The sequence below is a fragment of the Terrabacter sp. Soil811 genome, assembly GCF_001429655.1.
In the GTDB taxonomy this organism is placed as follows: Bacteria; Actinomycetota; Actinomycetes; order Actinomycetales; family Dermatophilaceae; genus Terrabacter.
In genome coordinates this window covers 114,363-159,636 of the sequence record NZ_LMSX01000013.1, presented here as the reverse complement: position 1 = coordinate 159,636, position 45,274 = coordinate 114,363, and the positions used below count along the sequence as shown (strand labels likewise).

Here is a 45,274-nt window from a genome sequence, read left to right as displayed (position 1 = left end):
GATCAGAGCCCAATCCTCCACTGAGATCACCCATCCAATCTGTCTGGGTGGCCTCGTTTTCGACCGTCGTTATGGCCTCGTTTTCAAGCGTCGTCGACAGGGCTTGCTGGGCGTCGGCGCCCAGCTGAGCCCAGCTGAGCCTTGATGAGCCTTGATGAGCCTTGATGAGCCTTGATGAGCCTCGAGTCGGCCACCACCACCGGAGGTCTCGGGCACCGTGGCGGGATCGGAGGCGCGTCCACGACACGCGGAGAGGCCTCCGCGACTGCCACGTCGGGCACCACGAAGGCCTCTCCACACACGTCGGACGTGTGAGGTCACTCAGATGTCGAAGTACATCTCGAACTCGTGCGGGTGCGGACGGAAGCGGATCGGGTCCACCTCGTTCTTGCGCTTGTACTCGACCCAGGCCTCGATGAGGTCCTGCGTGAACACGTCGCCCTCGAGAAGGTAGTCGTGGTCGGCCTCGAGCGCGTCGAGCACCTCGGGGAGCGAGCCGGGCACCTGCTGGATCGCGGCGTGCTCCTCGGGCGGCAGCTCGTAGAGGTCCTTGTCGACCGGCTCCGGCGGCTCGATGCGGTTCTTGATGCCGTCGAGACCGGCCATGAGCTGGGCGGCGAAGCAGAGGTACGGGTTCGCCGACGGGTCGGGAACGCGGAACTCGATGCGCTTGGCCTTCGGCGACGTGCCTGTGATCGGGATGCGGACACACGCCGAGCGGTTGCGGGCGGAGTAGACGAGGTTGACCGGGGCCTCGTAGCCGGGGACCAGGCGGTGGTAGGAGTTCACCGTCGGGTTCGTGAAGGCGAGCAGCGACGGGGCGTGCTTGAGCAGACCGCCGATGTACCAGCGCGCGAGGTCGGACAGACCGCCGTAGCCACGCTCGTCGTAGAAGAGGGGCTCGCCGTCCTTCCAGAGCGACTGGTGCGTGTGCATGCCAGAGCCGTTGTCACCGAAGAGCGGCTTCGGCATGAAGGTCGCGGTGTGGCCCTGCTTCCACGCGGAGTTCTTGACGACGTACTTGAACTTCATGAGGTCGTCGCCGGAGTGGAGCAGCGTGTTGAAGCGGTAGTTGATCTCCATCTGGCCCGCGGTGCCGACCTCGTGGTGGCTGCGCTCGACGTTGAGACCGACCTCCTTGAGGTCGAGGCAGATCTTGTCGCGGAAGTCGGCGAAGTGGTCGACGGGGGAGACGGGGAAGTAGCCACCCTTGTAGCGGGTCTTGTAGCCCTTGTTGCCGCCCTCCTCGACACGACCGGTGTTCCACGCGGCCTCGATGGAGTCGAGGTAGTAGTACGACGCGTTCTGCTTGGTCTCGAAGCGGACGTCGTCGAAGATGTAGAACTCGGCCTCGGCACCGAAGTAGGCGGTGTCGGCGATGCCGGTGGACTTGAGGTACTCCTCGGCCTTGCTCGCGATGTTGCGCGGGTCGCGGCTGTAGCGCTCGTCCGTGAAGGGGTCGAGGATCGAGAAGTTCATGACCAGCGTCTTCTCGGCGCGGTACGGGTCGATGAAGGCCGTCGCGGGGTCGGGCACGAGCTTCATGTCTGACTCGTGGATCGCCTGGAAGCCGCGGATCGAGGACCCGTCGAACATCTGACCAACGGTGAAGAAGTCCTCGTCGACCGACTCAGCCGGCACGTTGAAGTGCTGCATGACACCGGGCAGATCGCAGAACCGAATGTCGACGAACTTGACGTCCTCGTCCTTGATGAACGTGAGGACCTCGTCAGCTGAGCTGAACATCCAACCTCCTGATGTGGGGCGAGGTCGTCGCCCGGTCCTGGGCTCCGCGGAGCGGCAGGGATCGAGGGACGGCCTCGTGCTGTCGGTGTCGACACTATCGACTGCCGATTTCTCGGCAATGACCCTCATGTTTCACGGGTGTTACGGATGGACAGGCCCGGGCAAAGAGCCCGAGCCGCGTCTCGTTACGCTGGACCCGTGGTGGACCGCAAGGATTTCGGCTCGTGGCTCGAGGGCCCGCGCGCGCGTACGAACGCCGAGGGGCAGTACCGAGGTCGCGACCTCGGCCTGCCGCCGAGCGGACCCAGCTCGGTGGCCGGCTTCGGCATCCGGTTCGCGGGCGTGCTCGTCGACTGGACCATCGCCTCCTTGATCGCCCGGGGCCTCTTCGGCGTGCCGCTGCCGTTCTCGCAGCCGCCAGCGTCCGGCGCCCAGGGGTTCGTCGTCCTCGCCGTGTTCGGCGTCATGCACCTCGTGCTGGTCGGCACGGTCGGCTTCACGATCGGTCACCGGATCATGGGCCTGCAGGTGCGCTCGCTGGTCGGCGACCGCGTCCTGCCGCTCCAGGCGATCGCCCGCACCGTCCTGCTGTGCCTCTTCCTGCCCGCCGTGGTCTGGGACCGCGACGGCCGGGGACTGCACGACAAGGTGCCCAACACCGTCATCGTCCGAACCCGCTGACGCGAGCACGCGACCCGAGACGACCGAGTATGCGGAAGGGCCGGTTCCCCGGGAACCGGCCCTTCCGCATACTGCTGGGTCATGCCGCCGTGGCGGCCGGGATCACTTGCCGCGCAGGGCCTTCCGGTCCATGCGGGCGCGCATGGGGTCGACGCCGGGCGGGAGCGGAGCGCGCAGGCCACCGAGGGCCTTGAGGCGCTTGTTGACGAGCGCCATCTCGTCCTTGGTGATCTGCGGCTTGAGGCGCTGGACCTTGCTCGCGAGCTTGGGCAGCGGCACCTCGTTCTCGCCCGAGCCGACGCGCATCGTCGTGACGGGGACACCGGGGGCGACCCGCTCGACACGCTTCTTCTCGGTGGCGAGCAGCTTCTGGACGCGGCTCGTGGGGCCCTCGCCGACGAGGACGACGCCGGGGCGGCCCAGCGCGCGGTAGACCATGGCGGCGGAGTTGATGTCGCCGGGACGCGCAACGTCGGCGGCGACGGGCTCACGGTCGGTGTACCAGCCGCGACGGATCGAGGTGAGCGCCGCGCCGGCGGCACCGGCCTGGCCCTCGATCTGGCTGTAGGCGGCCCGCTCGGCCCGGCGGCTCATGATGATCGTCGCGGCGAGGACGCCGAAGAGCACCCCGAAGATGCCGAAGATCCACGGCAGCTTGACGAGGAAGCCGATGACGAGCAGCACCCCGAAGACGACGAGGAACGACAGCAGCATGAACCAGCCGATGAGCGGGTCAGCCTGCTTGGAGACCCGGTAGACGTCACGGATCTGGGACAGTCGTCCCTGCTTCTTCTCCTGGGGCGCGCTGCTCGCGTCGCCGTCCTTGTTGCGTGCCATGGTGCTCAGGATACGGCGCTCTGGGCGCGGGCCACCAACGACGCCGCCTCCTGGCGGGCGGGGGAGCCGGCGGCCTCGGCCAGGTGCGACAGGTGAGCGGGGATCTCACGTCCCCACTTGCGCATCGCGGTGGCCCAGAGACGCCCGGCGCGGTACGACGAACGCACGAGCGGACCCGCCATGACGCCCTTGAAGCCCATCTCCTCGGCGACCTCCGACCAGTGGACGAACTCCTCGGGCTTGACCCACCGGTCGATCGGGTGGTGCAGCTTCGAGGGCCGGAGGTACTGGGTGATCGTGAGGATGTCGCAGCCGGCGTCGTGGAGGTCGCGGATGGCCTCCTCGATCTCGGTGTCGGTCTCGCCCATGCCGAGGATGAGGTTGCTCTTCGTGACGAGCTCGGCCTCACGCGCCATGCTCAGGACGGCCAGCGACTTCTCGTAGGTGAAGGCGGGACGGATCCGCCTGAAGATGCGCGGCACCGTCTCGAGGTTGTGCGCGAAGACCTCGGGCCGGGCGTCGAAGACGTGACCGACGAGCTCGGGCTTGGCGCCGAAGTCGGGCGGGAGGATCTCGACGCCGGTGTTGGGGTTGAGCAGGTGGATCTGGCGGATCGTCTCGGCGTAGAGGCCGGCGGCGCCGTCGGGCTGGTCGTCGCGGGCGACACCGGTGACCGTCGAGTAGCGCAGGCCCATCTGAGCGACCGACTCGGCCACGCGTCGCGGCTCGTCGAGGTCGAGGGTGGTCGGGCGACCCGTCGCGATGTCGCAGAAGTCGCAGCGCCGGGTGCAGACGTCACCCCCGATGAGGAAGGTGGCCTCCTTGTCCTCCCAGCACTCGAAGATGTTGGGACAGGCGGCTTCCTGGCACACCGTGTGCAGGCCCTCGGACTTCACCATCGAGTGCAGGGCGGTGTACTCGGGCCCCATCTTCGCGGTGGTCCTGATCCAGGACGGCTTGCGCTCGATGGGGGTCTCGGCGTTGCGCGCCTCGACGCGCAGCAGACGACGGCCGTCGGGAACGACAGACACACGGGCTCCTTGGTCGGGATTTGCTGCTCCGCACAGGTTACGCCTCCCCACGGACCGTCCAGGACCACCCTCGACGAGGGCGTATGCCGGGTGGCTGGTTCCGGGGGCAGGCGCGCCCGTGCGTCAGGTGACGTCGCGGCGCCGGAAGGCGGCGACCCCCGCGAGCACGACCGCAAGGGCGACGACGAGCAGGAAGACCCAGCCGTGCGTGTAGCTGAGCGTCCGCTCGGTGTAGTCGCACGACGAGGGCCCGCAGGACTCAGCGAAGTACGTGGTGCCCCGGTCGATGAACGCCTCGATGTTCTTCAGGACCGACCACGGCTGGAGCCGACCCTGCAGGAACGCCTGCATGACGATGCCCTCGACGACCACGGCGAAGCCGAGCACGGCCCCGATGATCGCGGCCGTGTGCCGCAGGAGCAGACCGAGCGCCGCCCCGACGACTCCGGCGCCCAGTGCCAGCGCGACGATGCGCAGGCCGAGCACTGCGAGTGGCTCCTCGAGAGCCGGCGCTGGAGGCAGCTTGAGGTCCGATCCGGGTCGGTTGACGACGGCGACCATGCGGGCACCGAGGTTGGCCAGGACCAGGCCCAGGACGGCGATGGCGACGCCGCCGGCAGCTGCCGCCGTGAGCTTGCTGGCGGCGACGCGCAGTCGACGGGGCTGGAAGGTGAGCCACAGGCCCATCGAGCCGGTGGAGAACTCGGCCCCGACGAAGCTCGCTCCGAGGAGCAGGGCCACGAAGGCGAGCAGCAGGGCGATGGTCTTGGCGATGCCCTCCGTGATCGTGTCGGCCAGGGGGAGCGCGAGGCCCATCTGCTCGAGCGTCGGGGCCTGGCCCTGCTGGTCGCACCCGAAGTCGAGCGTCGGGTCACCGCTGCGGTCGCGCTCGATGGCCTCCTGCTTGTGGCACTCCTCGACCATGCGCGGTGCCTCCTGCTGCATGATCCGGTAGCTGTCGAGCTGCTGGGCGATGCGCTCGGGCGAGCTCTCGTTGTAGGCGTTGTAGACGGTCGCGCCGATGAAGACGACGACGGCGGCCACGACCACCTTGGTCAGGCGGCGCCACCACAGACGGCGCAGCTCGACGCCGACGAGTCCGGCGAACGACGTGCCCTTCGGCCGCCGGTCGGCGCGGGGGCGGGAGTCGGGGGAGACGAGCGTGCTGCTCATGCGGCACCACCGCTCCGTCGTCCACCGGCAGCCCGGTCGGCATCGGTGCCGAGGCCCTCGTCGGCGGTGAGGGCGAGGAAGGCGGACTCGAGGTCCGGGCGCACCGGCACGAGCTCGGCGACGTAGAGGCCGTGCCCGGCGAGCGCCCGGGTGACGGCAGAAGGGTCGTCGGTCCCGACGACGAGGTAGGCGTCGTCGCGGGTCAGGGTGAAGCCGTCGGCGGTCAGCACCTCGGCGGCTCGGTCCGGGGAGGCGACTCCGACCCGCACCTGCGCGGTGCCGGCGCCCGCGCCGCCGAGGATGTCGCTGACGCGCCCCTCGGCGAGCAGCGACCCGTGCCCGATGATCGAGACCGTGTCGGCGACCTGCTCGACCTCGGCGAGGATGTGCGAGCTGACGAGCACCGTCTTGCCCTGTTCGCCGAGCGTCCGCATCGTGTCGCGCACCTCGCGGATCCCGGCGGGGTCGAGTCCGTTGGTGGGCTCGTCGAAGATGAGCAGGTCGGGGTCCTTGAGCAGCGTCGCCGCGATGGCGAGGCGCTGCTTCATGCCGAGCGAGAAGCCGGCGTACCGGTCGCGACCGCGGTCGCCGAGGTGCGTCGCCTCGAGGACCTCGTCGACGCGGTGGCGTGGGCTGCCGATCGCGCTCGCGAGCAGGGTGAGGTTCTGACGGGCGGTGAACGCCGGGAAGAACTTCGGTGACTCGACGATCGCCCCGACCCGGTCGACGACGTGCGGCAGCCGCTTGGGCACCGCCTCGCCGAAGACCTCGGCGGTGCCGGAGTCGGCGCGCACGAGGCCGAGCAGCATCCGGATCGTCGTCGTCTTGCCGGAGCCGTTCGGCCCGAGGAAGCCGTGCACGCCTCCGAGGGGCACGGCCATCGACAGGCCGGTGACGGCGACGCGTCTCGACCCTCGGCTCAGGTACGTCTTGCGTAGGTTGACGGTGCGGACGGCGACGTCCATCGATCCCCCTGGTTCGACCGGTTGGTGGTCGACACCCTAGGGGTGGGCCCGACGGACCGCGCGCGGACCCGCCGGGCACGACACGGCATACGGTCTCGGGACGGGCCGGGAAACGCCGGGACGGGCCGGTCCGGCCCGGACGGGTCAGGCGAGCGCGCGGCGGTTCGGCCGGAGAGCCGGGAGGATGTCGGCGAGGTGCTTCTCGACGTGGGGGAGCACCTCGGTGACCGGCACGTCGCGCCCGAGCTCGAACGACAGGGACGTGACCCCGGCACCGACGATGCCGCACGGGATGATGACCTCGCCCCAGGACAGGTCGGGGTTGCAGTTGAGGGCGAAGCCGTGCATGGCGACCTGGCGGCTGACCCGGATGCCGATGGCACCGATCTTGCGGCGCGGGCCGCGGTCGTCGGCGGCGATCCACGTGCCGCTCTCGCCCTCGACGCGGCCGGCCTCGACGCCGAAGTCGGCGCAGACGCGGATCATCATCTCCTCGATGTGCCGGACGTAGCCGACGACGTCGATGGGCGCGGGGAGCCGGACGATCGGGTAGCCGGTGATCTGGCCCGGACCGTGCCAGGTGATCTTGCCGCCGCGGTCGACGTCGATGACGGGCGTGCCGTCGTTGGGGCGCTCCTGCGGCTCGGTGCGCTTGCCCGCGGTGTAGACGGCGCGGTGCTCGAGAAGGTAGACGGTGTCGGGCTCCTCGCCCGCGACGACCTTCGCGTGGGTGTCGCGCTGGACCTGCCACGCCTGCTCGTAGTCGACGAAGTCGGGGTCGAGACCGAGGTGGACGAAGCGCATGCGGCCACCCTACGCCGGGCGGCATACGATGCCGGAATGCCTGCCACCGAGCCGTCCCCGTCCACCCCGCTGCGTGTCGGACTCGTCGGCTACGGCTCGGCCGGTCGGGGCATCCACGCACCCCTCATCGGGCGGGCCGGGCTCACGGTGGCAGCAGTGTCGACGTCGAACGCGACCCGTGCCGACGAGGTGCGGGCCGACCTCCCGGGCGCCGAGGTCGTCCCCGACCTCGAGACGCTCCTCGGGATCGACGGCCTCGACCTCGTCGTCCTCGCGTCACCGAGCGGCGTGCACGCCGAGCAGGCCGAGCGCGTCATCGAGGCGGGCATCCCGCTCGTCGTCGACAAGCCGCTCGCCGTGGACGCGAGCCGTGCCCTCGACGTCGTCGACCTCGCCGCCCACCACGGCGTGCCCCTCACCGTCTTCAACAACCGGCGCTTCGACCCCGAGCTGGCCGCGCTGCGCATCGTACGCGACGACGATCTCGTCGGTGACATCTGGAGGGCCGAATACCGTTGGGACCGTTGGCGTCCCGTGCCCAAGCAGCGGTGGCGCGAGCAGGTCCCCGCCGAGGAGGGCGGCGGTCTGCTGCTCGACCTGCAGACCCACCTCGTCGACCAGGCGGTGCTTCTGCACGGTGAGGTCGAGTCGGTCTATGCCGAGGTCGACTCCCGCACGACGGTCGCCGACGACGACACGTTCCTCGCGTGCCGGCACACCTCGGGTGTCGTCAGCCACGTCATGTCGAGCTCGGTCAACGGGGCTCCCGGCCCGCGCGCCCGCGTCAACGGCTCGACGGGCTCCTTCGTCATCGGCCGCCAGGTCGACGACGTCAGCGCGTTCACCGAGTTCGAGAACGACGGGGACGCCATCGGCTGGATCGTGCGCGGTGAGGAGCGTGAGCGGGGACCCGTCGTGACCGACGCCGACCAGGCGAACTTCTACCGGGCCGTCGCGGCCGCCCTCGTCTCGTCGGACCCGCAGGCGACGATGCCGGTCGACCCGCGCGATGCGGTGCACGTCCTCGCCGTCGTTGACGCCGCACGGATCAGCGCCCGGGACCGCAGGGTCGTCGACGTCGTGACGCCCGGCCAGACCCCCTGAGGGTGGGCCCGACACCGACCGCGGGTGTATGCCGGGTCACCCGGTCCGTCGTCGGGGGCGGTCCTCGTCGGGACCCTGTGGACGACGCGCCCGCGGCCCGGCGCGGCGCTGCTTGCATGGTCGGGTGACCGAGCACGAGCGAGAGAAGCGACCGGAGCAGCCGCCGGAGCGTCCCCACGTGCCGGGGCACCGTGTCGACGCCGTCATCGGGACGGGCGCGTCGGCGGTCGTGTGGTCGGGGGTCGACGCGACGGGGCGTCGGGTGGCGCTCAAGGTGCCGCACCTCGTCCGCGACGAGCTCGACCGGCAGCAGTCCCTCGCCGAGCAGCAGGTGCTGCTGGCCGTGCAGCACGACCACCTCGTGCCGCTCCGGTCGGTCGTGCCGCTCGCCGACGGTCGCGAGGCCCTCGTCTTCGACCTCGTCACCGGGGCACCGCTGTCCGCGATGGTGCGCAGTCGCGGACACCTGCGCGCGGGCGAGGTCGTCACCGTCCTCACTCCGGTCTGCGAGGCCGTCGCCCACCTCCACGCGGCGGGCGGGGTGCACGCCGACATCTCCCCGTCCAACGTCACCCTGACCTCCGACGGACGCCCCGTCCTGCTCGACCTCGGCGCCGTGCGCGTGCCCGGTCGCGAGCCCGGTGCAGTGCACGGCACGACCGGATACATCGCTCCCGAGGTGCTCCTCGGCGCGGCGCCGGACGAGTCCTCCGACGTGTACGCCCTCGGCGCCGTCGCGTGGTTCTGCCTCACCGGCAACGGGGCGCCGGACACGATGGTGCGGCTCGACGAGGAGATCATCGTCAGCCACGTCGGTCCCGAGCTCGCCGCCGTCGTCGCGGCGGCCATCGACCCCGACCCGACCCGACGTCCGCGTGCGGCCGAGCTGGCCGGCCTCTTCTACGACGCGGTCCCGGCCGAGCCGGTCGAGGTCGTGGTCGGGGCCGACCAGGCGTCAGCACTGACCCACCGGCTCCGGGCCGAGGCCGGGCGCGAGCCGGCACCCGCAGAGCAGGACTCCCGAAGGTGGCCTCGCCGGGCCGTCACGGCGGCGCTCGTCGCGGTGCCGCTGGTGGCCGCCGCGGGGTGGGCGTGGGCGGCCCGGGACCCCGCGTCGCTGACGCCACCCTCGACCTCGTCGACGCCGACCACACCGGCGGTTCCGACGGCATCGCCGGCTCCGGGCGACAGCGCGGCGGACCGGGTGCTGCGGGACGCCGCGAGCCCCTCGGCGCGGCCGGAGGACCTGATGCAGGCCCTGAGCGACCGGCGGTCGGCCGCCCTCGTCGGGCGGGACGCGACGGCACTGGCCCGGGTCCACGCGCCCGGCTCACCGAGCCTGTCGAGCGACCGGGCCCTGGTCTCGGGGCTCGTCGGCGCCCGGGCGCGCTGGGAGGGGCTGCGGCTCGAGGTCGCCGACGCGGCCTTCGTGACGGGGTCACCGACGGAGGCGGTCGTGCGCGCCCGGGTCGACTGGACGGCATACGTCGTCGTCACCGGGGGTGGTGCACGGCTCGTGCGACCGGCGGACGCCGGTCGTCAGCTCGACTTCCGGCTGATGCGCGGGTCCGAGGGATGGCGGATCAGCGCGATCAGCGCTTCACCAGCCACCTGACGGCCCCGTCGAGGTCGGGGTGCTCGAAGGTGAAGCCGGAGGCGAGCAGGGCCTCGGGCTCGACCCGCTGGCTCGCGACGACGTAGTCGGCGAACTCGCCGATGACGGCGCGCAGGGCGAAGCGGGGTGCGGGGACGAAGGCCGGGCGTGACAGCGCCGAACCGATGGCCGACGCGATCTCACCCTGTCGGGCGACCCCGGGCGCGACGAGGTTGAACGGCCCGGCGAGCTCCGGATGGTCGACGAGGTGCAGGATCGCGCGGACCTCGTCGACGAGGGTGATCCACGGCCACCACTCGCGCCCCGATCCCATCGGGCCGCCGAGGCCGAGACGTCCGAGCAGGACGACCTGCTCGAAGGCGCCGCCCTCAAGAGCCATGACGAGCCCGGTGCGGACGAAGGCGACGGGGAGACCCGCGTCGACCGCCGGCTGCGCTGCGCCCTCCCACCGCACGACGACGCCGGAGAGGAAGTCCTGTCCCGGCTCGCTCGTCTCGGGCAGGTGCTCCTCGCCCCGGTCACCGTAGTAGCCGACGGCCGACGCGTTGACGAGACGGATGGCCTCGCCGGTGCGGTCGCGGTGGGCGACCAGGGCCTGGGCCACCGTGCCGGTCGCGTCCGTGCGCGAGCGCTCGACCTCGCGCTTGTGCTCGGGGTTCCACCGTCGGTCGCCGATGCCGACGCCGGCGAGGTTGACGACCGCGTCGACCCCGTCGAGCGCCCGCTCGTCGATACGGCCGCGGCTGGGGTCCCACTGGACCTCGTCCGCGGCGGAGGTGGCGTGGCGCACGAGGCGCACGACCTCGTCGCCGCGTTCGGCGAGCGCACGACGAAGCGCGCCGCCGATCAGGCCGGACGAGCCGGTGACGGCGACGCGCTTCGTCATGGGGTTGCTCCTCATGCAGGCGACCTCAGGCCTCGAACTGGCCCTCTTCGAGCCTGGCCTTCATCGTGCCGAGGAACCGAGCGGCGTCGGCCCCGTCGACGATGCGGTGGTCGTAGGACAGCGCGAGGTACATCATCGAGCGGATCGCGATGGTCTCGCCGCCGTCGGCGTCCGTGACGACGACGGGCCGCTTGACGATCGCGCCGGTGCCGAGGATGGCGACCTGCGGCTGGTTGATGATCGGCGTGTCGAAGAGCGCGCCGCGGCTGCCGGTGTTGGTGATGGTGAAGGTGCCACCGGCCAGGTCGTCGGGCGTGATCTTGTTGCTGCGCGTGCGCGCGGCGACGTCGGCGATCGCCCGGGCGAGGCCGGCGATGTTGAGGTCACCGGCGTTCTTGACGACCGGGACGATGAGGCCCTTCTCGGTGTCGACGGCGATCGAGAGGTTCTCGCTGCCGTGGTAGACGACCTCGTCGCCGTCGATGCTCGCGTTGACCATCGGGTGCGCCTTGAGCGCCTCGGTGGCGGCCAGGGCGAGGAACGGCAGGAAGCTGAGCTTCGTACCCTCGCGGGCCTCGAAGTCGCTCTTGACCTTGGCGCGCAGGCGGGCCACCTTCGTGAGGTCGACCTCGACGACGGTCGTCAGCTGGGCCGAGACCTGGAGCGACTCGACCATGCGGGTCGCGATGACCTTGCGCAGCCGCGTCATCTTCTCGCGCGTGCCGCGCTTCGGCGAGACCGCCGCCGCAGCGGACGAGGCACCCGACGGAGCGGATGCCGCGGGGGCGGCGGGCGCAGCAGCCGGGGCTGCCGGGGCGGGAGCCGGGGCCTTCGCGGCCTCGGCGGCGTCGAGCACGTCCTGCTTGCGGATGCGACCGCCGACGCCCGTGCCGGTGATCGACCCGAGGTCGACACCGTGCTGGTTCGCGAGCTTGCGCACGAGCGGCGTGACGTAGGCGGCGGCGTCGTCGCGCGACGGCGTGGCAGCGGACGGTGCCGGTGCGGCGGCCTCGGGGGACTGCTGGGCGGGGGCGCGCTCGGCGTCGGCCGGCTTGCCGGCAGCCTCCTGCGTCGCCTCCTCCGGCTGCTCCTGGGCCGGAGCCTTCGGTGCCTCGGCGGCGGGCTCCGGTGCCTTATCCGGCGCGGGCTCCGGCTCCGGTGCCTTCGCGGGCTCGGGCTCGGGTGCCTTGGCGGGCTCGGCGGCCGCGGCGGGCGCGGCGGGCGCGGCGGGCGCGCCACCGCCGATGACGGCGAGGTCGGCACCGACCGGCACGGTGTCGTCCTCCTGGACGAGGATCTTGGTCAGGGTGCCGGCGACCGGCGACGGAATCTCGGTGTCGACCTTGTCGGTCGAGACCTCGAGGAGCGGCTCGTCGACGGCGACCTCGTCGCCCTCGGACTTGAGCCAGCGGGTGACGGTGCCCTCGGTCACGGACTCGCCGAGCGCCGGCATGGTCACGGTCTGGCCCTCGCCACCACCGGACGACGACGCAGCAGCCTGGGGCGCCTCGGCCTGCTCGGCCTCGGGCTCGCTGGTCGCGGCCTGCGGCTCCTGCTCGGTGCTCGGGGCCTCGGGTGCCGGGGCGGCCTGCTCGGGCTCGGGGGCCTCCTCGGCGGCCGGGGCGTCGCCACCGGACGCGGGAGCCTCGCCGTCGCCGATGACGGCGAGATCGGCGCCGACGGGGACGGTGTCGTCCTCCTGGGCGAGGATCTCCTGGAGGGTGCCCGCCACGGGGGAGGGGATCTCGGTGTCGACCTTGTCGGTCGAGACCTCGAGCAGCGGCTCGTCGACCTCGACGCGGTCACCGACGTTCTTCAGCCAGCGGGTGATGGTCCCCTCGGTGACTGACTCACCCAGGGCCGGCATGGTCACGCGTTCTGACATGACGTGTTTTCTCCTCTTCCCAGTTTCTGGCTCAAGCGTGTGCGTGCAGGGGCTTACCCGCCAAGGCCAAGTGTGCCTCGCCGAGCGCCTCGTTCTGTGTGGGGTGCGCGTGGATGAGACCGGCGACGTCCTCCGGGTGCGCCTCCCAGTTGACGATGAGCTGTGCCTCGCCGATCTGCTCGCCCATCCGGGCGCCGATCATGTGGACGCCGACGACGGGTCCGTCGACCTGCCGCACGAGCTTGACGAAGCCCTGGGTGCCGAGGATCTGGGACTTGCCGTTGCCGCCGAGGTTGTACTCGTACGTCGCGACGTCACCGTGCTTCTCGCGGGCCTGGGCCTCGGTGAGGCCGACGCTCGCGATCTCGGGGTCGCAGTACGTGACGCGGGGGATGCCCATCTCGTCGATGGCGGCGGGTGCGAGTCCCGCGATCTCCTCGGCGACGAAGATGCCCTGGGCGAAGCCGCGGTGTGCGAGCTGCAGGCCGGGCACGATGTCACCGACGGCGTAGACGCCCGCGGCGCTGGTGCGCAGCCGCTCGTCGGTGGGCACGAAGCCGCGGTCGACGGTGACGCCGGCGGCTTCGTAGCCCAGGCCCTCGGTGACCGGACCGCGCCCGACCGCGACGAGGAGCAGGTCGGCCTCGATGGTCCCGCCCGACTCGAGCGACACCGTCACGACGTCGCCCTGCTGGGTCGCGCCGGCGAAGCGCACACCGGTCTTGAAGGCGATCTTGCGCTTGCGGAAGGAGCGTTCGAGCTGCTTGCTGATGGCTTCGTCCTCGGCCGCGACGAGACGTGGGAGCGCCTCGACGATCGTCACCTCGGAGCCGAAGCTCTTGAAGACGGAGGCGAACTCGACGCCGATGACACCGCCACCGAGCACGACGACCCGGGCCGGCACGTGGTCGATGGCGAGGGCCTGCTCGCTCGTCATGATGCGGCCGCCGATCTCGAGCCCCGGGAGCGACTTCGCATAGCTTCCGGTGGCGAGCACGACGTTGCGACCGGTGATGCGGCGGTCGCCGACGACGACGGTGTGGGGCCCGTCGAGGACGCCCGACCCTTCGACGTAGTCGATCTTCGCGGCCTTCACGAGACCCTGGAGTCCCTTGTAGAGGCGGCTGATGACGCCGTCCTTGTAGGCGTTGACGCCCGACATGTCGACGGACTCGAAGGTCGTCTTCACCCCGAAGCTCGCACCCTCGCGGGCGACGTCGGCGACCTCGGCGGCGTGGAGCAGCGCCTTGGTCGGGATGCAGCCCTGGTGCAGGCACGTGCCGCCCAGACGCCCCTTCTCCACGAGTGCCACGGAGAGCCCCAGCTCTGCCGACCGCAGGGCACAGGCGTAGCCGCCGGACCCTCCACCGAGAATGACGACGTCGTAGTCGCCTGCGGCACCAGCCGGCATGTGCATGTGCTCCTTCGGGTGAATCGCCTGCTCCCGCCGTCGTGCAGCAGGAGTCCGCGGACGTTCTGGCGTACGCGTGGGTGGGCGTACGGGTGGGCGTGCAAGAGCATCTTGTCATTGATCGGATGAGACGTCACAGGCAGGTCACGCCTCCCGGCGCGCTGTGGTGGTGAGCACGGGTCGACCCCGTACAGTGCCGCCATGGGCTGGTTCTCACGACGCGGCAGCCGCAAGGGCAATCCCTTCCCCGGCCGGTCCGACGGGCCGCAGATGGAGATCGACCGGAAGGCGGTCGAGCAGCACCTGCGCGCGTTCGTCGAGTCCCGGCTCGGTGTCGAGGCCTACGTCGAGCCCGCCACGAGCGTCACCCCCACGACCATCGTGCTCATCGCGTGGGACGGCGAGTGGACGCGTCGCGCCGTGCCATCTCCCAAGGACGGCTTCGAGATCAGCCAGAAGCTCGGCGTCCCGGTCTACGACGTCAACAAGACGGGCTATCCCAACCGGATGCGCGAGTGGAGCAAGCGCCGACGTCAGGGTGACGCCTGACCCGGCGACACGGCATACGACCTCGTGGTCGGTTGCCGGGCAAAAGGGGTGGACCGGGTCCCGGTTCGCTGACAGGGTGAAAAGCGTTCAGTCCGTGCCGGATTCGGCGCCACAGCACACAGGAGGTTCTCGAATGTCGAAGCAGGATGGCGAATCCAGCGGTCCGAGCGAGGAGATGAAGGCCAAGTTCCGTGCGGCGCTCGACAAGAAGCACGCCCACGGTGGCAAGGACGTCTCCGACGACCACGACCGCACCAAGGTGCACGGTGCACACGGCCCCGCCAAGGCCCAGCAGATGTTCCGTCGCAAGTCCGGCGGCTGACCCAGCCGCACACGCCGAGAGGCCCCGTTCCGTCACGGAACGGGGCCTCTCGCACGTCGGCGTCAGAGGTAGGACTCGGCGAGGCCCACGAGGGTGCGCACCCCGAAGCCGGTGCCGCCCTTGGGCCAGTAGCCCGTCGGTGCCTTGTCGTTGTAGGCCGGTCCGGCGATGTCGAGGTGGCTCCACGGGATGCCCTCGCCGACGAACTCGCCGAGGAAGATGCCGGCGGTCAGCATGCCGCCCTCGGCGCCGCCCTTGTGCGCGAGATCGGCGTTGATCGAGTCGAGGCCCGGACGCAGCTCGGTCGGCAGCGGCATCGGCCACATGGCCTCGCCGACCGTCGACGCAGCGTCGAGGACCCGGGTGCGGAAGTCGTCGTCGTTGCCCATGACGGCGGCCGTGTTGGCGAGCGCGACGACCTGCGCACCGGTGAGGGTCGCGATGTCGACGATGGCGTCGGGCTTGGTCTCCGAGGCCAGGGCGATGCAGTCACCGAGGACCATGCGGCCCTCGGCGTCGGTGTTGAGCACCTCGACGGTCGTCCCGCCGCGCATCGTCACGACGTCGCTCGGGCGCTGGGCCGTGGAGCTCGGCATGTTCTCGGCCAGGCCGAGGTAGCCGGTGACGGCGATCGGCAGACCGAGCTCGGCGATGGCGAGGACGGCACCGGCCACGGCGGCCGCTCCGGCCATGTCGCACTTCATCGTCAGCATCCCGTTGGCCGGCTTGATGCAGAGGCCGCCCGAGTCGAAGGTGATGCCCTTGCCGACGAAGGCGATGGACGCCTTGGGACGGGTCGGGGTGTAGCTGAGGACGGCGATCCGCGGCTCGTTGGCCGAGCCCTGGCCGACGCCCACGGTGCCCCCGAAGCCACCGGCTCGCAGCGCCTTCATGTCGTAGGACTTGAGCTTGACCTTGGTGCCCTTGACGCGGTCGGCGAGCGAGTCGACGAAGGTCTCCGGGTAGAGCAGGTTCGGCGGGAGGTTGACGAGGTCGCGCGTGTAGGCGACGGCCTCGCCGAGCGCGGCGGCGCGCTTGACCGCGCGACGCGAGGCGGCGTCGGCCGGGCCGACGAGGGCGACCGCGTCGACGGCATCGGTGCTGCGCGTGCCCGCCTTGGACACGGCATACGCCCCGAGGGCCACGCCCTCGGCGACGGCGGAGACGATCTCGACGGACGTGCCGGGCACGACGACCGCGACCTTCTTCTTGCGGCTCAGGCTGCGGATCGCGCCACCGAAGCCCTTGCGGACGTCCTCGAGGGCGGACGCGTCGCCGGACAGCTCGCCGACACCGGCGAGCACGACGAGCTTGGCGGCGACCTCCGGCACGGCCGCGAGGGTCGTGACCTCTCCGACCTTGCCGGCGAGCTCGAGGTCGGTGACGACGGACTTGAGGTGGGCGACGGTCTTGCGGGGGAGTCCGTGGCCGGGGGCCAGAGCGGCACCGCCGTCACCGGGGACGAGCGCGACGACGAGCGCGTCGCCGGCCGTGTCGGCGGCCGAGCGGTTCGAGATGGTCAGGTTGGCCACGAAGGACTCCTTTGTCGAGGTGCTGACGGGCGCACGGTCGGAGCACGTCCTGAGGGGTGCGTCGGTGGTGCGTCGCTGGTGCACGGTTTCGTGCGCCGGTCGGCCTCACGACACCGCCGCGGGTGGCGGCGTTCGATGATAACGAGCGGAGGCGGCACACCCGGCGGGCGGTAGGTTGGCGCCCATGACGACAGCGACGTCGGGGACGACCTCCCCGCTGACCTCACCCCTGCACGACCGCCACGTCGCCCTCGGCGCGAAGATGGCCGACTTCGGTGGCTGGGACATGCCGATCGAGTACCCCGGCGGCGGCGTCGTCGCCGAGCACACCGCGGTGCGTGAGCGTGTCGGCGTGTTCGACGTGAGCCACCTCGGCAAGGCCTCGGTGACGGGTCCAGGCGCGGCCGACTTCGTCAACGCGTGCCTGACCAACGACGTGCGCCGCATCCAGCCGGGCTCGGCGCAGTACACCCTGTGCTGCGACGACGCGGGCGGCGTCGTCGACGACCTCATCGTCTACCTCAAGTCCGACGACGACGTCTTCCTCATCCCCAACGCGGCCAACACCGCCGAGGTCGTGCGCCGCCTGCAGGCCGCCGCGCCGGAGGGCATCACCGTCACGAACCTGCACCGCGACTACGGCGTCATCGCCGTCCAGGGCACGAAGAGCGACGAGGTGCTCGAGTCCCTGGGGCTGCCGACCGGCCACGACTACATGTCCTTCGTCGAGGCGGACTGGCAGGGCCGGCGCGTCATCGTCTGCCGCACCGGCTACACCGGTGAGCGCGGCTACGAGCTCGTCCCGCTCTGGGACGACGCCCCGGCGCTCTGGGACGCCCTTGTGGCGGCGCTCGAGCCGTTCGGCGGCAAGCCGTGCGGTCTCGGCGCGCGCGACACGCTCCGCACCGAGATGGGCTACCCGCTGCACGGACAGGACCTGTCGCTGCAGATCTCACCCGTCCAGGCGCGCGCCGGCTGGGCCGTGGGCTGGAAGAAGGACGCCTTCTGGGGCAAGCAGGCCCTCGAGGCCGAGCGGGCCAACCCGACGCGCCTCATGCGGGGCCTGCTCGTGACCGGCCGCGGCATCCCGCGGGCGCACTGCACCGTCTCGTGGAACGGCGCGGCGGCCGGCGAGGTCACCTCCGGCACCTTCTCGCCCACGCTCAAGCAGGGCATCGCCCTCGCGCTGCTGAACCCCGAGATCGCCGACGGCGAGACGGTGTCGATCGACGTGCGCGGCCGTGCCCTCGAGGCCACCGTGGTCAAGCCGCCGTTCGTCCAGGTGCAGGTCCGCGAGGGCTGAGTCCCCGTCACCGACGACGTATGCCGGGTGGCGCGGTCAGTGCGCCACCCGGCACACGGCGGGGCTGGTCAGTCGCTACTCGCGCAAGGAGAAGCGGCGCCGGCCGTGGCGGTCGAGGATGCTCGCCAGTCGTTCGCCGTCGAGGGCGTGGATCGTCAGTCCGTCGCGGCCCTCCATCGTCTCGGCCTGGAGCATCGCGTTGAGGATGGCCTCGGCCGTGGCCTCGATGACGGCTCCGAACATCGCGTCGAAGTACTCGAGGGCGAGCATCTCGACCTGCATGCCGATCTCGGTGCGGGCGCCGGGGCCCTGGTCGGGCATCCCGTGCGCGGCCGTCGAGAAGGCGATCATGAGGTCGCCGGAGTAGTTGTCACCGCGGGCGCCGAACTTCGCGATGCCGAGCCCGGCTCGCTGGGCAAGCCGGTTGAGCTGGTGGGGGAGGAGGGGCGCGTCCGTGGCGACGACGGCGAGCACCGACCCGGTGCCCGGCGGCGGCACCCGGGTGATCTCGGACATGCGCGGGAAGGGCACGACCTTCTTCGTCAGCACGTGCCCGATCGGCACGCCGTTGACCTCGAAGTGCTTGCGGTCGCCGTGGTTGGCCTGGACGAGGACGCCGACCGTGAAGTGGCGGTCGCCGAGGTCGACGACCCGCGAGGCCGTGCCGGTGCCGCCCTTGAAGCCGTAGCACTGCGTGCCCGTGCCACCGCCGACGTTGCCCTCCGCGATGGCGCCCGTGCGCGCGTCGTCGAAGGCGGTATGGACGTGCTCGCGGGTGACGTGCTGTCCGCTGATGTCGTTGAGGATGCCGTCCCACGTCTCGCCGACGACCGGCAGCATGATCGGCATCCGCCCGGGCACGCGGGTCTCGCGGGCGATGAGGGAGTCGCGCACGACCCCGACGCTGTCGGTGTTGGTCAGGGCGATGGGGCTGGAGAGCATGCCCGACTCGTGCAGCCACTCGAGGCCGGTCAGCTCGCCGAACCCGTTGAGCCGGTGGTAGCCGGCAAAGACCGGCTCGGTGGAGGCGCGGCCGCCGTGTGGGAGCACGACGGTGACGCCGGTGCGCACCGGTCCCTGGCCGACCGTCATCTCGCCCTCACCGTGAACGATCGTGCTGTAACCGACCCGGACGCCCTCGACGTCGGTGATCGCGTTGAGTGGACCCGAGCGCCCCGTCCCGATCTCGATCCCGACATCGGTGGCTCGCACGCGGTCTCCTCCTCGTCCACCCGCGGACCGGGAGAACCGGTGCTGCGGCTACGATCTGGCTTGTCGATCTGGCATGTCACCGAGCGGTCGCCCCTCGCTGCCGAGCGGCGCGACCCACGATGTCGAGAAGGGTAACCGCTTTTGTCTGACGCACGCGATCCGCTCCGCGCCCGCCTGGCGCTGGCCACGGGACGGTCGGCGGGACGGCTCTCACAGGCCCTCGGCAAGGGCTCCGGCTCCATGATCGGTGGCCGCCTCGCCCTCCGCGTCGACCCTCAGGTGCTCCGCGCCGTGGCCGGTGACCGGCGCAGCGTCCTCGTCACCGGGACGAACGGCAAGAGCACCGTCACGGCACTCGTGGCGGCGGCGATCACCCCCGGCGGCGCGGTGGTGAGCAACACGACCGGCGCCAACATGACCGACGGGATCGTGACCGCCCTCTCGGCCGACCGCACGTCCGGGCTCGCGGCCCTCGAGGTCGACGAGGTCTACCTCGAGCCCGTCGCACGCGGCACCCGGCCCAAGGCGGTCGTCGTGCTCAACAGCTCGCGCGAGTACACCCGCGGCGTCTCGCTCAGGAGCACGCTCGAGCACTGGCGCCGCACCGCTGCCGCCCTGCCCGACGACTGCGTCGCCATCGTCAACGTCGACGACCCGCTCGTCAGCTGGGCCTTCGAGACCGCGCCGCACCGCATCGGCGTCAGCGGCGGCCTCTACTGGCGCGGCGACGCCCTCATCTGCCCGGCCTGCGGCTCGGTCCAGGACTTCACCGACGACTCGTGGAGCTGCCCCGGCTGCCGGCGTTCGCGGCCCGAGCCCGACTGGAAGGTCGTGCCCGACGGGAACGGCTGGGCCGTCGAGCACGCCGGCCAGCGCACCCGGATCGAGGTCACGGTGCCCGGCCGCACCGGCCCGGTGGGTGGCGCCTTCGCGCTCGCGGCCGCCGACGCCCTCGGCGTCGACGTGGCCGAGGCCGCCGAGCGGGTCAGCGCCGTCGCCGACGTCGACGGCCGCTACGCGCCCTACCGCCTCGGCGACCACGCCGCCCGCCTGCTCATGCTCAAGAACCCCGCCGGGTGGGCCGAGGCGATCGACGTCGCCGTCTCGACCGACCGGCCGCTCGTCGTGGCCGTCGACCCCTTCGGACCCAAGGACACCGCCACGATGTGGGAGGCGCCGTTCCAGCGCCTCGCCGGCGAGCGCGTCGCCGTCACGGGCGGGCGCACGGCGGACGCGGTGGCGATCCTCGACGCGGCCGGCGCCGACGTCGTCGAGGCCCCCGACATCGAGTCGGCCGTTCGCGCGCACGCACCGGGCGAGGTGATGGTGGCCTGCAACTACCCGGCCTTCCGACGCATCTCCAAGCAGTTCCGAGGAGGCACCCATTGAGCAGGGCACTCACCGTCGCCACGCTCTTCCCGCTCGCCACGGTCGCCGCGGCCGACGAGGCCAACGCGAGTGCGCTCGTGCGCCGCGGGGCCGCCCGTGACCTGTCGGTCGAGACCGTCACCGTCGACCGGGCCGACTCCTTCGTCGACGCCGACGTCTACCTCGTCGGCGGCACCGGACGTGGCGGTGTGGCGGCGCTCGTCGAGGCGCTGACCTCGACCGACCTCGCGGCACGGGTCTCGGACGGCGCGGTGCTGCTCGCCGTCGACGCCGGTCTCGACGCGGTCGCCCGCTCGTGGGTCGACCCGGCCGGTGCTCGGCACCAGGGGCTCGGTCTCGCGCCGGTCAGCATCCACTCGGCTCCCGAGGTCACCGGCACCGTCGTGACCCGACCGGATGCCTCCCTCGACCTGCCCGCCCTCATCGGCTGGGAGGCCAACGACCTGCGCACGGTCCGCGAGGACGGCGCGCGCGCCCTCTTCACGCTCGAGGTCGGGTCGGGCAACCGCACCGAGGACGCCCTCGGTGGCACGACCGAGGGTGTGCTCGCCGGGTCGATCCTCGGCACTCGTCTGCACGGCCCGCTGCTGGCGCTCAACCCGGAGCTGGCCGACCTCGTGCTGGCCCGCGCCACCCAGCGGTCCGAGCCGTGGCCCGCGCTCGAGTCCCCGGCGGTCGAACGTGCCCGTCGCGAGCGCATCGCCGAGGTGCGGCGCGAGTCGCCCAAGGCCGACTGGCGCAGCCGGCTCCCGGGACCCGTCGCGGCGCGCCTTCGCCGCTGACCCACCCGACGTCAACCGTCGAGACGCCAGAGGCGTTCGACATGGGAGGGCAGGGCGGACGTGGCCGTTCGACGGGCGGGAGGTGCACAGGCGTACTCGCCGGCCGTCGGCTACCCGCAGGCGGACGGAGCTGCAGAGGCTGCTGCATCGTGTGTGCTGTGACACACGTCGTATGCGGGCGAGCGTCACGCAGCCAACCCCACAAGCGCCCGAGCGGGTTGTCGTCGGACGCTGTGCGATGGTGCGTCACAGGGCCGACGTGGCCGCCGCGCCCCCGTACATGAGGAAGAACACGACGATGGAGGCGAGCGCTGTCACGAGCCCGGTGATCGCCATCCCGCGACCGGGGTACTTCTTCGCGAGAGCGATGCCACTGAAGACGATGGCGAGGATCGCCAGTGGCCACAGGCCGATGTTCAGGAACGGAACGAACGATAAGAGCACGGCGAGGATCCCGAGGATCATGCTCGTGACAGCGAAGCCGGTGCCGGGGCGTGTCGTGGGTGCTGCGACGTTCGTTGCAGCCGGGCCAGGGATTGTTTGACTCATGATGTCTCTCCTGCAGATGAGTCGAGAACTCGACTCCGATGTGGGTCAGAATGCCCACGAGCCAAGTCAACCGCCCCCGTGCCCCCCTCGGATGGGCTGGAAGTCCCCCGAGGTCGGACCGAAGGTCCTGACTACAAGCCCGGAGGTCGCTCATGCGGGGCGTGCCCGGCGCGGGCGTCAGTCCGTGACGGCCACGGCGTCCAGGACGTGGCCTTTCGACGGTCAGGGGTGGGGGAGGGCAGTGACGACCAGAGTGGCCGTGACGAGACCGGCGGCCAGGGCGACCTCGATCGCGGCGCCGATGACATCTCCGGTGACCCCGCCCAGGCGCCGGACCGCGTGCCGTCGCGCGACGACGGCCCCGGCGACCGAGACGAGGACGACAGCGACCGCACCGACGCCCCCGGCCCACGACGTGCCGCCGAGCACAGCCGACACCCCCACGACCGCGAGGCCGGCCAGCAGGGCGACCACCGCCACGAGGCCCAGCAGGTGCGCCCGGGACACGGTGCCGGCGACGCCCTGACCGAGCCCGTCGGCACGGGCCGGAGGTATGCCGTCCCGCGTGCACACCGCGCACGCGATGCGGCTCGCCACGAGGGCCACGACGGCCAGCGCCGCGCCGAGGGCACCGCCGAGGAGGGTCGTGAGGCAGGCGGCGTCGAGCAGGAGGGCCAGGACGACCGCCGCAGCGCCGGCCGGACCGGTGTCGCCGCGTCGCATGACCTCGAGCGACCGCGCAGGGTCGTGCCCGGAGGTGAGCCCGTCGGCGAGGTCCGCGAGCCCGTCGAGGTGCAGCGCCCGCGACAGCAGCGCCGTGACGACGAGGGCCAGCACGGCCACGACGCCGGCGGGAGCCCACCCCGTCGTCGACACCGTGCCCAGGGCGGCCCAGGCGAGGAGGGCGGGCGCCGTCGTCAGGGGTGCGATCAGCATGGCGCGGCCGAGCACGACGTCGGTGACGTGCTCCGGAGGGCCGACGCGGAGCGCGGTGAAGGTGCCGAACGCGAGACGCCAGGCGTCACGCATCGAGCGTCCTCGGCCGGGGCTCGCGAGGCACGACGGGGGCGTCGCTGAGGTCGACGACGCGTCCGGCGACGACGAGATGCACGCGCGCCGCCACCGCCGCGACGAGGGCGTTGAGGCGGCCCAGCTCGTCCTGGAAGAGGCGCCCCGAGGCCGTCGTCGCCACGAGGGACCAGCCGACCTCGTTCGTCACGATGACGACGGGCACCGTTGCGGTGCAGAGTGACTCGACGAGCCGGTCGCCCTCGCGACGCACGGCGTCGGCAGCAGCGTCGAGGTCGTCCCAGCCCGCCGCATCGACGAGCGCCGTGAGCCACGTGCCGAGGCAGTCGACGAGGACCGGGCCCGTGGCAGCGTCGAGCACCCTGACCACGTCCGTCGTCTCGACGGTCCGCCACGTCGCGGGACGGCGCGTCCGGTGGTCCTCCACGCGCCGGCTCCACTCGGGGTCGGACGCATCGGCCCGACGACCGGTCGCGACATAGGTGACGTCGTCGTGGTCCGCGACGAGGTCCTCGGCGTGCCGGCTCTTGCCGCTGCGCACCGGCCCCGTGACGAGGGTCGTCGTGCGGGCTCCGTGCGCGCGGCTCATCGGGCGCCCCCGGCGCCCTGCAGCGGCGAGTCGACGTCGGCGCCCGCCGCCCGTGTCGGCTCGAAGACGACCGGCACCCCGAAGGCCGCCCGTCGGGCTCCGCGGCGGAAGACGCGGAGCAGCGCCGGACCGGCCAGCAGGACGAGGACCGCGTTGAGCACGCCCCGCGGCAGGTCCCACGCGAGGGACGTGGCGAGGTAGAAGAGGCCGTAGTGGGCGAGGTTCTCCGAGAGCGGTGCTCCGGGGACGAAGCCCATCCCGCTGGGCGCGTTGGTCCCGAGGAAGGGCCAGAACCAGAGGTTCATGAAGAGCCCGAAGGCGAGTCCCGTCACGAGGGCGTATGCCGCGAGCACCCACCGCTCGGCGCGTCCTCCCGCGCGGGCCGGCAGCAGACCGGCACCGAGCCCGATGCCCCCGGCGCAGATCATCTGGAAGGGCAGCCACGGGCCGACGCCACCCGTGAGCAGCGCCCCTGTGGTGACGGCGAGGGCGCCGGAGACGAAGCCGACGCCGGGCCCGAGCACGCGCCCGGCCACGATGACGATGAAGAACATCGGCTCGAGCCCGGCGGTGCCGGCGCTGAGCAGGCGCAGCCCACCGCCGGCCGCTGCCGCCACCCCGAGGACGGCGATCGTCTTGGCGTCGAGGCGTCCGGCCGTGACCTCCGCGAGGCAGACGACCGCGAGCAGCCCGAGGAGGACGGCGAAGAGCCAGGGCGCGTCGTTGCCGTGGTCGCGCGCGAAGTCCCCGGTGACGAAGAAGGGCCAGGTGAACGCCACCAGCCCGACGACGCCGACCACCGCGACGGCGACGACCGCCGGCCAGCGCAGCGGGATGACCCGGCGCCCGGTCATGCGATCCTCGCGAGGGCGCCCGCGACCTCGGCCACGGTGAGCCAGGTCTGGGGGAGGAGCACCTTCGTCACCTGCGGGGCGAAGGCCGGCGAGGACGCGAGGACCTCGCGTGCCGGGCCGTCGGTGACGACCTCCCCGTCGGCGAGGATGACGACACGGTCGGCGACCTCGGCCGCGAGCTCGACGTCGTGGGTGGCGAGCACGACGGTCGTCCCCTGTGCTGCGAGGCCGGTGAGCATCTCGCCGAGCCGCTTCTTGGCCCCGTAGTCGAGCCCGCGCGTCGGCTCGTCGAGCAGGAGCACCTCCGGTGACCCCGAGAGGATGACGGCCAGCGCGAGCTCGAGCCGCTGACCCTCGGAGAGGTCGCGCGGGTGCACCGCGGGGTCGATGCCCCCGGAGATGCGGTCGAGCAGGCCGCGGGCCGTGCCCGGGGCGGCGCCGAAGTCCTCGTCGGCCGCGGTGCACTCGGCCGCCACGGTGTCGGCGTAGAGGAGCAGCTCGGGCTGCTGCGGCACGAGCCCGACGGTGCGGACCCGCTCGCGGGCGGATCTCGTGTGCGGGTCGACGACTCCTGCCCCGACGCGCACCGTCCCCCCGGCCAGCCGGTGCTGGGCCGCGATGGCTCCGAGGAGGGTCGACTTGCCCGCGCCGTTGCGGCCCATGAGGGTCGTCACCGAGCCACGCGCCACGGCGAGGTCGACACCGTCGAGGACGACCCGGCCGCCGCGCGAGACGCGAAGGCCGTCGACGGTGACCGCGTCGGCGGGCCCGATCACCCTGAGGTCTGCCACGGGGCGCGGTGTGCTCGTGCCGAGGTCTTCGCGCAGGGCGGCCGCCTTGCGGCGCGCGTCGCGGATGGACAGCGGCGTCGGCGACCACCCGACGAGGCGGGAGAGACCGACGACGGGCGGGTAGATCTGGGAGCGGAGCATCGCCTCGGCGGGGTCGAGCAGCTCGGACACGTGTCCTTCGTCGACGAGGACGACGCGGTCGGCATGGTGCACGACGCGTTCCAGCCGGTGCTCGGCCAGCACGACGGTGACCCCGAGGTCGTGCACGATGCGATGGAGCGAGGCCAGGACCTCTTCTGCCGCAACGGGATCCAGGGCCGACGTCGGCTCGTCGAGCACGAGGACTCGAGGGCCGGCGGCGAAGAGCGCGGCGATCGCGACCCGCTGCTGCTGACCACCCGAGAGGGTGCGCAACGCCCGGGCGCGCAGCGGCGTCAGCCCGAAGAGGTCGAGGGTCTCCTCGACGCGGCGGCGGATCGTCGTCGAGTCCAGCCCCATCGTCTCCATGCCGTAGGCGACCTCGTCCTCGACGACATCGGTGACGAAGGTCGAGGACGGGTTCTGCTCGACGAGGCCGACCACCGTCGCGAGGTCGCGAGGACGGTGCTCGGCCGTGTCGAGCCCGTCGACGGTGACGCGTCCGGTGAGCGTGCCGCCGCTGAAGTGCGGGACCAGCCCGTTGATGGTGCGCAGCAGCGTGGACTTGCCGCTTCCCGTGGGGCCGACGACGAGGACGAGCTCGCCCTCGGGGATCTCGAGCGTGACGTCGTGGAGGCTGGGAGCGGGGGCGTCGGCATACTGCACCGACACGTGCTCGAAGGTGATCACGGTGCGACCTCCCGGGGACGGGGCGACAGCCAGGCGGGGAGGGCGGCCACGAGCAGCGCGAGGACGGCGATGAGGGGCACGGCGGGCAGCTCGCCCTGCTGGCTCGGCACGATGCCCTCCCAGCCCTGCACCGAGCCGACGACGAGGACCGCGGAGGGCACGGCGCCCGCGACGACCGTCACGGTCTCGGTCCACGTCCAGCGGTCGCGGCGGTGGCCCGACCGGGGGTCGCGCGACGCACCGACCAGCAGGCTCGAGCCGGCGAGGAGCGCGCCGAGCACGAGGACCGGCAGCCCGAGCACCCCTCCGGCCGAGGAGTCGAGGAGGCCGTAGAGACCGGCGAGGACCCCGACGAGGCCGGCGAGGGCGAGCCCCGTCGCGGCCCGACGGCTCGTCGTCGTGGAGCGGACGGCGCGGCCGTAGCCACGGGACTCCATCGACGCTGCCAGCCCGAGCGACCGCTCGAACGCGGTCTCGAGCACGGGCACCGTGAGCCGGGCCATCTCGCGCAGGCCGCGGCCGTCACGACCGCGCAGCGTGCGCGCTGCGCGCACCTCGCGGGCGTCGGTCAGCAGCTGCGGCGCGAACGTCAGCCCCACGACGACGGCGGTGCCGACGTCGTAGAGGGTGGCGGGCAGGTATCTCAGCAGTCGGCGCGGGCTCGCCAGCGCGTTGGCGGCACCGAGGCACGCGAGGACCGCGGCGAGGCGCAGGGCGTCGTAGGCGGCATACAGCAGGGACTCGAGGGTCACCGTCCCGCCGATGCGCACGCCCGCCGCCCAGTCCGGCAGCGGCACGCTCGGCAGGGTCATGACGACGGTCTCACCGACGATGCCGTTGCCCAGCAGGGCCGTCATGACGATGCGGAACGCGACGATGACGGCACCGATGGCGAGGAAGGCGGGCAGCGGGTTGACCGTGGCAGGGTCATGGCGCTCGTCGACGACGAGGACGCAGACCCCGATGACGAGCAGCAGCAGCACCGGGTTGGTCGTGCGCGACGCAGCGGTGGCCAGGCCCAGCCCCCACAGCCACCAGGCTGCGGGGTGCTGGAGCCGGGCCCTGCGCTGGAGTCGCGCCACGCTCGTCGTGGCTCCTCAGCCGTCCTGGCGAGCGCGCGACCGCGAGCGCATGAGCAGGTAGCCGATGAGCGCGAGCAGGACGAGGCCCGCGATGACGTAGGCCGCAACGGTCCCGCCCGACGTACCGGACGTCGGCGCCGCGGCGACGTCGGTGCCCGAGGCGGCCGGGGTCGAGGCCGACACGGACGGCGTGGCCGCCGGAGCGGCGATGGTCACCGGCTGGTCGGCGGCCTTGGCCTCGGGGCTGACCTCCTTGACGGCACCGCCGCAGTCGCTCGTCGGGTAGCCGTCGACGCCGCAGACGAGGCCCTTCTCGGTGCGCACGTCACCGGCGACGGCGAGCACCGCCGCGCTCGTCGCGTCCGTGACGACAACCGCGCACAGGGCCTTGGGCTCGGGCGGCGTGGCGCCGTCGGCGGCATCGGCCGGGCGGCCGAAGTCGACGACGAGGCCGACGCGCTTCTTGCCCGGCACGGCCGCAGTGGTGCCACAGACCTGCTCGAACGTCAGGACGGCGCGCGGGTAGCGCGTCGAGGCCTCGTCGGCGACCGCGAAGCGCCAGCCGTCGACGCTGCCGTCCTTGGGGGTCGTCTGGTCCGGGCCCTTCTGCGCGAAGGTCCAGGCGCCGTCGGAGAGCTGGTAGAAGCCCCAGTAGCGGTACGCAGCGGCGTGGGCCGGCGCGATGGTGAGGGCCGAGAGGCAGGCGGCGACGAGCGCGGCGAGCACGACCCGGAGCGGGGCACGACGGACAGGGGACACGGTTTCCTCCTCGCGGTGGGACACCATGTCGGGTCTGCTGGCTGCGGCCGGCCCGGCGGGGTGACTCCGGTCCGCATTCCACGACAGACTGACAAAGGAGCCGGTGGGACGCGGGTTTTCCGGCTGGTCACCCCGGGCCGCACGGCGGCGGGAGGTGGCATCACGGTTGCGGGTCAGCGCCGGAGTCACACCGGCTTGCCCCATCGTCCTTCGGTTAGGCGAACCGTCGCACGCGGGGCCTGCGCCCGTCAAACGGCGTGCCAACTGATATGTAGTGGCTTCCTGTCAAGGGGCAGGGTGAGGCGCCGTCGGGACCATGAGTCCTGACGGCGCCTCTGCTTCGTCGTGAGGTGGCTGGTGAGCGTGTCGTTGGCGACGCGCGGTCAGACTGATATGCGCGAGTTGGGTACCGCAGGACGGTGGTTCGGCAGGAACGGGACCGCGTGTCTAGGATCGAGCGTCGCTGTGTCCCAGTGGGATTGGCTGCTCATAGTTGGCTCGCGGGTCGTTCCTTGCGCTGCCACCGGCCACCTGNGTTGGGTACCGCAGGACGGTGGTTCGGCAGGAACGGGACCGCGTGTCTAGGATCGAGCGTCGCTGTGTCCCAGTGGGATTGGCTGCTCATAGTTGGCTCGCGGGTCGTTCCTTGCGCTGCCACCGGCCACCTGCTCGGCGAAGCGGCTTCCGGGGTGCTTAGTCGTCGTCCATGACAGCCAGCGACCAGCACCAGCCGGCCAGCTCTCGGGCGACCGCGACGTTGGCGACGGTGTGCCGTTTGCGCCGCTCGGTGAAGACGACCCACCGGTGGTGCAGCCGCCGGTTGCCCTCATCGCCACGGGCTCGGGCAGCCGGTGACGCGAGGTCCCACCGGTCACGCATCGTCTTGCCTGCGACGTACCGGGCGCGGTAGTGCCAGGCTGCCTCGACGAGCAGCCTCCGGGCGTGGCCGTTACCGGCCTTGGTCACCGATCCCTGCAGCCGGGACGCGCCCGAGGAGTGCTCGCTGGGCACCAGACCGACGAACGAGCCGATCGTGTTGCCGGTGAACCGGTGCCAGTCGCCGATCTCGACGGCGAGGGCGAACGCGGTCAAGGTACTGACCCCACGGAGGCAGCCCAGGCGGTGCACGACCGGGGTGAACTCGCTGTCGGCGGCCATCGCCGTGATCGCCGCGTCGAGCCGGTCCCGGCGAGCCCTCACCGCCAGCACCGCGTCGAAGTCGGACTCGAACGCCAGCCGGGTGGCCGCCGCGTCGAAGCGCTGTCGTCGCAGCCACGCCTCGTGCGCGCCCGTCCACGCCTGACCGTCGGAGTACACGATGCCCTGGCGCAGCAGCAGCTTCGACAGTCGGTGTCGGGCCCGCATCAGGTCCCCGCGGCAGTCCTCACGGGCACGGACCAGGTCCCGGGCCGCCTCCGTCGCCGGTGTCGGGACCGTCACCGCCGTGACCTCGTCCAGGCGCAGCAGCCGGGCCAGGTGGACCGCGTCCCGCGCGTCGGTCTTGACCCGATCACCGGCTGGGCGCTGCAGCTTCGAGGGGGCCGCGACCACGCACCGGATCCCGGTAGCGTCCAAGGCCCGCGCCAGCCCGAACCCTGTCGGACCCGCCTCGTAGGCCACCGCCACCGGCCCGGGCAGCGCTGCCAGCCAGGACTGGATGTGTTCGTTTGACGGGGTCAATCGCGTCTGGAACAGCTCGCCTGTGACGGTGCACATCGAGCCCCACGCTCGTACGCTCGGTAAACACCGGGGCCTCCCACAACTGTCGGATAGGCCGAGCAGGCAGCCCCTACTCGGTAACCCACGGACATGTGTGAGTGAGGCCCCGGCCCGCAACCCCTCAGCGCTCCCGAGCGGTCACTCCATACCGTCTAGGGTGGCCGCATGAGTGCTGACTGGTCCTGGCTGTTCCTCGATGCGCACGGCAACCCGGTGGAGGGTGAGGGCGTGACGACCTCGGGATTCCCGACCCAGAGCGACGCCGAGAGCTACCTGGGGGAGTCGTGGCGCGAGCTGCTCGACGCTGGGGTCGAGGCGGTCACCCTGCGCGAGAACGACACCGTCGTCTACGGCCCGATGAGCCTGCGGGCCGCGGAGTGAGCGCGCCGCACGGGGCCGGCAGCCCGTCGGAGACGGCGCTGTCGGCGGGGCTCGAGCGCGACCTGCTCGCCCGGGTCGTCACGGCCCAGCGCACCTGGCGCTCTCCCGGCGTCAGCGTCGGCGTCGTGCGCGAGGGCGCGCTCGTCTGGTCGGCGCACGTGGGGTCGGCCCGGCTCGGGTCGCAGCCCGCGCCCGCCACCGACGACACGCAGTTCATGATCGGCTCGGTCACGAAGACGTTCACGGCCCTGACCGTCATGTCGCTGCGCGACGAGGGCCTGCTGTCCCTCGACGACGCGCTCGAGACGTACGTGCCGGGCACGAAGCACGCGCGGGTCCCGCTGCGGCAGATGCTGGCCCACGCCTCCGGGCTGCAGCGTGAGCCGGTCGGCAACATCTGGGAGAGCCTCGTGGCCCCCGAGCGCGACGAGTTCCTCGCCGGCGTCGAGGAGGCGGAGCAGGTGCTCCCCGCCCACCACGCCTTCCACTACTCCAACCTCGCCTACGGCCTCCTCGGCCAGGTCGTGGAGCGCGTCACGGGCCGGGACTGGGAGCACGTCGTCCGCGAGCGGGTGCTCGAGCCGCTCGGGATGGACCGCACCGGCCTGACGCCCGCCGACGACCGGGCACTCGGCTACCAGGTCGACCCGTACGCCGGCACCGCGAGCGAGGAGCCGCTCTTCACCCTCAACGCGACGGCACCGCTGGGTGGCCTGTGGTCGACCGTGGCCGACATGGCGCGCTACGCCGCCTACGTCGCGAACCCCGACGACCGGGTCGTGCGACCCGAGACCGTCGAGGAGATGTGCCGGCCGATCATCATGACCGACGTCGACGGCTGGAGCGGTGCCTACGGCCTCGGCTTCGGGATGGGCCGCCGCGGCGACCGGGTCTATGTCGGCCACGGCGGCGCGATGCCCGGCTTCCTCACCGGCCTGCGGGTCCGGCGCAAGGACGGTGTCGGCGCGATCGTCTTCGCCAATGCCACCTCCGGCGCCCTGACCCTCGGGCTCGCGACCGACCTCGTCGAGGCCGTCGTCGACGCCGAACCGGCTCTGACCGCGGCGTGGGTGCCCGAGACGGCTCAGCCCGCCCTGACCGAGCTCCTCGGCCTCTGGTGGTCGGAGGGGTCGCCGATCACGTTCTTCGTGCGCGGCGGCGAGCTGTGGTCCAGGCTCGCCGACGACGAGCCGCTGTCGGAGACGCGGTATGCCGCCGAGGGCACCGACCGCTTCCGCGCCGTGGCGGGCCGGGAGCGCGGCGAGGTGCTCGAGGTCGTGCGTGCCGCCGACGGCTCCGTCGACAAGCTCTACTTCGCGACGTATGCCGTGACGCGGGCGCCGCTGGCGTTCGCCGACCTGCAGGGCTGACCGAGGCGGTCGGCCTCACCCCGTCCGACCCGGCACGGGCCGGTCAGGCGGGGTGCTCGCCGCGGGCGACCTGCGGCTTCGGCATGCGCGTGCGGCGCATCTGGAAGGCGCGCATGATGGCGTACCACGCGTCGCCCTTCTCGGCGCCGCCGAACTTGTCGTCCATCTTGCGGCGCGTGCGGCGCCACATGAGGAGGGCGTCGCCGATGGCCACGAGGATGAGGCCGTAGACGAGGACGAAGACGAGCAGCAGGGCCCAGTTCGTCCGGACGAAGCTGAGCAGCAGCACGATGAGCATGATCGGCAGCATGAACTCGCCGATGTTCCAGCGGGCGTCGACCGTGTCGCGGATGAACCGGCGACGGGGGCCCTTGTCGCGGGCCGGGAGGTACTTCTCGTCACCCGTCATCATGCCGGCGCGCTGCTTGGCCATCGCCTCGCGGCGGGCCGTCTTGTCCTGCTTCGTCGCGGCCTTGCGGTCGGTGACGATGAGGGGACGCTTGTTGAGGGCCTCCTGCTCGCGCCGCTTCGGCGTGGGCCGGTTCTTCGCCCCGGCGCGTGCCGACGCGTCGGTCGAGGCCGTGGGTGCGAGGTCTTCGTTGAGGGTCTTCTTGCGTCCGAACACGGGGACACTCTAAGCCGAAGGGCGTCCTGGGCCCGCATCGCGCCCGCGGCCACCCGGCATACGACCCCTCGCGGTCAGGCCCCGGGGGTCGTGCGGAGCGGGACGAAGCGGTAGTGCCCGTGCCGGCTCGTCACGAGCGTGCCGTGGTCGCGCACGACGAGCGTCATCGAGCCGGCGACGGGGAGGACGAGCCGCCCGGGGTCGCCGAGCTGGTCGACGAGCGGCTGGGGCAGGGTCTGCGCCTCGGCGGACACGAGGATGCGGTCCCAGGGGCCACGGTCCGGGGCGCCGAGCACCCCGGCGGCGGCCTCGTGGATCTCGGCCCACGCCATCCGGGTGGCGGCGAGGTTCGCGGCACCCCATCGCGCGAGGGCGGGCTCGAGCTCGACGCCGACGACCTCGCCGGTGGGTCCGGTGAGGTGGGCGAGCAGGGCGGTCGTCCATCCGGAGCCCGAGCCGACGTCGAGGACGCGCTGCCCGGGCTGCACGTCGAGGAGGCGCAACATGTCGGCGACCGTCCGCGGCTGCGAGTTCGTCTGCCCGTGCCCGATGAGGATGGGGCCGTCGTGACCCGCGCGGGACCGGGCGCCGCGGGGGAGGAAGCCGGCCCGAGGCACGGCGGCGAAGGCCTGCTGCACCCGGTCGACGGCGTCCATGGTCCGAGCCAAGCACGCCCGAGTCCGGACGTCAGCCCCGGAGCCGGGTCCCGCGCGGGTCACGACGGGTGGAGTCAGGCCGTGCGGCGGGCGATGACGTGCACGAGGGTGCCGAGGGCGCGGTAGGGGTCGGTCGAGCCGAGCCGCTCCTCGACGTCGAGCAGCGTCGCCAGCTCGTCGCCCGTGGGTGCGGGCTCATCCACCCCGACGTCGTCGCTCGCGACGCGGATGCCGTACCACGCGACGAGCTCGAGGCCCGCGACCTCGCAGTCGACCGTCAACGAGGCGAGCGTGTCTGCGCGCGCGTCGACGCCGATCTCGTTGCGGTAGCGGGCATCCCGGCCCTGCTCGGCTGCGCGGCGCGTCTCGTCGAGCATCGCCAGGGCAGCGGACCAGTCATGCCGGCCGGCCGGGCGCCAGGCCATGGCGTCGCCGTTGCGGGCCGCGATCGACACGATGCCGCCCGGCGCGACCCGGCGGGCCAGGCCGGCGACCGCGGCGCGGCTGTCGGGGAGGTACATGAGCACGCCGTGGCACATGACGACGTCGTATGCCGTCGGCCGCGTCACGCTCGCGAGCCCGGCGAGGTCGGTGGCCACGAGGGTCACGTGGTCGCGCTGCTCCGGGGTGAGCCCGGCAGCGGCCTGCTCGAAGGTGGCGCGCATGCGCCCGTCCGGCTCGACGGCGGTGACCGTGTGGCCGAGGCGCGCCAGACGCAGCGCCTGGGTGCCTTGGCCGGCGCCGACGTCGAGGACGCGGAGCGGACCACGAGGCAGGTGTGCAGCGAGCTGTCGGGTGACCATCTCCTGGCGTACGACGTTGCGCAGGTTGCCCAGTCTCTCGAGCCAGGGGTCCTGCCCGGCCACGAAGGTGTTGTCGGCCATCGGCCGAACCTACCCACAGGGGACGACACCTGCCGAGGCGGGCGCCCCCGGGAGCGGCTGACACGGTCCTCGCCTGCCTCGTGGGCCCGCCCGTGGCGTGGGTAGGGTCGGCTCGTGACTGACGACGCCCTCACCCCCGACCAGATCCAGCAGATCCGCGACCGCGTGGCCGAGCTCATGCCGCAGGTGCGGGCCGACCTCGAGGAGCTCGTGCGCATCCCGAGCGTCTCGGCCTCCTCCTTCGACCAGAGCCAGGTGGCGCACAGCGCCGAGGCCGTCGCCGAGCTGCTCCGCCGCGAGGGCCTCGACGTCGAGGTCGTCGTCGAGGGCGGCCGCCCGGCGGTCATCGGGCACCTCGACGGTCCCGCTGGCGCCCCGACCGTGACGCTCTACGCGCACCACGACGTGCAGCCCCCGGCGACGACGCCGACTGGGACAGCTCGCCGTTCGAGCCCGTCGAGCGCGACGGGCGCCTCTACGGCCGCGGCGCGGCCGACGACAAGGCCGGCGTCATGGCCCACGTCGCGGCACTGCGCGCGCACGCCGGCAACTTGCCGGTCGGCGTCACGGTCTTCGTCGAGGGGGAGGAGGAGTCCGGCTCGCCGTCGCTCGGCTCGATCCTCGAGAAGCACGGCGACCGCCTCGCTGCCGACGCCATCGTCATCGCCGACTCCGGCAACTGGGACATCGGCACGCCCGCCCTCACCACGACCCTGCGCGGCGGCATCCGCGTCGTCGTCCGCGTCCAGACGCTCGACCACTCCGTGCACTCGGGCATGTTCGGCGGCGCGGCACCCGACGCCACCACCGCCCTCGTGCGCCTCCTCGCCTCGCTCCACGACGCCGACGGCAACGTGGCCGTGGCCGGTCTCGACGCGGGCGAGGCCGCCGACATCGACTATGACGAGCAGCGCTTCCGCGCGGAGTCGGGCCTGCTCGACGACGTGTCGCTCATCGGGTCCGGCTCGATCCTCAGCCGGCTCTGGAACAAGCCCTCGATCACGACGATCGGTATCGACGCGACGTCCATCGACAAGGCGTCGAACACCCTGTCCGCCAAGGCCGCTGCCAAGATCTCCGTCCGCCTCGCCCCGACCCAGGACCCCCTCGTGGCCTTTGACCGCGTGCGTGAGCACCTCGAGGCCAACGCTCCCTGGGGGGCCAGGCTCACGGTCGAGCTCGAGGAGCACGGCTCGGGCTTCGCCGCCGACGCGAACGGACCCGTCTACGACGAGGCGCGTGCGTCGTTCGCCGACGCCTGGGGCACCGAGCCCGTCGACATGGGGGTCGGTGGCTCGATCCCGTTCATCTCCGACTTCTCGGCCCGCTTCCCCGACGCGTCGATCATCGTCACGGGCGTCGAGGACCCCGACACGCGCGCCCACGGCGCGAACGAGTCGCTGCACCTCGGCGAGTTCGAGAAGGTCTGCGTGGCCGAGGCGGTCTTCCTCGCCCGGCTGGGAGCGCTGCGGCCCACCCGCTGAGGCGGACGGCATACGCCATCGGTGGACGGGTCAGCCGATGACCCGCGCGATGGTGCTGCGTCTGGTGGGGCGATCACCCCACCAGACGCAGCACCATCGGTAGGACCATCCACACCGGAACGGCGGGCCAGGGCCGGCCGGCGGCTCAGGTGGCAGGGACCGCCGAGCCGCGGTAGCGCTGCTCGCGCAGCTCGAGGGCGTACGCGTCCGCGCCCGGCATCCCGAGCTCCTCGGCCACCGCGACCTCGGCCTCGACGTCGTAGGGCACCCGGACGAAGGTGATGCCGACGTGGCCCGCGGGCTCGTCGAGGTCCGCGCGGGGCAGCGCGCCCTCGAGGACGACGTAAGGGGCGCCGGGACCGTCGAGGGCGTTGCCGACCGACCCGGCGTTGAAGACGGTGATGCCGTAGTCGACGGCGAGGTAGGCGCCGTGGATGTCGCCGTAGCCGACGATGGTCGGCACCGGCCCGTCGCCCGTGAACGCGGTCTGCGCGACGAAGGCCCGGTGCTCCTCCTCGGTCGTCGGGGCGAAGACGCGGTGGAACTCGCTCACCGGCGAGGCGTGGAAGAAGCGGATCGGCTGGCCGCTCAGCACGATCTCGTGGACGTTGGGCAGCGTTGCGAGCCAATGCCGCTCGTCCTCTGACAGCGTGTCGCGCACCCACTGGCCGTGCTCCCACGGCTGCACGGTGTCGCGCGCGATGAAGGTGTCCCAGTTGCCCCGGACGGTCGGGATGGCGCGCTCCCGCGTCATCCGGATGCACTCCGACCCACGCGGGCCCTTGCCGATGAGGTCGCCGAGGTTGACGACGTACTCGATGCCGCGGCGGGCGATGTCGGCGAGCACGGCTTCGTACGCCGTGACGTTCCCGTGCACGTCGGAGACGACGGCGACCCGGTGGAGGTCGCCTGCGGTGGCCGCCACCGGGCGTCAGTCCTTGTGGGTGGTGCCGGGCAGGGCGAGCATCCGGTCGAGCGCGGCTCGCGCCTCGGCGGCCACGGTCGGGTCGACGCGGATCGGGTTGACGACCCGGCCCTCGACGAGGGACTCGAGCGCCCACACGAGGTGCGGGAGGTCGATGCGGTTCATCGTCGAGCAGTAGCAGACGTTCTTCTCCAGGAAGGCGATCCGCTGCTCGGGGAACTGCTGGGCGAGGCGGCGCACGAGGTTGAGCTCGGTGCCGACGACCCACGACGTGCCGGCCGGGGCGGCGGCGATCGTCTGGATGATCTTCTCCGTCGAGCCGACCTCGTCGGCCCGCTCGACGACCTCGTACTGGCACTCGGGGTGGACGATGACCTTGACGCCGGGGATCTCGCGGCGGGCGGCCTCGACGGCGTCGACGGAGAAACGGCCGTGCACGGAGCAGTGCCCACGCCAGAGGATCATCCGGGCGTTCTCGAGCTGCTCCCGGGTCAGGCCGCCGTTCGGGCGGTGCGGGTCCCAGACGACGCAGTCGTCGAGCGACAGGCCGAGCTCGCGCACGGCCGTGTTGCGGCCGAGGTGCTGGTCGGGCAGGAAGAGCACCTTGCCGGTGCCGGTCCCGTCCAGCCCGACGCCACCGACCTGCTCGAAGGCCCAGTCGAGGGCGGTGCGGGCGTTGGAGCTCGTGCAGATCGTGCCGCCGTGGCGCCCGGTGAAGGCCTTGATCGCGGCGGCGGAGTTCATGTAGGTGACCGGGATCGTCTGCTCGGCGACGCCGGCCGCGGTCAGCTGCTCCCAGCAGTCCTCGACCTGGGCGATCGCGGCCATGTCGGCCATCGAGCAGCCGGCGGCGAGGTCGGGCAGGATCACGGTCTGCTCGTCGCTCGTGAGGATGTCGGCGGACTCGGCCATGAAGTGCACGCCGCAGAAGACGATGTAGGGCGCGTCCGGCCGGGCGGCGGCGTCGCGGGCGAGCTTGAACGAGTCACCGGTGACGTCGGCGAACTCGATGACCTCGTCGCGCTGGTAGTGGTGCCCGAGGACGAAGACGCGGTCCCCGAGCGCGGCCTTGGCCGCGCGCGCCCGCTCGACGAGGTCGGGGTCGGACGCCGCCGGAAGGTCGCCCGGGCACTCGACGCCGCGCTCGGTGTGCAGGTCGGTGCCCTGCCCGAGCACGAGGAGGGGGAGCGGAGCGGGAGCCGGGGCCGATGCCGTGTCGGTCGTCATGTGCAGATCGTATGCCGCCCCGAGCGCTGCCAGCGCTCGGGCACTTGACCTCAAGTGAACTTGATGTCTGACGCTGTGGCCATCGACCCACGACCACACAGGAGTCATGATGCCCACCGCACTCGTCACCGGTGCCACCCAGGGGCTCGGCCGGGCCCTCGCCGAGGCCCTCGCCGTCCGGGGCTGGGACCTCGTCGTCACCGCCCGCGACGCCGATCGTCTCGCCGAGACCGTCTCCGGCCTGCGCGACCACGGTCGCGACGTCGTCGGCCTCGCCGGCGACGTCAGCGACGCCGTCCACCGCGACGACGTCGCCCACGTCGTCACCGGCCCGGCCGGTCCGGGCGGCCTCGACCTGCTCGTCCACAACGCGAGCACCCTCGGCCCGCTCCCGCTGCGTCCGCTGCGCGACCTGACGACGGACGACCTCGCGGCCGTGCTCGCCGTCAACGTCGTCGCGCCGCACGCCCTGACCTGCTCGCTGCTGCCGTCGCTCGAGGCCGCCGGAGGGACGGTCCTCGCGATCTCGTCCGACGCCGGCGTCGAGCACTACGAGACGTGGGGCGCCTACGGCGCCAGCAAGGCCGCGCTCGACCATCTGACGCTGAACCTCGGGGCGGAGGTGCCCTCGATCCGCGCCTACGCCCTCGACCCCGGTGACATGCGTACCGCGATGCACCAGGCGGCGTTCCCCCGGGAGGACATCAGCGACCGGCCGCTGCCGGAGGAGGTCGCCGTGCCCGGGATCCTGGCGCTGCTCGCGTCGCGACCTGCCAGCGGTCGGTACCGGGCTGCCGAGCTGCTCGCGGCGACGTCGGGGATGGCCTCGTGACCGCGGCCCTCGCGCACGTCCCGCACACCGTCTTCCGCGCCACCGACGACCTCACGGCCGACGCGCCGCCCGAGCGGAGAGGTCTCGACCGGGACGGCGTCCGCCTGCTCGTCGCCTCGGAGCCCTCCTCGGGAACCGTGCGCGTCGAGCACACGACCTTTGCCGCCATCGGCGACCACCTGTCGCCCGGCGACCTGCTCCTCGTCAACAACTCGGCGACCGTGGCGGGCGAGATCGACGGTCGGGTGCCCGGACGCGGCGCCGTCGTCGTCCACGTGGCCTCCGAGCTCGACGACTGCACCTGGGTCGTGGAGCTGCGCACCGCCCCCGACGCGGGACACCCGGTGCTCGACGCGCTCGAGGGCGACGTCGTCGACCTCGCGGCGGGCGGCCCCCGGCTGCGCCTCGAGGCGCCCTACCCGAGGCCCGACTCGTCCCCGACGGGACACGGCAACCGGCTGTGGCGGGCGACGCAGCTCGACGACTGCACCCTCGCGGAGCACCTCGCGACGCACGGCCGGCCCGTCGCCTACGGCTACCTCCGTTCGAGGTTCCCGCTCGAGGACTACCAGACGGTCTTCGCCCGGCTGCCGGGCAGCGCCGAGATGGCGAGCGCCGCCAGACCGTTCACCGCCGACCTCGTGACCGGGCTCGTGTCGTCGGGCGTCCTCGTCGCCCCCGTGACGCTGCACACGGGCCTGTCGTCACAGGAGGCCGGTGAGGCGCCGCAGCCCGAACGGTTCGCCGTGTCGGGGGAGACGGCAGCCCTCGTCAACCTCGTGCGCGAGCGCGGGCGCCGGGTCGTCGCCGTCGGCACGACGGCGACGCGGGCCATCGAGTCGGCGACCGGTCCGGACGGCCGGGTGCGCGCGGCGGCGGGCTGGACCGAGGTCGTCATCTCGCCGGACCGTCCGGCCCGCGTCGTCGACGGGCTCGTCACCGGCTGGCACAACCCGGACGCCTCGCACCTGCTCCTCGTCGAGTCGGTCGCGGGGGCCGACCTGGCCCAGCAGGCGTACGACGAGGCGGTGGCGTGCCGCTATGCCTGGCACGAGTTCGGCGACGCCGGCCTCTTCCTGCCGCACCGTTGACTCCCGCCCCTCGCGCCGACATCCACTGCGGTTCGAGGTGGTCGCGCCGCCCACGGTCGTGCCGCGATCACCTCGGCCGCGGGTGGGACGCGGCGCGACGCAGTCGGATGGGAGGATGCCCGACGTGCACGTCATCTTCGCTCCCGACTGCTACACCGGCACGCTCACCGCGTCCCAGGCCGCGGCCGCGATGGCCGAGGGCTGGGGGCGGACGGCGCCGGGCGACCGTGTCACGCTCGTGCCGCTCTCCGACGGCGGACCCGGCTTCGTCGACGTCCTCGCCGAGACGCTCGCGGGGGAGGTCCACGCCGTCGTGACCACCGACCCGCTCGGCCGTGAGGTGCCCGGCACCATCCTGCTGACGACGGGCGCGGGCGGCCGGACGGCCTACGTGGAGTCGGCGCAGGCGGCCGGTCTGCACCTGCTCGCCCCGGACGAGCGCGACCCCACGGTGACGTCGACCTCGGGGGTCGGCACGCTCGTGCTCGCGGCCCTCGACGCCGGCGCCCGGCGCATCGTCATCGGGCTCGGCGGGTCGGGCACCAACGACGCGGGGGCCGGCCTGCTCGGCGCCCTCGGGGTCGGGCCCTCCGCCCGCCTCGGGCACGGCGGGCTGGCGCTCGCCGCCGCGACGCCCGACGACGTCGCCGGCCTGGACGCCGCGCGGGACCGGCTGCGGGGCGTCGACCTCGTCATCGCCAGCGACGTCGACTCGCCGCTGCTCGGCCTCAAGGGGGCGAGCGCGGTCTTCGGCCCCCAGAAGGGCGCATCCGAGGAGGACGCCCAACGGCTCGAGAACGCGCTGGGCCACTTCGCGAGCGTCGTGGCCCGGGTTCGGCCGCCGGCCAGGGACCTGCTGACCGGCACCCTGCTCAAGCCGGAGCGCGAACCCGGAGCCGGAGCAGCCGGTGGGCTCGGCTACGCCCTGCACCTGCTCGGTGCGCGCCGCGTGTCCGGGGTCGAGGCGGTGCTCGACGCCGTCGGGTTCGCCGACCTCGTGGCCTCCGCCGACCTCGTCGTCACGGGCGAGGGCAGCTTCGACTGGCAGTCGCTGCGCGGGAAGGTCGTCGTCGGCGTCGCCGAGGCGGCCGCACGCGTCGGTGTGCCGGTCATCGCCGTCCCCGGTCAGTCGCTCGTCGGCCGCCGTGAGGCCATGACGGCCGGCCTCTCCGGGGTGTATGCCGTGGCGGAGCGTCCCGACCAGGTCGCCGCCGCCATCGCCGAGCCCGCCGCACGCCTCGCCGACCGCACGGCACGCGTCGCGCGCACCTGGTCGCCGTCCACATCCTGAGCCGCCGGACGGGGGGAGGATGCACGATTCGGGTGGGGGGCGACGTATCCTTGGAGACGTCGGGAACACATCCGGCGCGGCATGGGTTCTCTCTTCCGACCCATGCTCCACGACGTGAAGGACCAACACATGAGTGTCGAGACGAACGCATCTCCCGCCGAGGTTCAGACCGAGGCTCCCGCCCACGGTGTCGTCCTGACGGACGTCGCGGCCACGAAGGTCAAGAGCCTGCTCGAGCAGGAGGGTCGTGACGACCTCCGCCTGCGCGTCGGTGTCCAGCCCGGCGGATGCTCGGGCCTGATCTACCAGCTCTACTTCGACGAGCGCAGCCTCGACGGTGACCTCGTCCGCGACTTCGACGGTGTCGAGGTCGTCGTCGACCGCATGAGCTCCCCCTACCTCGAGGGCGCCACGATCGACTTCGCCGACACCATCGAGAAGCAGGGCTTCACCATCGACAACCCCAACGCGGGCAGCAGCTGCGCCTGCGGCGACTCCTTCAGCTGAGCCGCCCGCGCCACGGCGCACGCCGCACCGCACGTCCGAAGGGCCCGACCGTCACGGTCGGGCCCTTCGCCGTCGGCGGGCGTCATCGGGCCGGTGTCGAGCCGTCACCGGGCCGGCGTCGGGCCGTCACCGGGCCGTCACCGGGCCGGCGTCGGGCCGGCGTCGGTGGGGCAGCGATCCCGGGTAGGTTCGTGCTGTGCAGATCGCCATCACCGGTTCCATCGCCACCGACCACCTCATGACTTTCGACGGACTCTTCGCCGACTCGCTCGTCGTCGAGCAGCTCGACAAGATCTCCCTGTCGTTCCTCACCTCGGACCTGCAGGTCCGCCGGGGCGGGGTCGCCGCGAACATCGCGTTCGGCATGGCCAACCTCGGTCAGCGTCCGCTGCTCGTCGGCGCGGTCGGCGAGGACTTCACCGACTACCGCAGCTGGCTCGAGCGCCACGGCGTCGACTGCGGCGCGGTGCACTACTCCGAGTCCCAGCACACGGCGCGCTTCATCTGCACGACCGACCGCGACATGGCCCAGATCGCGACGTTCTACGCGGGGGCCATGACCGAGGCGCGCGACATCGAGCTCGCGCCGGTCGCCCAGCGGGTCGGCGGCCTCGACCTCGTCGTCGTGGGCGCCAACGACCCGGAGGCGATGCTGCGCCATTCGGACGAGTGCCGCTCGCGCGGCATCCCGTTCGCGGCCGACCCCTCGCAGCAGCTCGCGTTCTGCGACGGGCCGACCATCGCACGCCTCATCGACGGGGCCGAGTACCTCTTCACCAACGAGTACGAGAGCCACCTCGCCTGCCAGAAGACCGGTTGGAGCGAGGACGAGCTCGCCGACCGCGTCCGGGTGCAGGTCAAGACCCGCGGCAAGGACGGCGTCACCGTCCGCGTGCGCGGCGAGGAGCCCGTCGAGGTGGGGATCGCCCGCGAGGTGCGCAAGGCCGACCCGACCGGCGTCGGCGACGCCTTCCGGGCCGGCTACCTCACCGGTCTCGCGGCGGGTCTGCCGGTCCGGCGCTGCGCCGAGCTCGGCTCGATGCTCGCCACCTACGTCATCGAGACGGTCGGCACCCAGGAGTACGCCCTGGGCAAGGAGCGCTTCCTCGAGCGGCTCGCCGGGGCGTACGGCGCCGAGTCCGCCGACGAGATCGCGCCCCACATCACCTGTCCACGGCCATGACGCCGCCGGCCCGGCGCTGACGGTCATCGCGAGCCGCTGAGCAGCCCACCCCCACGAGAGCCGGAGCCCGTCAGTGCCCACGCCGCCGCCGTCCACCCCCTGGGACTTCGCGCTCGACCGCGTCCCCGCGGGCGAGGACCTCATCGGCATCGGCGCCGACCTCGACGTCGCGACGCTCTTCGAGGCCTACTCCGTCGGCGTGTTCCCCATGGGGATCGGCGACCACGGCGCCGAGCCGATCGGGTGGTGGTCACCGGACCCCCGCGGCATCCTGCGGCCGCGCGAGCTGCGCGTCAGCCGGTCGCTGCGCAAGGCCGTGGCCCGGTTCGAGGTGCGCGTCGACTCCGACTTCCGCGGGGTCGTCGAGGCCTGCGCGGCGCCGGACCGGGACGGTCGCTGGATCACCCCCGAGATCGTCGACGCCTACGTCGAGCTCCACGACGCCGGGTGGGCCCACTCGGTCGAGACGTGGCAGGACGGCGAGCTCGTCGGCGGCCTCTACGGCGTCGCCATCGGCGGACTCTTCGCGGGCGAGTCGATGTTCCACCACGAGCGTGACGCCTCGAAGGTCGCCCTCGTCGGTCTGCGCGACCTGCTCATCGCCGACGGGGACCCCCGCCGCCTCGTCGACGTCCAGTGGCAGACGCCGCACCTGGCCACGCTCGGCGTGCGCGAGGTCCCGCGCGACGAGTACCTCGCGATCCTGCCGACCGTGCTCAACGCGCCGCTCCCGGCCCGCTGGGCCTGACCACCTCGACGAGGTATGCCGTGTGGTCGCCCTCCGCACGCGCCTCGACGAAGCGGTGGCCCCGCATCCGGCACCAGGCCGGGACGTCGTGGGCGGCGGCCGGGTCGGTCGCCAGGACCGTGACGGTCGCGAGGTCCGGCCGGTCGCGGACGAGGCGGGCGAGGCGGATGACGGGCAGGGGGCAGCGTTCGCCGCGCGCGTCGACGACGCTCGGGTCGTCGGTCACAGGTCACCGACCCCGAGCTGGTCGCGCACGGCGCGGACGGTCGGGGCGAGGGCGGCCGTGAAGACGCTGACGTCGTCGGCGAGGGCGGGGGAGACCGCGGGCAAAGGCAGGGTGACGCGCACGTTGCCGTGGGTCAGGACCCCCATCGCCGCGAGCACGTGGCTCGGCTCCAGCGTGCTCGACGTGCAGGCCGACCCGCTCGCCACCGCGAAGCCGGCGGCGTCGAAGGCCCCGACGACGGCCTCCCCGTCGACGTAGAGGCTGGAGAAGGTGACGACGTGGGGGAGCCGGTCGTCCGGGTCCCCGACGACCTCGGTGTCGGGCACCGCGGAGGCGGCGCGGCGGATGTCGTCGACGAGCGCGCGCGTCACCTGTGTGTCCGCGGCACGGGTGGCCGTCGTCTGCTGCCACGCCTCGGCCGCGGCGAGGGCCAGCGGCACCCACGGCGTGACGTCCGCACGGCCGTGCTCGACGTCGGCGCGGGCCTCGGACCAGTGCCAGCGCACGCCCTCGCGGACGACGAGCACACCGAGCGGTGGTCCGCCCCACGACCGTGCGTCACCGACGAGGACGTCCCAGTCCGCAGACACGTCGTCGCGTCCGAGGGACGCCGTGGCGTCGACCACGAGGGGTGTGCCGTGGGCCGCGGCGGCATCACGGGCCGCCCCGAGAGGCTGGCGCGTGCCCACCTCGCCGTTCGCGCTCTGCAACGCCGCCACGACGGTGCCGGGGACCGCGAGGGCGCTCCGCCACGCGTCGAGGTCGAGCCGCCCCAGGGGGTCGACCTCGACCTCCGCGAACAGGGACGCGTCGTCGGCCGCGGCCGCCCGCGCCCGTCCCGGGACGAGGACGGCGGAGTGCTCCACCGCGGAGGCCACGGTGCGCCCCCCACGCCGGCGGGCGGCATACGCCACCCCGTCGACGGCCCGGGCCAGCGCGGTCGGCCCGCTGGGCAGGAAGCTCACCTCGGTGGGTCGCACCCCCAGACCGGCGGCGACGATCTCGCGGGAGCGGTCGAGCAGGGCCCGGGCCCGGCGCCCCTCGGCGTGCAGGCGGGCGGGGTCGGCCCAGCCGACCTCGATCGCGGCCTGCAGGGTGTCGCGTGCGACGGGGTGGAGCGGGCCGGACGAGGCGTCGAGCAGCCGCCGCACGCCCGGTGACCGGCTCGACCGGGGCGTCGCCACCGGTGCCGGCTCGCGGTCGTGCTGACGGTCGTCGGGGAGCCCGCCGGACACCCGCTGGGAGCCTCCGGAAGGGGCGGACGGACGGGGTCCAACGTTCGTGCCCGGATCGTGACTGACCACTCCGCAACGTTAGCCGCCCCCTGCGGACAGCGTGACAAGAGGGACGGTAGGGTTGCGCCGTGGGCCTTGGTGCCCAGACGGTTTGACGTGAACACGTTCGACGCGCGCCCTGCGCGCCCACGTACGGAACGAAAGGTGCACCTGGTGCCTGAGCACGAAGACACCCCAGCGGCAACGCCGGTGGTGACGACGGTGGTGGGGGAGACCGGGCGGCGACGCACCGGGCGGCGACGCACCGGGCTGCGCCTCGCCGGGATCGCCGGCCTCGCCGCACTGGCCCTCAGCGGTTGCCAGGGACAGGTGTCCAACGGATACCTGCCCCCGGTGGTCTCCGACAGCGGCCAGCGGGTCACCGACCTGTGGATCGGCAGTTGGATCGCCGTCCTCCTGGTGGGGGCCCTCACGTGGGGCCTGATGCTCTACGCCGCCATCCGCTTCCGCAAGCGCAAGGGCGACGAGACGCTTCCCGTCCAGCTGCGCTACAACGTGCCGATGGAGATGCTCTACACGGTCATCCCCGTCTTCATGGTGGCCGTCTTCTTCTACTACACCGCGCGTGACGAGGCCAGGCTCGTCGACACGAGCACGAAGAAGGACCTCACGGTCAGCGTCGTCGCGAAGCAGTGGAGCTGGGACTTCAACTACGTCGACTCCAACGTCCACGAGACCGGAGTCCACACCGAGCTCGACGGCACCGAGGGCAAGCGCGCGCAGATGCCCGTGCTCTACCTGCCGGTCAACAAGCGCGTCGAGTTCGTCCTCAACGCCCGCGACGTCATCCACAGCTTCTGGGTGCCGGCGTTCATGATGAAGATGGACATGCTCCCGGGCAAGACGAACAAGTTCCAGCTGACGCCCACGCAGGTCGGCACGTTCCAGGGCAAGTGCGCCGAGCTCTGTGGCGCCTACCACTCGCAGATGCTCTTCATGGTCAAGGTCGTCCCGCAGGCCGAGTACGACCAGGAGATGGCCCACCTCAAGGCCATCGGCCAGGAGGGCCTCATCCCGGTCGACGTGAGCCGCGAGAAGATGGTCCAGGCTGACATCGACAAGATCCCCGCACCGGCTCGCACTGGGAGCAACTGATGACCTCCGCAACGTACAACCGCGAGG

Annotated in this window: 43 protein-coding genes, 2 pseudogenes and 1 riboswitch (1 of these 46 running past the window's edge); of the genes and pseudogenes, 19 read left to right on the top strand and 26 right to left on the bottom strand. The window is 72.5% G+C overall.

Annotation, left to right across the window (positions count from 1 at the left end; all coding sequences use genetic code 11):
- Window positions 1-321: 321 nt before the first annotated feature.
- Window positions 322-1,746, bottom strand: coding sequence for a type I glutamate--ammonia ligase (gene glnA / locus ASH01_RS21790; protein WP_020145414.1), 1,425 nt, complete (start codon window positions 1,744-1,746; stop codon window positions 322-324).
- 198 nt (window positions 1,747-1,944) lie between these two features.
- On the opposite strand from glnA, the gene ASH01_RS21785 reads away from it, so the two are divergent.
- Window positions 1,945-2,427: an RDD family protein gene (locus tag ASH01_RS21785; RefSeq protein WP_156415706.1), complete on the top strand. Its 483-nt coding sequence runs from the start codon at window positions 1,945-1,947 to the stop codon at window positions 2,425-2,427.
- Between the two features lie 102 nt (window positions 2,428-2,529).
- Here the strand turns inward: ASH01_RS21785 and ASH01_RS21780 are convergent, their stop codons facing one another.
- The 5 genes from ASH01_RS21780 to lipB all read right to left on the bottom strand — a co-directional run bounded on the left by ASH01_RS21780 (window position 2,530) and on the right by lipB (window position 7,237).
- Window positions 2,530-3,264, bottom strand: coding sequence for a DUF4191 domain-containing protein (locus ASH01_RS21780; protein WP_020145416.1), 735 nt, complete (start codon window positions 3,262-3,264; stop codon window positions 2,530-2,532).
- Between the two features lie 5 nt (window positions 3,265-3,269).
- Complete coding sequence (lipA, locus tag ASH01_RS21775) at window positions 3,270-4,295, bottom strand: lipoyl synthase (RefSeq protein WP_056781231.1); 1,026 nt, start codon at window positions 4,293-4,295, stop codon at window positions 3,270-3,272.
- Between the two features lie 123 nt (window positions 4,296-4,418).
- Window positions 4,419-5,468 carry an ABC transporter permease subunit gene (locus tag ASH01_RS21770; protein ID WP_056781228.1) on the bottom strand — a complete coding sequence of 350 codons (1,050 nt, stop codon included), beginning with the start codon at window positions 5,466-5,468 and terminating at the stop codon, window positions 4,419-4,421.
- Complete coding sequence (locus ASH01_RS21765) at window positions 5,465-6,433, bottom strand: ATP-binding cassette domain-containing protein (RefSeq protein WP_056781226.1); 969 nt, start codon at window positions 6,431-6,433, stop codon at window positions 5,465-5,467. The genes ASH01_RS21770 and ASH01_RS21765 overlap by 4 nt, the downstream gene beginning before the upstream one ends.
- Before the next feature lie 144 nt (window positions 6,434-6,577).
- Window positions 6,578-7,237, bottom strand: a complete 660-nt coding sequence (gene lipB / locus ASH01_RS21760; RefSeq protein ID WP_056781223.1) for a lipoyl(octanoyl) transferase LipB — start codon at window positions 7,235-7,237, stop codon at window positions 6,578-6,580.
- A 36-nt stretch (window positions 7,238-7,273) separates the two neighbouring features.
- Here lipB and ASH01_RS21755 point away from each other — a divergent pair, with 36 nt between their 5' ends.
- Window positions 7,274-8,341, top strand: coding sequence for a Gfo/Idh/MocA family protein (locus ASH01_RS21755; protein WP_056781220.1), 1,068 nt, complete (start codon window positions 7,274-7,276; stop codon window positions 8,339-8,341).
- A 124-nt stretch (window positions 8,342-8,465) separates the two neighbouring features.
- Entirely contained in the window at window positions 8,466-9,956 is a 1,491-nt protein-coding gene (locus ASH01_RS21750) for a protein kinase domain-containing protein (RefSeq protein ID WP_056781217.1), read from the top strand.
- On the opposite strand, the gene ASH01_RS21745 is transcribed toward ASH01_RS21750, so the two are convergent.
- From ASH01_RS21745 to lpdA, 3 genes are read right to left on the bottom strand one after another with little or no spacing between them, the layout of a single operon-like run.
- On the bottom strand, window positions 9,934-10,842 hold the full coding sequence (locus tag ASH01_RS21745) for a TIGR01777 family oxidoreductase (RefSeq protein ID WP_056781215.1): 909 nt from the start codon (window positions 10,840-10,842) through the stop codon (window positions 9,934-9,936). The two genes, ASH01_RS21750 and ASH01_RS21745, sit on opposite strands and share 23 nt — an antisense overlap.
- A gap of 25 nt (window positions 10,843-10,867) precedes the next feature.
- Window positions 10,868-12,727 carry a 2-oxoglutarate dehydrogenase, E2 component, dihydrolipoamide succinyltransferase gene (gene sucB / locus ASH01_RS21740; RefSeq protein ID WP_056781212.1) on the bottom strand — a complete coding sequence of 620 codons (1,860 nt, stop codon included), beginning with the start codon at window positions 12,725-12,727 and terminating at the stop codon, window positions 10,868-10,870.
- Window positions 12,728-12,758: 31 nt separating this feature from the next.
- Window positions 12,759-14,138 (bottom strand): dihydrolipoyl dehydrogenase, encoded by a 1,380-nt coding sequence (gene lpdA / locus ASH01_RS21735; RefSeq protein WP_056781308.1) that lies wholly within the window; start codon window positions 14,136-14,138, stop codon window positions 12,759-12,761.
- Between the two features lie 201 nt (window positions 14,139-14,339).
- On the opposite strand from lpdA, the gene ASH01_RS21730 reads away from it, so the two are divergent.
- On the top strand, window positions 14,340-14,687 hold the full coding sequence (locus ASH01_RS21730; RefSeq protein ID WP_056781210.1) for a hypothetical protein: 348 nt from the start codon (window positions 14,340-14,342) through the stop codon (window positions 14,685-14,687).
- A 133-nt stretch (window positions 14,688-14,820) separates the two neighbouring features.
- Window positions 14,821-15,009, top strand: coding sequence for a DUF5302 domain-containing protein (locus ASH01_RS21725; RefSeq protein ID WP_020145427.1), 189 nt, complete (start codon window positions 14,821-14,823; stop codon window positions 15,007-15,009).
- 62 nt (window positions 15,010-15,071) lie between these two features.
- Here ASH01_RS21725 and ASH01_RS21720 read toward each other — a convergent pair whose 3' ends face one another.
- On the bottom strand, window positions 15,072-16,541 hold the full coding sequence (locus ASH01_RS21720) for a leucyl aminopeptidase (RefSeq protein WP_056781304.1): 1,470 nt from the start codon (window positions 16,539-16,541) through the stop codon (window positions 15,072-15,074).
- Window positions 16,542-16,725: 184 nt separating this feature from the next.
- Between ASH01_RS21720 and gcvT the strand changes: the two genes are divergently transcribed.
- Window positions 16,726-17,844, top strand: coding sequence for a glycine cleavage system aminomethyltransferase GcvT (gene gcvT / locus ASH01_RS21715; protein ID WP_056781207.1), 1,119 nt, complete (start codon window positions 16,726-16,728; stop codon window positions 17,842-17,844).
- A 75-nt stretch (window positions 17,845-17,919) separates the two neighbouring features.
- On the opposite strand, the gene ASH01_RS21710 is transcribed toward gcvT, so the two are convergent.
- Window positions 17,920-19,056 (bottom strand): DmpA family aminopeptidase, encoded by a 1,137-nt coding sequence (locus ASH01_RS21710; protein ID WP_056781205.1) that lies wholly within the window; start codon window positions 19,054-19,056, stop codon window positions 17,920-17,922.
- A 141-nt stretch (window positions 19,057-19,197) separates the two neighbouring features.
- Here ASH01_RS21710 and ASH01_RS23155 point away from each other — a divergent pair, with 141 nt between their 5' ends.
- Both ASH01_RS23155 and ASH01_RS21700 read left to right on the top strand, forming a co-directional pair.
- The gene (locus ASH01_RS23155) at window positions 19,198-20,445 is read left to right on the top strand and encodes a Mur ligase family protein (protein WP_056781201.1); all 1,248 of its coding nucleotides are present in this window, start codon (window positions 19,198-19,200) and stop codon (window positions 20,443-20,445) included.
- Window positions 20,442-21,227 (top strand): hypothetical protein, encoded by a 786-nt coding sequence (locus ASH01_RS21700; RefSeq protein WP_056781198.1) that lies wholly within the window; start codon window positions 20,442-20,444, stop codon window positions 21,225-21,227. The genes ASH01_RS23155 and ASH01_RS21700 overlap by 4 nt, the downstream gene beginning before the upstream one ends.
- Before the next feature lie 246 nt (window positions 21,228-21,473).
- On the opposite strand, the gene ASH01_RS21695 is transcribed toward ASH01_RS21700, so the two are convergent.
- The 8 genes and pseudogenes from ASH01_RS21695 to ASH01_RS21660 all read right to left on the bottom strand — a co-directional run bounded on the left by ASH01_RS21695 (window position 21,474) and on the right by ASH01_RS21660 (window position 29,455).
- Window positions 21,474-21,776 (bottom strand): hypothetical protein, encoded by a 303-nt coding sequence (locus tag ASH01_RS21695; RefSeq protein WP_200961846.1) that lies wholly within the window; start codon window positions 21,774-21,776, stop codon window positions 21,474-21,476.
- A 222-nt stretch (window positions 21,777-21,998) separates the two neighbouring features.
- Window positions 21,999-22,805, bottom strand: coding sequence for an adenosylcobinamide-GDP ribazoletransferase (locus ASH01_RS21690; protein WP_056781192.1), 807 nt, complete (start codon window positions 22,803-22,805; stop codon window positions 21,999-22,001).
- On the bottom strand, window positions 22,798-23,394 hold the full coding sequence (locus ASH01_RS21685) for a bifunctional adenosylcobinamide kinase/adenosylcobinamide-phosphate guanylyltransferase (RefSeq protein ID WP_056781189.1): 597 nt from the start codon (window positions 23,392-23,394) through the stop codon (window positions 22,798-22,800). Before ASH01_RS21685 ends, ASH01_RS21690 begins: the two co-directional genes overlap by 8 nt.
- On the bottom strand, window positions 23,391-24,248 hold the full coding sequence (locus ASH01_RS21680) for an ECF transporter S component (RefSeq protein WP_056781187.1): 858 nt from the start codon (window positions 24,246-24,248) through the stop codon (window positions 23,391-23,393). The genes ASH01_RS21685 and ASH01_RS21680 overlap by 4 nt, the downstream gene beginning before the upstream one ends.
- On the bottom strand, window positions 24,245-25,867 hold the full coding sequence (locus tag ASH01_RS21675; protein WP_056781184.1) for an ABC transporter ATP-binding protein: 1,623 nt from the start codon (window positions 25,865-25,867) through the stop codon (window positions 24,245-24,247). Before ASH01_RS21675 ends, ASH01_RS21680 begins: the two co-directional genes overlap by 4 nt.
- Window positions 25,864-26,949, bottom strand: a complete 1,086-nt coding sequence (locus ASH01_RS21670) for an energy-coupling factor transporter transmembrane component T (RefSeq protein ID WP_056781181.1) — start codon at window positions 26,947-26,949, stop codon at window positions 25,864-25,866. Before ASH01_RS21670 ends, ASH01_RS21675 begins: the two co-directional genes overlap by 4 nt.
- A gap of 15 nt (window positions 26,950-26,964) precedes the next feature.
- Entirely contained in the window at window positions 26,965-27,708 is a 744-nt protein-coding gene (locus tag ASH01_RS21665) for an SCO2322 family protein (RefSeq protein WP_235509693.1), read from the bottom strand.
- Window positions 27,709-27,818: 110 nt separating this feature from the next.
- Window positions 27,819-27,932, bottom strand: a riboswitch (cobalamin riboswitch).
- Window positions 27,933-28,401: 469 nt separating this feature from the next.
- Window positions 28,402-29,455 (bottom strand): annotated as a pseudogene (locus ASH01_RS21660) (IS110 family transposase).
- A 137-nt stretch (window positions 29,456-29,592) separates the two neighbouring features.
- Between ASH01_RS21660 and ASH01_RS21655 the strand changes: the two are divergent.
- Window positions 29,593-29,808 carry a hypothetical protein gene (locus ASH01_RS21655; protein ID WP_056781174.1) on the top strand — a complete coding sequence of 72 codons (216 nt, stop codon included), beginning with the start codon at window positions 29,593-29,595 and terminating at the stop codon, window positions 29,806-29,808.
- A complete protein-coding gene (locus ASH01_RS21650; protein ID WP_056781172.1) occupies window positions 29,805-31,178 on the top strand; it encodes a serine hydrolase domain-containing protein in 1,374 nt (457 codons plus the stop codon). Before ASH01_RS21655 ends, ASH01_RS21650 begins: the two co-directional genes overlap by 4 nt.
- Before the next feature lie 43 nt (window positions 31,179-31,221).
- On the opposite strand, the gene ASH01_RS21645 is transcribed toward ASH01_RS21650, so the two are convergent.
- The 3 genes from ASH01_RS21645 to ASH01_RS21635 all read right to left on the bottom strand — a co-directional run bounded on the left by ASH01_RS21645 (window position 31,222) and on the right by ASH01_RS21635 (window position 33,343).
- Window positions 31,222-31,803, bottom strand: coding sequence for a DUF3043 domain-containing protein (locus ASH01_RS21645; RefSeq protein ID WP_056781169.1), 582 nt, complete (start codon window positions 31,801-31,803; stop codon window positions 31,222-31,224).
- A gap of 74 nt (window positions 31,804-31,877) precedes the next feature.
- On the bottom strand, window positions 31,878-32,459 hold the full coding sequence (locus ASH01_RS21640) for a protein-L-isoaspartate O-methyltransferase family protein (protein ID WP_056781165.1): 582 nt from the start codon (window positions 32,457-32,459) through the stop codon (window positions 31,878-31,880).
- 74 nt (window positions 32,460-32,533) lie between these two features.
- The gene (locus ASH01_RS21635) at window positions 32,534-33,343 is read right to left on the bottom strand and encodes a methyltransferase domain-containing protein (RefSeq protein WP_056781163.1); all 810 of its coding nucleotides are present in this window, start codon (window positions 33,341-33,343) and stop codon (window positions 32,534-32,536) included.
- 114 nt (window positions 33,344-33,457) lie between these two features.
- Here ASH01_RS21635 and ASH01_RS21630 point away from each other — a divergent pair.
- A pseudogene (locus tag ASH01_RS21630) lies at window positions 33,458-34,827 on the top strand (dipeptidase).
- A gap of 145 nt (window positions 34,828-34,972) precedes the next feature.
- Here the strand turns inward: ASH01_RS21630 and ASH01_RS21625 are convergent.
- Both ASH01_RS21625 and nadA read right to left on the bottom strand, forming a co-directional pair.
- On the bottom strand, window positions 34,973-35,752 hold the full coding sequence (locus ASH01_RS21625; protein ID WP_056781159.1) for a metallophosphoesterase family protein: 780 nt from the start codon (window positions 35,750-35,752) through the stop codon (window positions 34,973-34,975).
- A 6-nt stretch (window positions 35,753-35,758) separates the two neighbouring features.
- Window positions 35,759-36,979, bottom strand: coding sequence for a quinolinate synthase NadA (gene nadA, locus ASH01_RS21620; RefSeq protein WP_056781156.1), 1,221 nt, complete (start codon window positions 36,977-36,979; stop codon window positions 35,759-35,761).
- A 109-nt stretch (window positions 36,980-37,088) separates the two neighbouring features.
- On the opposite strand from nadA, the gene ASH01_RS21615 reads away from it, so the two are divergent.
- From ASH01_RS21615 to aat, 6 genes are all read left to right on the top strand, one after another.
- Entirely contained in the window at window positions 37,089-37,811 is a 723-nt protein-coding gene (locus ASH01_RS21615; RefSeq protein ID WP_056781299.1) for an SDR family NAD(P)-dependent oxidoreductase, read from the top strand.
- Complete coding sequence (locus tag ASH01_RS21610) at window positions 37,808-38,902, top strand: S-adenosylmethionine:tRNA ribosyltransferase-isomerase (RefSeq protein ID WP_056781152.1); 1,095 nt, start codon at window positions 37,808-37,810, stop codon at window positions 38,900-38,902. Before ASH01_RS21615 ends, ASH01_RS21610 begins: the two co-directional genes overlap by 4 nt.
- A gap of 124 nt (window positions 38,903-39,026) precedes the next feature.
- Window positions 39,027-40,193 carry a glycerate kinase family protein gene (locus ASH01_RS21605; protein WP_056781296.1) on the top strand — a complete coding sequence of 389 codons (1,167 nt, stop codon included), beginning with the start codon at window positions 39,027-39,029 and terminating at the stop codon, window positions 40,191-40,193.
- 129 nt (window positions 40,194-40,322) lie between these two features.
- Window positions 40,323-40,700 (top strand): iron-sulfur cluster insertion protein ErpA, encoded by a 378-nt coding sequence (gene erpA / locus ASH01_RS21600; protein ID WP_020145450.1) that lies wholly within the window; start codon window positions 40,323-40,325, stop codon window positions 40,698-40,700.
- Window positions 40,701-40,896: 196 nt separating this feature from the next.
- Window positions 40,897-41,883, top strand: a complete 987-nt coding sequence (locus ASH01_RS21595; protein ID WP_056781149.1) for a carbohydrate kinase family protein — start codon at window positions 40,897-40,899, stop codon at window positions 41,881-41,883.
- A gap of 73 nt (window positions 41,884-41,956) precedes the next feature.
- On the top strand, window positions 41,957-42,631 hold the full coding sequence (aat, locus tag ASH01_RS21590; protein ID WP_056781146.1) for a leucyl/phenylalanyl-tRNA--protein transferase: 675 nt from the start codon (window positions 41,957-41,959) through the stop codon (window positions 42,629-42,631).
- Here the strand turns inward: aat and ASH01_RS21585 are convergent.
- Together ASH01_RS21585 and ASH01_RS21580 are read right to left on the bottom strand one after the other, a co-directional pair.
- Complete coding sequence (locus ASH01_RS21585; protein ID WP_056781144.1) at window positions 42,600-42,857, bottom strand: sulfurtransferase TusA family protein; 258 nt, start codon at window positions 42,855-42,857, stop codon at window positions 42,600-42,602. The genes aat and ASH01_RS21585 overlap by 32 nt on opposite strands.
- On the bottom strand, window positions 42,854-44,092 hold the full coding sequence (locus ASH01_RS21580) for a cysteine desulfurase family protein (protein WP_082620083.1): 1,239 nt from the start codon (window positions 44,090-44,092) through the stop codon (window positions 42,854-42,856). The genes ASH01_RS21585 and ASH01_RS21580 overlap by 4 nt, the downstream gene beginning before the upstream one ends.
- A 249-nt stretch (window positions 44,093-44,341) precedes the next feature.
- Here ASH01_RS21580 and ctaC point away from each other — a divergent pair, with 249 nt between their 5' ends.
- Window positions 44,342-45,247, top strand: coding sequence for an aa3-type cytochrome oxidase subunit II (gene ctaC / locus ASH01_RS21575; RefSeq protein WP_056781141.1), 906 nt, complete (start codon window positions 44,342-44,344; stop codon window positions 45,245-45,247).
- Window positions 45,247-45,274, top strand: the 5' portion of a protein-coding gene (ctaD, locus tag ASH01_RS21570; RefSeq protein WP_200959053.1) for an aa3-type cytochrome oxidase subunit I. 1,742 nt of this gene lie beyond the right edge of the window; the window shows 28 of its 1,770 coding nt (coding positions 1-28); the start codon lies at window positions 45,247-45,249; its stop codon lies off the right edge, out of view. The genes ctaC and ctaD overlap by 1 nt, the downstream gene beginning before the upstream one ends.

What these genes read in the sequence shown, in the direction of transcription:
- glnA (WP_020145414.1), bottom strand. Translation starts at nt 1,746, where the DNA reads ATGTTCAGCTCAGCTGACGAGGTCCTCACGTTCATCAAGGACGAGGAC.
- ASH01_RS21635 (WP_056781163.1), bottom strand. Translation starts at nt 33,343, where the DNA reads ATGGCCGACAACACCTTCGTGGCCGGGCAGGACCCCTGGCTCGAGAGA.
- ASH01_RS21655 (WP_056781174.1), top strand. Translation starts at nt 29,593, where the DNA reads ATGAGTGCTGACTGGTCCTGGCTGTTCCTCGATGCGCACGGCAACCCG.
- ASH01_RS21770 (WP_056781228.1), bottom strand. Translation starts at nt 5,468, where the DNA reads ATGAGCAGCACGCTCGTCTCCCCCGACTCCCGCCCCCGCGCCGACCGG.
- ASH01_RS21690 (WP_056781192.1), bottom strand. Translation starts at nt 22,805, where the DNA reads ATGCGTGACGCCTGGCGTCTCGCGTTCGGCACCTTCACCGCGCTCCGC.
- gcvT (WP_056781207.1), top strand. Translation starts at nt 16,726, where the DNA reads ATGACGACAGCGACGTCGGGGACGACCTCCCCGCTGACCTCACCCCTG.
- lipB (WP_056781223.1), bottom strand. Translation starts at nt 7,237, where the DNA reads ATGCGCTTCGTCCACCTCGGTCTCGACCCCGACTTCGTCGACTACGAG.
- ASH01_RS21755 (WP_056781220.1), top strand. Translation starts at nt 7,274, where the DNA reads ATGCCTGCCACCGAGCCGTCCCCGTCCACCCCGCTGCGTGTCGGACTC.
- ASH01_RS21695 (WP_200961846.1), bottom strand. Translation starts at nt 21,776, where the DNA reads ATGAGTCAAACAATCCCTGGCCCGGCTGCAACGAACGTCGCAGCACCC.
- ASH01_RS21615 (WP_056781299.1), top strand. Translation starts at nt 37,089, where the DNA reads ATGCCCACCGCACTCGTCACCGGTGCCACCCAGGGGCTCGGCCGGGCC.
- ASH01_RS21765 (WP_056781226.1), bottom strand. Translation starts at nt 6,433, where the DNA reads ATGGACGTCGCCGTCCGCACCGTCAACCTACGCAAGACGTACCTGAGC.
- sucB (WP_056781212.1), bottom strand. Translation starts at nt 12,727, where the DNA reads ATGTCAGAACGCGTGACCATGCCGGCCCTGGGTGAGTCAGTCACCGAG.
- nadA (WP_056781156.1), bottom strand. Translation starts at nt 36,979, where the DNA reads ATGACGACCGACACGGCATCGGCCCCGGCTCCCGCTCCGCTCCCCCTC.
- ASH01_RS21685 (WP_056781189.1), bottom strand. Translation starts at nt 23,394, where the DNA reads ATGAGCCGCGCGCACGGAGCCCGCACGACGACCCTCGTCACGGGGCCG.
- ASH01_RS21745 (WP_056781215.1), bottom strand. Translation starts at nt 10,842, where the DNA reads ATGACGAAGCGCGTCGCCGTCACCGGCTCGTCCGGCCTGATCGGCGGC.
- lpdA (WP_056781308.1), bottom strand. Translation starts at nt 14,138, where the DNA reads ATGCCGGCTGGTGCCGCAGGCGACTACGACGTCGTCATTCTCGGTGGA.
- ASH01_RS21680 (WP_056781187.1), bottom strand. Translation starts at nt 24,248, where the DNA reads ATGACCGGGCGCCGGGTCATCCCGCTGCGCTGGCCGGCGGTCGTCGCC.
- ASH01_RS21640 (WP_056781165.1), bottom strand. Translation starts at nt 32,459, where the DNA reads ATGGACGCCGTCGACCGGGTGCAGCAGGCCTTCGCCGCCGTGCCTCGG.
- erpA (WP_020145450.1), top strand. Translation starts at nt 40,323, where the DNA reads ATGAGTGTCGAGACGAACGCATCTCCCGCCGAGGTTCAGACCGAGGCT.
- ASH01_RS21725 (WP_020145427.1), top strand. Translation starts at nt 14,821, where the DNA reads ATGTCGAAGCAGGATGGCGAATCCAGCGGTCCGAGCGAGGAGATGAAG.
- ASH01_RS21730 (WP_056781210.1), top strand. Translation starts at nt 14,340, where the DNA reads ATGGGCTGGTTCTCACGACGCGGCAGCCGCAAGGGCAATCCCTTCCCC.
- ASH01_RS21780 (WP_020145416.1), bottom strand. Translation starts at nt 3,264, where the DNA reads ATGGCACGCAACAAGGACGGCGACGCGAGCAGCGCGCCCCAGGAGAAG.